At 71.5% G+C, this 55,159-nt stretch carries 57 protein-coding genes and 2 tRNA genes (2 of these 59 running past the window's edge); 34 read left to right on the top strand and 25 right to left on the bottom strand.

What is annotated here, in order from left to right:
- The 13 genes from ACIBTU_RS25985 to ACIBTU_RS25925 all read left to right on the top strand — a co-directional run.
- Positions 1-87, top strand: the 3' portion of a protein-coding gene (locus tag ACIBTU_RS25985) for a hypothetical protein (RefSeq protein ID WP_399128837.1). It extends 420 nt beyond the left edge of the window; 87 of the gene's 507 nt are visible here — the last part of the coding sequence; its start codon lies beyond the left edge, outside the window; it ends in the stop codon at positions 85-87.
- A 14-nt stretch (positions 88-101) separates the two neighbouring features.
- The gene (locus tag ACIBTU_RS25980; RefSeq protein WP_399128836.1) at positions 102-737 is read left to right on the top strand and encodes a hypothetical protein; all 636 of its coding nucleotides are present in this window, start codon (positions 102-104) and stop codon (positions 735-737) included.
- Positions 738-801: 64 nt separating this feature from the next.
- Positions 802-1,752 (top strand): N-acetylmuramoyl-L-alanine amidase, encoded by a 951-nt coding sequence (locus ACIBTU_RS25975; protein WP_399128835.1) that lies wholly within the window; start codon positions 802-804, stop codon positions 1,750-1,752.
- 42 nt (positions 1,753-1,794) lie between these two features.
- Positions 1,795-2,046, top strand: a complete 252-nt coding sequence (locus tag ACIBTU_RS25970) for a holin (RefSeq protein ID WP_399128834.1) — start codon at positions 1,795-1,797, stop codon at positions 2,044-2,046.
- 40 nt (positions 2,047-2,086) lie between these two features.
- Positions 2,087-2,419: a hypothetical protein gene (locus tag ACIBTU_RS25965; RefSeq protein ID WP_399128833.1), complete on the top strand. Its 333-nt coding sequence runs from the start codon at positions 2,087-2,089 to the stop codon at positions 2,417-2,419.
- Positions 2,416-3,096, top strand: a complete 681-nt coding sequence (locus tag ACIBTU_RS25960; RefSeq protein WP_399128832.1) for a collagen-like protein — start codon at positions 2,416-2,418, stop codon at positions 3,094-3,096. The genes ACIBTU_RS25965 and ACIBTU_RS25960 overlap by 4 nt, the downstream gene beginning before the upstream one ends.
- 127 nt (positions 3,097-3,223) lie before the next feature.
- A complete protein-coding gene (locus ACIBTU_RS25955) occupies positions 3,224-4,540 on the top strand; it encodes a helix-turn-helix domain-containing protein (RefSeq protein WP_399128831.1) in 1,317 nt (438 codons plus the stop codon).
- 87 nt (positions 4,541-4,627) lie between these two features.
- Positions 4,628-4,891 (top strand): hypothetical protein, encoded by a 264-nt coding sequence (locus ACIBTU_RS25950; RefSeq protein WP_399128830.1) that lies wholly within the window; start codon positions 4,628-4,630, stop codon positions 4,889-4,891.
- A gap of 2 nt (positions 4,892-4,893) precedes the next feature.
- Positions 4,894-5,433 carry a hypothetical protein gene (locus ACIBTU_RS25945; RefSeq protein WP_399128829.1) on the top strand — a complete coding sequence of 180 codons (540 nt, stop codon included), beginning with the start codon at positions 4,894-4,896 and terminating at the stop codon, positions 5,431-5,433.
- The gene (locus tag ACIBTU_RS25940) at positions 5,430-5,930 is read left to right on the top strand and encodes a hypothetical protein (protein ID WP_399128828.1); all 501 of its coding nucleotides are present in this window, start codon (positions 5,430-5,432) and stop codon (positions 5,928-5,930) included. The genes ACIBTU_RS25945 and ACIBTU_RS25940 overlap by 4 nt, the downstream gene beginning before the upstream one ends.
- Before the next feature lie 158 nt (positions 5,931-6,088).
- Positions 6,089-6,550, top strand: coding sequence for a hypothetical protein (locus tag ACIBTU_RS25935; protein ID WP_399128827.1), 462 nt, complete (start codon positions 6,089-6,091; stop codon positions 6,548-6,550).
- A gap of 50 nt (positions 6,551-6,600) precedes the next feature.
- Positions 6,601-7,722: an adenosylhomocysteinase gene (locus ACIBTU_RS25930; protein ID WP_399128826.1), complete on the top strand. Its 1,122-nt coding sequence runs from the start codon at positions 6,601-6,603 to the stop codon at positions 7,720-7,722.
- An 11-nt stretch (positions 7,723-7,733) separates the two neighbouring features.
- A complete protein-coding gene (locus ACIBTU_RS25925) occupies positions 7,734-8,285 on the top strand; it encodes an NUDIX hydrolase (RefSeq protein ID WP_399128825.1) in 552 nt (183 codons plus the stop codon).
- Positions 8,286-8,740: 455 nt separating this feature from the next.
- Here the strand turns inward: ACIBTU_RS25925 and ACIBTU_RS25920 are convergent.
- A tRNA-Arg gene (locus ACIBTU_RS25920) sits at positions 8,741-8,813 on the bottom strand.
- A gap of 188 nt (positions 8,814-9,001) precedes the next feature.
- On the opposite strand from ACIBTU_RS25920, the gene ACIBTU_RS25915 reads away from it, so the two are divergent.
- Positions 9,002-9,805 carry a hypothetical protein gene (locus tag ACIBTU_RS25915; RefSeq protein WP_399128824.1) on the top strand — a complete coding sequence of 268 codons (804 nt, stop codon included), beginning with the start codon at positions 9,002-9,004 and terminating at the stop codon, positions 9,803-9,805.
- Positions 9,806-9,824: 19 nt separating this feature from the next.
- Here ACIBTU_RS25915 and ACIBTU_RS25910 read toward each other — a convergent pair whose 3' ends face one another.
- Complete coding sequence (locus ACIBTU_RS25910) at positions 9,825-10,145, bottom strand: DUF6401 family natural product biosynthesis protein (RefSeq protein WP_399128822.1); 321 nt, start codon at positions 10,143-10,145, stop codon at positions 9,825-9,827.
- A gap of 184 nt (positions 10,146-10,329) precedes the next feature.
- Here ACIBTU_RS25910 and ACIBTU_RS25905 point away from each other — a divergent pair, with 184 nt between their 5' ends.
- Positions 10,330-12,006 (top strand): class I adenylate-forming enzyme family protein, encoded by a 1,677-nt coding sequence (locus ACIBTU_RS25905; RefSeq protein WP_399128821.1) that lies wholly within the window; start codon positions 10,330-10,332, stop codon positions 12,004-12,006.
- Between the two features lie 130 nt (positions 12,007-12,136).
- Here ACIBTU_RS25905 and ACIBTU_RS25900 read toward each other — a convergent pair whose 3' ends face one another.
- A complete protein-coding gene (locus tag ACIBTU_RS25900) occupies positions 12,137-13,417 on the bottom strand; it encodes a M6 family metalloprotease domain-containing protein (protein ID WP_399128820.1) in 1,281 nt (426 codons plus the stop codon).
- 260 nt (positions 13,418-13,677) lie between these two features.
- Between ACIBTU_RS25900 and ACIBTU_RS25895 the strand changes: the two genes are divergently transcribed.
- Both ACIBTU_RS25895 and ACIBTU_RS25890 read left to right on the top strand, forming a co-directional pair.
- Positions 13,678-14,337, top strand: coding sequence for a TetR/AcrR family transcriptional regulator (locus ACIBTU_RS25895; RefSeq protein WP_399128819.1), 660 nt, complete (start codon positions 13,678-13,680; stop codon positions 14,335-14,337).
- A gap of 112 nt (positions 14,338-14,449) precedes the next feature.
- The gene (locus ACIBTU_RS25890; protein ID WP_399128817.1) at positions 14,450-15,976 is read left to right on the top strand and encodes an MFS transporter; all 1,527 of its coding nucleotides are present in this window, start codon (positions 14,450-14,452) and stop codon (positions 15,974-15,976) included.
- Between the two features lie 18 nt (positions 15,977-15,994).
- Here ACIBTU_RS25890 and ACIBTU_RS25885 read toward each other — a convergent pair whose 3' ends face one another.
- Positions 15,995-16,489 (bottom strand): MarR family winged helix-turn-helix transcriptional regulator, encoded by a 495-nt coding sequence (locus ACIBTU_RS25885; protein WP_188338384.1) that lies wholly within the window; start codon positions 16,487-16,489, stop codon positions 15,995-15,997.
- 174 nt (positions 16,490-16,663) lie between these two features.
- On the opposite strand from ACIBTU_RS25885, the gene ACIBTU_RS25880 reads away from it, so the two are divergent.
- Positions 16,664-17,425: a dioxygenase gene (locus tag ACIBTU_RS25880; RefSeq protein WP_399128980.1), complete on the top strand. Its 762-nt coding sequence runs from the start codon at positions 16,664-16,666 to the stop codon at positions 17,423-17,425.
- A 104-nt stretch (positions 17,426-17,529) separates the two neighbouring features.
- Here ACIBTU_RS25880 and ACIBTU_RS25875 read toward each other — a convergent pair whose 3' ends face one another.
- Together ACIBTU_RS25875 and ACIBTU_RS25870 are read right to left on the bottom strand one after the other, a co-directional pair.
- Positions 17,530-18,558 carry a questin oxidase family protein gene (locus ACIBTU_RS25875; RefSeq protein ID WP_399128816.1) on the bottom strand — a complete coding sequence of 343 codons (1,029 nt, stop codon included), beginning with the start codon at positions 18,556-18,558 and terminating at the stop codon, positions 17,530-17,532.
- A gap of 106 nt (positions 18,559-18,664) precedes the next feature.
- On the bottom strand, positions 18,665-19,207 hold the full coding sequence (locus tag ACIBTU_RS25870) for a GNAT family N-acetyltransferase (RefSeq protein WP_399128815.1): 543 nt from the start codon (positions 19,205-19,207) through the stop codon (positions 18,665-18,667).
- A 177-nt stretch (positions 19,208-19,384) separates the two neighbouring features.
- Between ACIBTU_RS25870 and ACIBTU_RS25865 the strand changes: the two genes are divergently transcribed.
- Positions 19,385-20,395: an RNA polymerase sigma factor RpoD/SigA gene (locus tag ACIBTU_RS25865; protein ID WP_399128813.1), complete on the top strand. Its 1,011-nt coding sequence runs from the start codon at positions 19,385-19,387 to the stop codon at positions 20,393-20,395.
- A 268-nt stretch (positions 20,396-20,663) separates the two neighbouring features.
- Here the strand turns inward: ACIBTU_RS25865 and ACIBTU_RS25860 are convergent, their stop codons facing one another.
- Complete coding sequence (locus ACIBTU_RS25860; protein ID WP_399128812.1) at positions 20,664-21,662, bottom strand: helix-turn-helix transcriptional regulator; 999 nt, start codon at positions 21,660-21,662, stop codon at positions 20,664-20,666.
- Between the two features lie 61 nt (positions 21,663-21,723).
- Here ACIBTU_RS25860 and ACIBTU_RS25855 point away from each other — a divergent pair, with 61 nt between their 5' ends.
- On the top strand, positions 21,724-23,286 hold the full coding sequence (locus ACIBTU_RS25855) for an MFS transporter (RefSeq protein WP_399128810.1): 1,563 nt from the start codon (positions 21,724-21,726) through the stop codon (positions 23,284-23,286).
- Positions 23,287-23,323: 37 nt separating this feature from the next.
- Here the strand turns inward: ACIBTU_RS25855 and ACIBTU_RS25850 are convergent, their stop codons facing one another.
- On the bottom strand, positions 23,324-24,532 hold the full coding sequence (locus tag ACIBTU_RS25850; protein ID WP_399128809.1) for an extracellular solute-binding protein: 1,209 nt from the start codon (positions 24,530-24,532) through the stop codon (positions 23,324-23,326).
- Positions 24,533-24,756: 224 nt separating this feature from the next.
- On the opposite strand from ACIBTU_RS25850, the gene ACIBTU_RS25845 reads away from it, so the two are divergent.
- The 3 genes from ACIBTU_RS25845 to ACIBTU_RS25835 all read left to right on the top strand — a co-directional run bounded on the left by ACIBTU_RS25845 (position 24,757) and on the right by ACIBTU_RS25835 (position 26,646).
- Positions 24,757-25,473 carry a TetR family transcriptional regulator gene (locus ACIBTU_RS25845; RefSeq protein WP_399128808.1) on the top strand — a complete coding sequence of 239 codons (717 nt, stop codon included), beginning with the start codon at positions 24,757-24,759 and terminating at the stop codon, positions 25,471-25,473.
- Complete coding sequence (locus ACIBTU_RS25840) at positions 25,470-26,234, top strand: glucose 1-dehydrogenase (RefSeq protein WP_399128807.1); 765 nt, start codon at positions 25,470-25,472, stop codon at positions 26,232-26,234. The genes ACIBTU_RS25845 and ACIBTU_RS25840 overlap by 4 nt, the downstream gene beginning before the upstream one ends.
- Before the next feature lie 166 nt (positions 26,235-26,400).
- Positions 26,401-26,646 (top strand): hypothetical protein, encoded by a 246-nt coding sequence (locus ACIBTU_RS25835; protein WP_399128806.1) that lies wholly within the window; start codon positions 26,401-26,403, stop codon positions 26,644-26,646.
- On the opposite strand, the gene ACIBTU_RS25830 is transcribed toward ACIBTU_RS25835, so the two are convergent.
- The 3 genes from ACIBTU_RS25830 to ACIBTU_RS25820 form a co-directional block, all read right to left on the bottom strand.
- Positions 26,633-27,415 carry a DUF6227 family protein gene (locus tag ACIBTU_RS25830; RefSeq protein WP_399128805.1) on the bottom strand — a complete coding sequence of 261 codons (783 nt, stop codon included), beginning with the start codon at positions 27,413-27,415 and terminating at the stop codon, positions 26,633-26,635. The two genes, ACIBTU_RS25835 and ACIBTU_RS25830, sit on opposite strands and share 14 nt — an antisense overlap.
- Positions 27,416-27,601: 186 nt before the next feature.
- Positions 27,602-28,795 carry an Ig-like domain-containing protein gene (locus ACIBTU_RS25825; RefSeq protein ID WP_399128804.1) on the bottom strand — a complete coding sequence of 398 codons (1,194 nt, stop codon included), beginning with the start codon at positions 28,793-28,795 and terminating at the stop codon, positions 27,602-27,604.
- 171 nt (positions 28,796-28,966) lie between these two features.
- Positions 28,967-30,172: a P1 family peptidase gene (locus tag ACIBTU_RS25820; RefSeq protein ID WP_399128803.1), complete on the bottom strand. Its 1,206-nt coding sequence runs from the start codon at positions 30,170-30,172 to the stop codon at positions 28,967-28,969.
- 263 nt (positions 30,173-30,435) lie between these two features.
- Between ACIBTU_RS25820 and ACIBTU_RS25815 the strand changes: the two genes are divergently transcribed.
- The gene (locus ACIBTU_RS25815; protein ID WP_188338397.1) at positions 30,436-30,624 is read left to right on the top strand and encodes a hypothetical protein; all 189 of its coding nucleotides are present in this window, start codon (positions 30,436-30,438) and stop codon (positions 30,622-30,624) included.
- Positions 30,625-30,631: 7 nt separating this feature from the next.
- Here ACIBTU_RS25815 and mscL read toward each other — a convergent pair whose 3' ends face one another.
- From mscL to ACIBTU_RS25785, 6 genes are all read right to left on the bottom strand, one after another.
- On the bottom strand, positions 30,632-31,093 hold the full coding sequence (gene mscL / locus ACIBTU_RS25810; protein ID WP_399128979.1) for a large conductance mechanosensitive channel protein MscL: 462 nt from the start codon (positions 31,091-31,093) through the stop codon (positions 30,632-30,634).
- A 114-nt stretch (positions 31,094-31,207) separates the two neighbouring features.
- Positions 31,208-31,762 carry a hypothetical protein gene (locus ACIBTU_RS25805; RefSeq protein ID WP_399128801.1) on the bottom strand — a complete coding sequence of 185 codons (555 nt, stop codon included), beginning with the start codon at positions 31,760-31,762 and terminating at the stop codon, positions 31,208-31,210.
- Positions 31,763-31,955: 193 nt separating this feature from the next.
- Positions 31,956-32,810 (bottom strand): S-methyl-5'-thioadenosine phosphorylase, encoded by an 855-nt coding sequence (locus ACIBTU_RS25800; RefSeq protein WP_399128800.1) that lies wholly within the window; start codon positions 32,808-32,810, stop codon positions 31,956-31,958.
- Positions 32,811-32,892: 82 nt separating this feature from the next.
- Complete coding sequence (locus ACIBTU_RS25795) at positions 32,893-33,213, bottom strand: FmdB family zinc ribbon protein (protein ID WP_399128799.1); 321 nt, start codon at positions 33,211-33,213, stop codon at positions 32,893-32,895.
- A 69-nt stretch (positions 33,214-33,282) separates the two neighbouring features.
- Positions 33,283-34,566, bottom strand: a complete 1,284-nt coding sequence (locus tag ACIBTU_RS25790) for an MFS transporter (RefSeq protein WP_399128798.1) — start codon at positions 34,564-34,566, stop codon at positions 33,283-33,285.
- Between the two features lie 249 nt (positions 34,567-34,815).
- A complete protein-coding gene (locus tag ACIBTU_RS25785; protein WP_399128797.1) occupies positions 34,816-36,273 on the bottom strand; it encodes a potassium/proton antiporter in 1,458 nt (485 codons plus the stop codon).
- Between the two features lie 253 nt (positions 36,274-36,526).
- Here ACIBTU_RS25785 and ACIBTU_RS25780 point away from each other — a divergent pair, with 253 nt between their 5' ends.
- Complete coding sequence (locus ACIBTU_RS25780; protein WP_399128796.1) at positions 36,527-39,295, top strand: penicillin acylase family protein; 2,769 nt, start codon at positions 36,527-36,529, stop codon at positions 39,293-39,295.
- A gap of 62 nt (positions 39,296-39,357) precedes the next feature.
- Here the strand turns inward: ACIBTU_RS25780 and ACIBTU_RS25775 are convergent, their stop codons facing one another.
- Positions 39,358-39,981 (bottom strand): 5-formyltetrahydrofolate cyclo-ligase, encoded by a 624-nt coding sequence (locus ACIBTU_RS25775; protein WP_399128795.1) that lies wholly within the window; start codon positions 39,979-39,981, stop codon positions 39,358-39,360.
- Between the two features lie 106 nt (positions 39,982-40,087).
- On the opposite strand from ACIBTU_RS25775, the gene galU reads away from it, so the two are divergent.
- From galU to ACIBTU_RS25740, 7 genes are all read left to right on the top strand, one after another.
- Positions 40,088-40,990 carry a UTP--glucose-1-phosphate uridylyltransferase GalU gene (gene galU / locus ACIBTU_RS25770; RefSeq protein WP_399128794.1) on the top strand — a complete coding sequence of 301 codons (903 nt, stop codon included), beginning with the start codon at positions 40,088-40,090 and terminating at the stop codon, positions 40,988-40,990.
- A gap of 4 nt (positions 40,991-40,994) precedes the next feature.
- Positions 40,995-42,344: a gephyrin-like molybdotransferase Glp gene (gene glp, locus ACIBTU_RS25765; protein WP_399128793.1), complete on the top strand. Its 1,350-nt coding sequence runs from the start codon at positions 40,995-40,997 to the stop codon at positions 42,342-42,344.
- A 99-nt stretch (positions 42,345-42,443) separates the two neighbouring features.
- Complete coding sequence (gene moaC / locus ACIBTU_RS25760; protein ID WP_399128792.1) at positions 42,444-42,923, top strand: cyclic pyranopterin monophosphate synthase MoaC; 480 nt, start codon at positions 42,444-42,446, stop codon at positions 42,921-42,923.
- The gene (locus ACIBTU_RS25755) at positions 42,920-43,471 is read left to right on the top strand and encodes a molybdenum cofactor biosynthesis protein B (protein WP_399128791.1); all 552 of its coding nucleotides are present in this window, start codon (positions 42,920-42,922) and stop codon (positions 43,469-43,471) included. Before moaC ends, ACIBTU_RS25755 begins: the two co-directional genes overlap by 4 nt.
- 20 nt (positions 43,472-43,491) lie before the next feature.
- Positions 43,492-44,136 (top strand): GNAT family N-acetyltransferase, encoded by a 645-nt coding sequence (locus ACIBTU_RS25750; RefSeq protein WP_399128978.1) that lies wholly within the window; start codon positions 43,492-43,494, stop codon positions 44,134-44,136.
- A 172-nt stretch (positions 44,137-44,308) separates the two neighbouring features.
- Positions 44,309-45,478 (top strand): gephyrin-like molybdotransferase receptor GlpR, encoded by a 1,170-nt coding sequence (gene glpR / locus ACIBTU_RS25745; RefSeq protein WP_399128790.1) that lies wholly within the window; start codon positions 44,309-44,311, stop codon positions 45,476-45,478.
- Positions 45,479-45,569: 91 nt separating this feature from the next.
- Positions 45,570-45,643 (top strand) — tRNA-Ala (locus tag ACIBTU_RS25740).
- 114 nt (positions 45,644-45,757) lie between these two features.
- Here ACIBTU_RS25740 and ACIBTU_RS25735 read toward each other — a convergent pair.
- A complete protein-coding gene (locus tag ACIBTU_RS25735; RefSeq protein WP_399128789.1) occupies positions 45,758-46,264 on the bottom strand; it encodes a GNAT family N-acetyltransferase in 507 nt (168 codons plus the stop codon).
- A 69-nt stretch (positions 46,265-46,333) separates the two neighbouring features.
- On the opposite strand from ACIBTU_RS25735, the gene ACIBTU_RS25730 reads away from it, so the two are divergent.
- On the top strand, positions 46,334-47,137 hold the full coding sequence (locus ACIBTU_RS25730; protein WP_399128788.1) for an exodeoxyribonuclease III: 804 nt from the start codon (positions 46,334-46,336) through the stop codon (positions 47,135-47,137).
- A gap of 57 nt (positions 47,138-47,194) precedes the next feature.
- Here ACIBTU_RS25730 and ACIBTU_RS25725 read toward each other — a convergent pair whose 3' ends face one another.
- From ACIBTU_RS25725 to ACIBTU_RS25705, 5 genes are all read right to left on the bottom strand, one after another.
- Positions 47,195-48,421, bottom strand: coding sequence for a recombinase family protein (locus ACIBTU_RS25725; protein WP_399128977.1), 1,227 nt, complete (start codon positions 48,419-48,421; stop codon positions 47,195-47,197).
- Between the two features lie 528 nt (positions 48,422-48,949).
- Positions 48,950-49,147, bottom strand: coding sequence for a hypothetical protein (locus ACIBTU_RS25720; protein WP_399128787.1), 198 nt, complete (start codon positions 49,145-49,147; stop codon positions 48,950-48,952).
- A gap of 103 nt (positions 49,148-49,250) precedes the next feature.
- Positions 49,251-50,126, bottom strand: coding sequence for an SDR family oxidoreductase (locus ACIBTU_RS25715; RefSeq protein WP_399128786.1), 876 nt, complete (start codon positions 50,124-50,126; stop codon positions 49,251-49,253).
- Positions 50,123-51,082, bottom strand: a complete 960-nt coding sequence (locus ACIBTU_RS25710; protein ID WP_399128785.1) for an alpha/beta fold hydrolase — start codon at positions 51,080-51,082, stop codon at positions 50,123-50,125. The genes ACIBTU_RS25715 and ACIBTU_RS25710 overlap by 4 nt, the downstream gene beginning before the upstream one ends.
- On the bottom strand, positions 51,079-52,644 hold the full coding sequence (locus tag ACIBTU_RS25705) for a flavin-containing monooxygenase (RefSeq protein WP_399128784.1): 1,566 nt from the start codon (positions 52,642-52,644) through the stop codon (positions 51,079-51,081). The genes ACIBTU_RS25710 and ACIBTU_RS25705 overlap by 4 nt, the downstream gene beginning before the upstream one ends.
- A gap of 186 nt (positions 52,645-52,830) precedes the next feature.
- Here ACIBTU_RS25705 and ACIBTU_RS25700 point away from each other — a divergent pair, with 186 nt between their 5' ends.
- The gene (locus ACIBTU_RS25700; RefSeq protein ID WP_399128976.1) at positions 52,831-53,454 is read left to right on the top strand and encodes a MerR family transcriptional regulator; all 624 of its coding nucleotides are present in this window, start codon (positions 52,831-52,833) and stop codon (positions 53,452-53,454) included.
- A gap of 12 nt (positions 53,455-53,466) precedes the next feature.
- On the opposite strand, the gene ACIBTU_RS25695 is transcribed toward ACIBTU_RS25700, so the two are convergent.
- Positions 53,467-55,159, bottom strand: the 3' end of a protein-coding gene (locus ACIBTU_RS25695) for a S41 family peptidase (protein WP_399128783.1). The gene runs 1,721 nt beyond the window's last position; only the last 1,693 of its 3,414 coding nucleotides appear in the window; its start codon lies off the right edge, out of view — the gene reads right to left on this strand; it ends in the stop codon at positions 53,467-53,469.

The raw sequence follows: 55,159 nt of genomic DNA, 5'->3' as shown, positions 1-55,159 counted from the left end.
AACGAGTCGCCGACCGGGTTTCAGCTCAAGGTCTGGCGCACGACGACGGCAGGCACTGACTGCAACTGGGTTGCCACCACCTACTAAGGAAGGGTCCGCCTGTGCCCCTGACTGACTCGTACGGGCAGCAGATCCCGTACCCCACGCTCACCGACAAGCCGAACGCGCAGACCCTCGGGCAGGGGATCGTCGAGGGGCTCACCCCGAAGACGGTCATGTCGTTCAAGTCGGCGTCCGTGCGCGGCGCCACTATCACGGCCCCGCGCGAGGGCATGCTCACGTGGCTCGAAGACCTCAACCGCCTCGAGGCGTACGACGGCGCGTCATGGGTCGTGCTCGCCGCGGGCACGGCCGGTTGGTCGAACGTCCCGTTCAACACCGCGGGCGGTTGGGGGACGTACGACGCCGACGACCGGAACAACAACCAAGGCCGGTTTCAGTACCGCGTCGTCTACGAGTACGGACAGCGGTCGATCAAGTTCCGCGGCGGAATCGGCCGGGCCTCGGGCACCACGTACACGCCGGCGTCGCCGTACCGGCTGACCACATCGGCGCTGCCGTCCGAAGCGTGGCCCGACCGGCTGCGGACGATCGTCGTCCCGTGCTCTGACGTCCGCTCCGAGCGCATCACGCTCAAGCTGGACATCCGCACCGACGGGCACCTCGACCTCTACGGCATTCAGACCGGGTCCACCCCACCGTGGGTCGGGTTCAACGGCGTGTCCTGCGCCCTCTAAGCCGCACCCCCACCCCGACGCCCCGAGCCGTGCCGGCCGGGGCTTTCGCATGTCTGGAGAGCTCATGGCAACACCGCTCACAGCCGACCAGTTCGTCGCCGCGCTGCGCGCCGAGGGCGTCACCGTCAAGGAACGGTCCGGCTGGCGCACCCACAACCGCAACCACAAGGGCGCATGGGGGCCGATGAACGGTGTGGTCATCCACCACACCGCCGGCCGCGACTCGCTCGCCCTGGTCTACAACGGCACGGACGCGCTGCCCGGCCCGCTGTGTCACAGCCACCTCGCCAAGAACGGCGTCGTGACCATGATCAGCAGCGGGCGCGCCAACCACGCCGGAACGTTCGCGAACAACGCGCACGCCGCAGTCGTCGCCGAGTCGAGCCGGCACCCGGCGCCGAGCAAGTCCGAGCCGGTCGACGGGAACGCGCACTACTACGGGATCGAGATCGAGAATCTCGGCAACGGCAAGGACCCGTACCCGCAGGCGCAGTACGACACCGCGGTGAAGTGGGCGGCCGCGATCTGCCGTCATCACGGCTGGTCGGCTCAGTCCGTGATCGGCCACAAGGAAGGCACCACCCGCAAGATCGACCCCAAGGGGCCCATCGGCACCGCCAAGGGCCCCATGTGGGACATGGACACCTTCCGCGCCGACGTACAGAAGCAGCTCTGCGGCAAGCCCACCACCAAGCCGGCCCCGGCCCCGTCCAAGCCGGCCGCCAAGCCGACCGTGTCCCTGTCCGCGATCCTCGACGCCGCGCGCCGCGACCCGGCCGGCCCGAACGGCGCGACGAGCCACCGCACGGACGTCCTGCGCGTCGAGAACGCGCTGCACGCCGAGGGGCTGCTCGTCGGGGCGTGGGTCGACGGCTCGTTCGGGACGCTCACCGTCGCCGCCTACCAGAAGTGGCAGCGCCGTCTCGGCTACCGCGGCCGCGACGCCGACGGCATGCCCGGAAAGACCAGCCTCGTCAAGCTCGGCGCCCGCCACGGCTGGACGGTCACCGACTGATCTGCCGCACCCGCGGCCGTTCAACTCCCTGGGAGGAACCATATGTTCACTGGCGCGTTCTGGAAGTCCACGTTCGAGCGCATGATCCGCACCTTCGCGCAGGCCGTGCTCGGCGTGGCCGGCGGGACCGGGCTCGGGATCGTCGACGTCGATTGGGGCGGCGCATTCTCCGTCGGCGGTCTCGCCGCGCTGCTCGCGCTGCTCACCGCGATCGTCACCAGCGGCGGCACGAATGGCCCCGGCATCACAGAGAAGGTCGCCGAGCGGGACACCCCGAGCCTGCCGTCGATCTGACCGGCGGCCCGTACAGCACCACTGACCAGAAGGGGCGCACGTGGACCCTGCGACGCTCGGCGCGGTCGGGACGATCCTCGTCGGGCTCGCGACGGCCGTCGGTGCGCTCGTCGGTAAGCGTGGCGAGAACCGGGCCACGCAGTCCGGCGCGCTCATCGGCGGGTACGGCGCGCTCGTCGACGACGTGAAAGAGGAACGGGACAAGGCGAAAGCGGCGCTCGCCGAGACCGAGCTGCGGCTCGCCGAGGCGTACCGCGAGCTCGCCGACGCCCGGTCGGACGCCGCACAGCTCCGAGCCGAAATCACCGTGCTCACGGCCGAGGTCGAGCGGCTGCGCGCCCTTGTCGCGGAACTGGGAGGGTCCCCGACGTGACGAAGCATTCCCCGCCACCGCTGCTCGCCCGGCGGTGGCGTTCGTTCATGCTCGCCGCGGTGCTGCTCGTGCTGTCCGGCGCGGTGCTGCTCGTGTGGCTACGGATCGACGCCGAAGCGCAGCGCGCCGACCGGCTCGGCGCCGAGGCGACCCGACGCGGTGACGCGGTCACGACGCTCGCACAAGACGTGCGGGTCCTGCGCGAGCAAGTCCGGGCCGAGGGTGCGACGCCGGCCGCGCCGGACCCGTCGAGGGCGGTCGAGGATCTGCCCGACCGTGTCGACGCCGTACCCGGCGCACCGGGCCGCGCGGGGGAAAGCGGAGCGCCGGGCCGTCCTGGTCGTGACGGCGTTGACGGCCGTGACGGCGCGGACGGCGAGCCCGGACAGCCCGGCGAGAACGGAGCCGACGGCCCCGCGGGCACGAACGGTGCCGACGGGGTCGGCGAGCCCGGGCCCGCCGGCGCCGACGGGAAAGACGGGAAGGACGGGAAGGACGGCCGCGACGGCGTCGACGGGAAGGACGGGCAGACGTGCCCCGACGGCTACTCCCTACAGGCGCCCGAGTACGACCCCGACGCCCTCGTGTGCCGAAAGGATTCCGCACCCCCGCCCGACGACGACCCGTCGCCGGGCCCGAGCGTCCTCGGACTGCCGGCCGACCGCCGCCGGTTCTGACGCACTGCGCCCCTGTCTGGCCTCACGGCCGGGCAGGGGCGCATTCGTCATGTCTGCCCTGGTCACGGGCAAGGGAGCGGCCCCGCCGAGAACGAGTCGACGAGGCCGTGAGTGCTCCCCATGGGGAGTGAGTCACCAGTATGACCGATACAACCGACAACGCGCGGTCGTACGCTGGTCGTTGAGTGCTCACACCCATCAAGGGGAATCCATGATCAACCCAACAGGCATGACCACCGGGGAGCGGATCAGGTACTACCGGACGAAGACCGGGCGCACGCAGGCCGCGGTCGCTGGACTCGTCGGACGCTCCGAAGACTGGCTCAGCAAGGTCGAGCGCAACGTGATCGGGATCGACTCGCTCGCCATGCTCACCCGACTCGCCCGCGAGTTCGGGCTCGACAACGTCGGCGAACTCGTCGGCGGAACGGCCGTCGATCTGTCCCTCGGCGCCGACGAACACCCGTCGGTGCCGAATATCCGGCGTGCGCTGAACACCCCGCCGTCGCTGCTCGGTATCGGGCTGCCCGGCGACGCGCTCACCGCGCAGCAGCTCGGCGAGCGGGTCGTCGAGGCGTGGGGCATCTACGAGAACGAGACCGAGCGGTACGCGCCCGTCGGCGAGATGCTGCCCGGGCTGCTCGCCGAGGCGTATTCGACACTGCGGCAGACGACCGGCGAGGACGAGCTCGCCGGCACGCGCGCCCTCGTGTCGCTGCTGCACCTGCACCAAGTGTTCCTGCGGCGGGTCGGCGAACGGAAGTTGTCGCTTCGCGCCGCCGACCGCGCGATGCAGATCGCAGACCAGACCGGCGACGCGGCGCTGATCGCGGCCGCCGCGTGGAACGTCTGCGGCATCCTCACCTCAAGCGGTGAGGTCGGCGACTCCCTCGACCTTGCCCGAGAGACGATCGCGCATTGCCGCCCCGGCGACGACGCGACTCCCGAGCATCTGTCGGCGTACGGCGCGCTGCACCTAGCCGGGGTCATCGCGGCCGTGCGGCACAGCAAGGCGCCGGCGGCGTGGGATCTGCTGCGCGGTGCGGAATCGATCGGCGAGCGGCTCGGCGTCGACCGGAACGACTTTCACACGTCGTTCGGGCCGACGAACGTGAGCATGCACGGTGTGCACCTTGCCGCCGAAGAGGGCGATATTGCCGAGGCGCTGCGGCTCGCCGACGACGTCGACGTACCCGAGCCGGGCGGCGTGCTGCCGCTCGAGCGCACGACTCGGTACCTCGTCGAGGTGATGCACGCGAACCGGCTCAACGGCGACCAGTACGCCACGCTGCACATGCTGCGACAGATCATGGAAGCGTCACCCGAAGAGATCAAGTACTTCCCGCTCGTCCGGGAAGCGGTGCAATCTCTCATGAAGCGACCCCGGCCGCACATGCGCGCTGAGCTGCATAAAATCGCCGAACACGTGGGCGTGCTCGCGTAATTGACGAGCCGTCCGCTACCCGGAACCGTAGGCGACCCGGAAGAATCTTCCGGGTCGCTTCCTTGTGAGCCCCCTACGGTCCGTTACATGACGGCGACTCAGAGGCGACAGAGCGCGGGCAAGACCGCGAACCCCAACCAGGGCGTCCGGATCGAACGTCTCCCCGGACGCGCATTACGACGTACCGGTGCGGGGCGCGTGGCGCTCCCGCTGTGGGTCGTCAACGACGGCTTGCACGTGGGCGACGGCGAGCTCGTGATGACTTTCGACGAGGCGACCCACCTGTACGCAGAGCTCGGCCGGCTACTGGCGGAACAGCCCGACGAGTCGAGAGCGCAGGGGGAGCAGTGACCATGACACCCGAGGCCGCACAGCCGAGGCACACCGCCGGTCAACGCGTCCGCCGCGCCCACCTGTCCGAGGCGGCGAACGGGTACGACGAGTTCGCCCCCGTAGGCTGGATCAAGCGCAGCGGCGCGAGCGTGGGCGACGTCCTGCGCGCGTGGCACGACGGCCGCCTCGCTACCGTCCCGGCCGGTAAGGCGTGGGACGTCGTACAGCTCCCCGTCGAGGCCGGCAGCGAGGCACTGCGACAGCTCAAGTCGACCGACGCGCAGCTCGGCCCGATCCTGAGCACGCCCGACGGGTTCCTCGTCCTCGTCGCCGTGGGCACCGCGGCTGATTGGAACCTGCCGAGCGTCACCGTCCACGGAGACGGCTCAACCCTGCGCATCCCGCACCCCGTGATGAGCGGCCCGTACGAGCACGACGGCCGGGCATGGGCCACCGTGCCGCCGCGCGACGACCGCGACGTGCTCACCGACGCCGACGCGCTGTACGGCGCGTACGTCAGTGCCGCCGCGCTGCTCGGGATCGAGGGGGCCCTCGGATGAGCCCCGTCGACCTCTACCCGGCCCCGACCCCCGGCGTGATCGCGTCCCTGTGCGTCCGCCCGTGGGTCGACCGCACCCTCGACGGCGACGGGTTCGCACCCATGCTGATCACCCACCCCGAGCCCCGCCGCGACGCCGACACCGCGGCCGCGATCGAGGCCCGCATGCTCGGCATCGTGCGCGCCCTCGGCGCCGCCCCCGCCGACCGCACGCTGCCCGACGTCGGCGACCGGATCGCCGTGCACAACGGCGTCGTCCTGGTCCGCCTCGACGGCACCGAGCACGCGCTGACCACCCGCGCCGGGCACTGGGGGCAGGTGATCACCGAGATCGGACACGTACTCATCGCCGTCGGCCTCGACCCCCTGCCCGCCGCCGCCGTCGGCCCCGCGGTCGACGAGTACCTCGTGACGTCGACGAAATCGGGCCGGCTGTACTTCGCCGCGGCGAGCGTCGCTGTCCCGGCCCGACGCATACACACCCGGGCGCACCCCTAAGACAGGGTCGCTCGGCGGTCGAGTCCATCCCCCGTGGCTCCCCCCGAGCGGCCCGACAGCCCCGCCCCGCCGGCCGAAAGAACGAGCGGCCGGGCGGGCGGGGCCCCAAACCGACAGCGCACACCCCACGACTCCCGCCCCGCTGCGGAGGTGCCACGGTGCCCAGACGCTACGCCTACCGATGCGAACTGCTCGCCCGCTCCCTCGACGGCCGATACGAGGCGATCCTCGCGACGTACCGCGCGCCGACGCCCCGACTCGCCGCCCGATGGGCCCGTGCGACGGCCGGCCGATACGCCGAGCTGCTCGCCCCGGCGCCCACCGCCGACTACCTCGAGGGCGCGCCCCTGATCGAGTTCCCGCCGGACGGGCCCCGGCCCGACGCCACGCTGCACGCGTGGGCCGACAGCCGCGACCGGTACGAGGGCGTTCTGCGCACCCTCGCCGCGGATCACCCCTACGTGCTCACGGTCACCGACTACGGCGCCCGCTACGAGCTACGCGTCGACCCGCTACCCGTCCGACGGCCCCCACAGACCCCCGCGCTCACCGCCCGCACCCGGCCCTCGACGGACCGAGGCAGGCACCGACGGCCGCGCACCCTGCGCCCCGTCCACTGACCCATCCCGCGCAACCCCGGCACGGCTCGACCGATCCGAAAGGGGAAGGCATGGAAGCCTTCGAACGCGTCCGCCTCGACTCGTTTTTCGGGCGCATAGCCCAGCAGTTCGCCACCACCGAGCGGCCCGCATCGTTCCTCATCACGCACCTACTGCCCGAGCGCCCCCACTTCGTCCGGGCCGTCGCCACGCAGACCGACCTACGGGCCGTGCTGCCCAAGCCGAAATCGATCAACCCGGTCGCACGACGCGCCGTCGAGAAGACCGTGCAGTGCGACACCCTCACCCGAGGCATGTTCGAGGAGCCCGACGCGGCACTCGACTACCTCGAGGGGCGGGCGGCCGGCGCCGACGTCGTGCTGCTCGACGTCGGCGGCTACTTCGCCCCGGTCCTCGACGAGCTGTGCAACCGGTTCTCGGGCCGGATCGTCGGCGTCGTCGAGGACACCGAGAACGGGCACAAGAGGTACGCCGGCCGCGACAAGCTCCCCTGCCCGGTGGTCAGCGTGGCGCGCAGCCCGCTCAAGGACCCGGAAGACTACTTGGTCGGGCAGAGCGTCGCGTTCTCAGCCGAGGCACTCATGCGCGAGTGCGGCGACATCATGCACGGCCGGCCCGCCCTCGTGATCGGGTTCGGCAAGCTCGGGAGCTCGATCGCGCGTCTGTTGCACGCGAAGAACGTCGCGGTGACGGTGTACGACATCGACCCCGTACGCCGCGCACAGGCGCTCTCGCAGGGGTTCACGGTCGCCCGGGACCGTGAGACCGCGCTCGCGGCGGCCGGGCTCGTGCTGTGCGCCACGGGCGCTATGTCGCTGCGTGGCGACGACTTCCCACACCTGCGTAACGGCGCCTACTTGGCGACCGTTACCAGTAGCGAGGACGAGCTCGACCTCGAGGGTCTGCCCGACGTCTACACCCGCACACCGGTCGGCGAACACGTCACCCGGTACGCGACGACGGGGCACTTCTTCTACCTGCTCAACGGGGGGAACGCCGTCAACTTTTTGCACGGCGCATCGGTGGGCCCGTTCATCTTCCTCGTCCAGGCCGAGATCCTCGCGGGTGTCCGAATGCTCACCCGCGGCGAGCTCGCGGCCGGTATGCACGAGGCGACCGCGGCAGACCGCCGCATCATCGCCGACACATGGCTGAACTACTTCAACCGATAGGAGCTGCCCCCATGCCGATCACGGCACAGCACGTACGCGAGACGCTCGCCGCCTACCTCGACGAGTACCCGGAGGAGAAGGGGGAGCTGTCCGCCCTCGACGACGTCGTCGACCAGACCGGCGACGCGATCTCGTCCCGCAAATCGTTCGGCGGGCACGTCACGGCCGGCGCGATCCTGCTGCGCCCCGACGGCCGCGTGCTGCTGATCGAGCACCGGGCGCTTCGGAAGTGGCTGCTTCCGGGTGGGCACTGCGAGAACAACGACTCGACGCTGCGCGAGGCTGCGCTGCGCGAGCTCGTCGAAGAGGCCGGCGTCGACCGCGCGCGGATCGTGGCTGACTCCGCTGTACCGCTGCACATCGACGCGCACACGATCCCGGCGAACCCCATCAAAGCCGAGCCCGAGCACACCCACTACGACTTCCGGTTCCTGTTCCGATCGACCGTCGACGTCGTGAACCTGCAAGAGGAGGAGGTCACGGCGTACTCGTGGGAGTTCGCCGACATGCTGCTCGACGAGACGCTGTGCCGCCGCGTGATGAACGCCATGCGGGCCGAGTGACGTTGCCGCAACCGTGAGCCGCTCTCGCCGCGTGTGAGGGCATAAGAGGTGCTTCGCCGGACGTACGCGCATCCGTCCGCGAGGCGCCGGTCGCTCTGATTCAGGACAGAGCGAGCCGCCCCGTCCCCTATATAGGGGGCGGGGCGGTTACGTTTGTTGCGGCGTCCCCCGCCGTTCAGTCCGGCAGGGGCCGCCGCCCCGCGGTCCGAGCCTCCCCGCTCGGGGCCGCAGGTAAGTCGACGAGCGCGCATCTGACGCGTGTGTGGGAGTCACGCCAGCCCCCGTCATCTGGCACTTTATGCCGTCAGGGCGCGTTGTGGCGTAAGCCGATCGAGTGACGAGATCCGCAAGATCACCGGGGGATGTGGACTCTATGTGGACTCTGGACAGCAGTGAGGCCCCCCGTTCGAATGAACGAGGAGCCTCACACATGCTCTGACCTGCTACGCAGTCAGTGCCCCCGGCAGGATTCGAACCTGCGACACCCGCTTTAGGAGAGCGGTGCTCTATCCCCTGAGCTACGAAGGCGCGTGGACAGCCTAGCGGATCGGAGGGGGAGGGCGGAGGGGTGGAAGAGGACCCGGGTGGGGGCGCTGGGGAGGCCGGGAGGGCTGGGGCGTGCTATTCCAGAAAGGCGAGGTAAACGAGGGGGGGCACGTCTGTCGGCGAGGGTCGGGTGAGTCCGGCCCACCGGCCTACTGAGTGGAGGTCCACTCATGACCCCGTTCCCGAACGCACTCGCCGTCGACTTCACAGGCGGCCTCAACGACGCATGGTCGAAGGTCGCCCAGTTCGTGCCGAAGCTGATCGGCTTCCTGGTCGTCCTGGCCATCGGCTGGTTCGTGTCCAAGATGATCGCCCGCGTCCTGGACCGGGTGCTGCGCAAGGTCGGCTCGGAGAAGCTCGCCGAGAAGGCCGGCGCGGCCAAGATGCTCGAAGGGTCGAAGTACGACACCACCGGGATCGTCTGCAAGGTCGTGTACTACGCCCTGCTGCTGATCACGCTCCAGCTCGGCTTCGGGGTCTTCGGCAGCAACCCCGTCTCCAGCATGCTCAACGGCATCGTCGCCTGGATCCCGCGCGGCATCGTCGCGATCGTGCTGGTCGTGGTGGCCATGGCCGTCGCGAACGTCGTCCGGGACATCGTCACCAACGCCCTGTCCTCCGTCTCGTACGGGAAGACCGTCGGGACCGTGGTGTGGGCCTGCATCGTGGTCCTCGGCGTGATCGCCGCGCTGGGCCAGGCCGGGATCGCGACGACCGTCACGCAGCCCGTCCTCTACGCGGCTCTCGCGGCCGCCGCGGGCATCATGATCGTCGGTGTCGGCGGCGGACTCATCGGCCCGATGCGCCAGCGCTGGGAGCGGTGGCTGAACAAGGCCGAGGAGGAGACCGCGAAGGCGCGCGGCGGCGGCAGCACCGGGGCGTACCAGGCGGGTCGCGAGGACGCGCTCACCCACCAGCCCGTGCAGGAGCGGGAGAGCACCGACCCCCGGGCCGGCGGTTCGACGAGCGGCTGAGTTCGACCAGCCACTCAGTTCAGCAAGCGGCTGAACGGTTTCCGTTCAGCAGGTCGTGCCGCTTCACCAGCCAGCTGATGGCGGTGAGGCGGCACACCGCGTAGTCGTGGCCGACCGGCTCGCGCCAGCCCGTCTCGTCGAGGGCGTCGAGGAACCCCAGCGCGTAGTCGGAGAGGAGCTCGGCGTCGGGCGCCGACGGTTCGAGGGCCGCTCCGGTGACCTCCAGGCGGTCGCGCAGCGCCGACACGTGCTGGTCGACGGCGGCCGTGAAGGCGGGCTCGAAGGCGAACTCGGCGAAGCGTGGGCCGTACGCCTCGCTGACCCGGGCGAGAGGGGACATTCCTCCAAAGTACGGGGGAGGGGGTGGCCGGGGGAGGGTCTTTCGGGGTGCCGTTGGTCACTGCGTTCGTCCCCTGATGTCCCTGTCTGTCGGGGCCGAAAGGCCCAAGCCGATCCCGTGCGCCCCCGCGAGGCCCGGCACGCTTCTTGACGTGCGCCGGGTGAGCCGCCGTAGCGTCCGGGCCATGGATTCCCTGGACGCGCTGCTCACCGCTCCGGGCGCCCCCTTCTCCGTCGAGCGCGGCGCGGACGGGCGCCTCGTGTACGCCGAAGGGCCGCGCACCCTGCGGGAGTTCGCCGAGACGACCTGGGCGTACGGCGACACCCCGTTCCTGATCACGGAGGACGGGCGGACGACGTACGGCGAGTTCTTCGCCGCCGCGTCGGCGCTCGCCCGCCGCTTCCTCGACCCGGACGAGGGCTACGGGCTGCGGCCCGGCGACCGTGCCGTGATCGCCATGCGCAACCACCCCGAGTGGCAGGTCGCCTTCTGGGCCGCCCAGCTCGCCGGGCTCGTCGCCGTCCCGCTGAACGCCTGGTGGACCGCCGACGAGTGCGCGTACGCCCTCGACGACTGCCGGCCCGGGGTGCTGATCGTCGACGGGGAGCGCTACGAGCGGGTCCGGCCCTGGCTGGACGCGGCCGCCGAACCGCCGTGGACGCTGGTGTGCCACGGGGAGGGGCTCGTCGTGGGCGGGCCTCGCGTCGAGCGGTACGAGGACCTGCCCGCCGCCGATCCGCTGCTCGGGCCGCCGGACATCCATGTGCTCCCCGAGCAGGACGCCACCCTCCTCTACACCTCCGGCACCACCGGCCGGCCCAAGGGCGCCGTCGCCACGCACCACGCCCAGACGGGCGCCATCGCGAACGCGCTGTACTTCTCCGCGCTCTCGGCGCTGCGGCGCGGGCTCGTGCCGGGGCAGGGGCCGGCGTCGATCGGGATGCTGACCTTCCCGTTCTTCCACGTCGCGGCGTTCACCGGCTTCTTCCGGGCGATGGCGGTCGGCGGGACGCTGGTGCTGCTGCGCAAGTGGGACCCGGACGTCGCCGTCCGGCTGGTGCGGGAGCACGGCGTCACCGCGTTCGGCGGCGTGCCCACAACCGCGCTCCAACTCCTCGAACGCGCCGCCGAGCTGGACGACGACCTGCCCACGCTCGCCTCCGTCAGCACCGGGGGCGCCCCCGCCCCGCCCCAGCTCGTCGAACGGCTCACCGCCCGCTACGGGGACCGGGTCGAGCCCGCCAACGCGTACGGGCTCACCGAGACGCTCGGCGCGGTCACCGCCACGTTCGGGGAGCAGTACCGCAAGGAGCCGGACAGTGTGGGGCGGCCCGCGCCGGCGGTGGAGGTGCGGATCGCCGGGCCCGCGGGGGAGGCCGTCGCGGACGGGGAGGTGGGCGAGCTGTGGGTGCGCGGGCAGTCCGTGATCCGGGGGTACTGGGGGGACGCGGAGGCGAGCGCGGCGGCGATCACGGGGGACGGGTGGTTGCGGACCGGGGATCTGGCGGTGCTCGCGGACGACGGGCGGGTGCGGGTCGTCGACCGGATCAAGGACATGGTGATCCGGGGCGGGGAGAACGTGTACTGCGTCGAGGTGGAGGCCGCGCTGTACGCGCATCCCGATGTGCTGGAGGCGGCCGTGTTCGGGGTGCCGCATCCAGTGCTCGGGGAGGAGGTCGTGGCGGTGGTCCGGGGGCGGGGCGGGCTCGATGCTTCGGCGGTGCGGGAGTTCGCGGGGCGGAGGCTGGCGGCGTTCAAGGTGCCGGCGCGGGTTGTTGTGCAGGAGGATGCGTTGCCCCGTAACGCGACGGGGAAGGTCCTGAAGCGTGCCCTGCGCTCGACCTGGCCCCCCTCGCCGTAGCTCCGGTCCCTTTCGTCGCCGGGTGCGGCCCGGTGGGGCTTCTCGCGCAGTTCCCCGCGCCCCTGAAATGCATGCCCTTCGGGTCGCATTTCCCCGATGAGGCGCAGCCTCGTCAGGCGAGACCCAGGACCTAGCGCCGGGTGACGTAGACCCGGTAATTGCCGGAGGCGTCCGCTCCGCCGACCGAGATCCGGACCCCCGTCTTCGTGTCCTTGAAGACCTCGCCGGGGCGGTAGGTCGCGTCGGAGAGTTCCGCGTGGACGTTGGGGCGGCGGGTGCAGCCGCCGCTGTCGGGGGTGGCGTCCTCCACGGTGATCGGCCCGTGCCCGGTGTCGACGTCGGCGTCGACCTTGTAGACGAGCACGCCGGGACGGCAGACGGCCTCGTCGTTGCCCTCCTGGGCGCGGACCTCGACCGCGTACCCGGTCTTCTCGGTGAGGGGGACGAAGACGAGCTTGGTGCCGCCGCCCTCGGCCCGGCCCAGCGGCGACAGCAGGTGCTCCGTCGTACCGGCCTGCGAGGCGCAGCCGATCTGTGCGTCGTCGAGCCAGCCGAGCTTCCACTTGTGCCAGCCGAGCAGGTCGTTCCCGACGCCCCAGTCCTCGCTCATGATGTCCCAGTGGCCGACGGCCCCGCCGCCGTCCTGCGTGTAGAGGTCGGGCAGCCCGAAGGTGTGCCCGTTCTCGTGCGGCAGCACCCGGTAGCCGGTCTCGGAGTAGGAGCCGGAGCCGTCGTCCTGGCGGGAGTAGACGAAGGACGCGTTGGCGAGGGGCACGCCGTCGGCGACGGGCGCGTCGGGGTTCCCTGCGAAGGTCACGGACAGCACGGTGTCGAGCGCGGAGGGCCCCGCGTTCGGGGTGACGAGGATGTTGACGATGTCGTACTTGCTGAAGTCGACGTCCGGGTCGGCGGCCGCCGCGATGTCCTTGACGAGCTTGCGGTAGCCCGGTTCGAAGGGGGCGCCGCGCTCTATCCCGTAGGCCTTGAACGTCTTGGGCATGCGCAGCCAGTGCTTGACCGGGGTCTCGGAGCGGTAGTCGAGCTTGCCGTAGGAGCCGGTGCGGAACCAGTCGCTGGTCTGCGGGAAGAACTCCCCGTACCGGGCCATCGCGCTGCCCTGCCCGTGCGCGTCCGGGAAGTCGACCATGAGGTTGAGGGCGCGGACGGTGCCGGTCGAACGGGCGTAGCCGGGGGACGTGGGCACGCCCTCGGACATCTGGACGCCGAGCGCGCCCCGGATCATGCAGGGGCCGAGCGAGGTGGCCCGCGCCAGAGCGGTCGGGCCGGCCGCGGTGGGCGAGCTGTCGAGGAGCCGTCCGGTGCTCGCGGTCATGGTCACCGCGAGAGCCACCGCCGTGGCCCCGGCGAGCATCGCACCACGCCGGCCCCCGCGTATCCGCCGCTGCCGCATCCGATCCGCCTTCACGCTCGGGTCCGTTTCGATCACCCTGTGTCGGGGTGGGGCGGGCCGCGCGCTGGGTGCGCCGATCGTGGGTTTCTGGACCGAGGCGTACGTGAGCCAGGTCACATGGAGCGCGGGAAATAACCGGGGAGGGTTTCCCCGTTTAGGAGTGCGTAGGGCTAAGCGGGGACGGATTCCCCACTTGGATTCCCTGCTTGCTTCACCCCTCGTCGAACCAAGCCGAACCAAGCCGAATCAAGGAGAACGCCGTGGCCACCGTGACCGAACAGCCGCAGCGCCGCGCCCCCCGACCGCGGGCCGACGCCGTGCGCAACCGGGAGCGGATCGTCTCCGCCGCGATCGAGCTGATCGTCGAGCACGGCACCGAGCTCCCCCTCGACGAGGTCGCCCGCCGCGCGGGCGTCGGCAACGCCACGCTCTACCGGAACTTCAAGGACCGCGGCGAGCTCATGCGCCACGTCGTCCTCACCGTCACCGACCGCATCAGCGCCCACGCCGAACAGGGGCTCGCCGCCGAGCAGGCGGGCGAGGCCGACGCCTTCGGCGCGCTGCGCACCTTCGTGCACGCCGCCGCCGACGAACGCATCGGCGCCCTGTGTCCGATCCTCCACGCCACCTTCGAGCACGACCACCCCGACCTCGTCGCCGCCCGCGGCCGGCTCACCGTCGCCGTGGAGGCCCTCATCGCGCGGGCCCGCGCCACCGGGCAGCTGCGCACCGACGTCGGCGTCGGCGACCTGATGGTCGCCCTGTCCCAGCTCACCCGGCCGCTGCCCGGCACCGGGTGCATGGACTTCGACCGCTTCGTCCACCGTCATCTGCAGCTGTTCCTGGACGGCCTGATGACGCCCGCCCGCTCGGAACTCCCGGGTGAGGCCGCGACCTTGGAGGCGCTCCGCCAGGAATAGCCCGGCCGTTCCGCGCGAGCGACCCCGCCCGGCCATCTCGCGGCCACCCCGATTTTTCGTCCTTATTCACGACTTGCCTTTGAACCTTTGGAGTCCCGCTGTGGGTACCCCCTTGCCGAAAACGGCTTCGCCCGAGGGCGACGCGCGCCGCTGGAAGGCCCTCGTCTTCATCGCGCTCGCCCAGCTCATGGTGGTCCTCGACGCCACCATCGTGAACATTGCCCTGCCCGCCGCCCAGACCGACCTCGGTATCACCGACGGCAACAAGCAGTGGGTCATCACCGCCTACGCCCTCGCGTTCGGCGGACTGCTCCTGTTCGGCGGCCGCATCGCCGACCTGTGGGGCCGCAAGCGGACCTTCGTGACCGGCCTGCTCGGCTTCGCGCTCGCCTCCGCGCTCGGCGGCGCCGCGCAGAACGAGGCGATGATGTTCGGCGCCCGCGCCCTCCAGGGTGCCTTCGGCGCGCTGCTCGCCCCGGCCGCCCTCTCCCTCCTGGCCGTCATGTTCACCGACGCCAAGGAGCGCGCGAAGGCGTTCGGCATCTACGGTGCGATCGCCGGTGGCGGTGGCGCCGTCGGCCTGATCCTCGGCGGCTTCCTGACCGAGTACCTGAACTGGCGCTGGACCTTCTTCGTCAACATCCCCTTCGCGATCGTCGCCGCCGCCGGCGCCTACTTCGTCATCCGTGAGCCGGCCGGTACGCGCAACCGCTCGCCGCTGGACCTCCCGGGCGTCGTCCTGTCCACGCTGGGCCTCGTCGCCCTCGTCTACGGCTTCACCCGCGCCGAGTCCGCGGGCTGGTCGGACGTGACGACCATCGGCATGTTCGTCGGCTCCGCCGTCCTGCTGCTCGCCTTCGTCGCCGTCGAGGCCAGGGTCAAGCACCCGCTGCTGCCGCTGCGCGTCGTCGCCGACCGCAACCGCGGCGGTGTCTACGCCTCCCTCGGTCTCGCCGTCATCGCGATGTTCGGCCTGTTCCTCTTCCTGACCTACTACCTGCAGGTCGTGAAGGGCTTCTCGCCGGTCAAGACGGGCTTCGCGTTCCTGCCGATGATCGCCGGCATGATCACGGGCTCGACGCAGATCGGCGCCCGCCTGATGACGCGGGTCCGCCCGCGCCTGCTGATGGGCCCCGGCTTCCTCGTCGCGGCGCTCGGCATGCTGATCCTGACCCAGCTGTCCGTCGACTCCTCGTACGCCGGTCTGATCCTGCCCGCCCAGCTGCTGCTCGGCCTCGGCATGGGTACCGCGTTCATGCCCGCCATGTCGCTCGCCACGATCGGCGTCGAGGCGCGGGACGCGGGAGTCGCCTCCGCGATGGTCAACACCTCGCAGCAGGTCGGCGGCGCCATCGGCACGGCCCTGCTGAACACGATCGCGGCCTCGGCCACGACCGCGTACCTGGCGGAGCACGCGGCCGGCGCCCGCAACGCGCAGCTGCTCCAGGCGCAGGCCATGGTGAACGGCTACTCCCACGCCATCTGGTGGGCGGTCGGCATCCTCGCCGTCTCCGCGACGATCGCCTTCTCGCTGATCAACACCGGCGTCCCGGGCGGCGGCCCCGCCGCGGCCTCCGGTGACACGGCGGGCGAGGACGGGGTGGCCGACGAGGTCAAGATCCCGGTGGTCGCCCACTGACCCCCGGAGCGACTGGTTCTACCTGAGCCAGGGGAGGTCCGCCCCGGCCTCCTTCGGCTGAAGTCCCTCGGCGACGATCCGCATGATCTCGCCGAGGGACTTCTGCTGTTCCGGGGAGAGTCGCGCGAAGAGGGCCTGGCGGACCGTCGAGACATGGCCCGGCGCGCTCTGCCGCAGCACGCCCAGGCCCTCGTCGGTGAGCACCGCGAACTGGCCGCGCTTGTCCGAGGGGCAGTCCTCGCGCCGTACCCACCCGTTCTTCTCCAGGCGGGCGATCGCGTGCGAGAGGCGGGAGCGGGTGATCTTGGACTGGATGGCCAGCTCGGTCATCCGCAGCCGGCGGTGCGGGGCCTCGCTGAGGGTGACGAGCAGGCCGAAGTAGATGTGCGGCATCTTCGCGTCGCGCTGCAGTTGCCGGTCGAGGTGATCCTCGAGGAGCGTGGTGGCATGCAGGTACGCACGCCAGGTGCGCTGCTCGTCGTCGGTCAGCCACTGCGGCTCTGCGCTCTCCATGACTCCATCGTCTCCCTTGCCAGGACTCACCCCAAGCTTCCTTCTTGAATATTAAACAAACAACGATTACTTTTGGCAGTGGCTCGAACGCTTGAAACTTCAAGCTTTCTGACCTCTGCCCGACCTTCTGCCCGACCTCTGGAGGCTGTCGTGACCGCACCCGCGCCGGAGCGCATGCCCGCGCTGTACCTGTCCCACGGCGCGCCGCCGCTCGCCGACGACGCCCTCTGGACCGGCCAGCTCGCGTCCTGGTCCGCCGACCTGCCGCGCCCCAAGGCGATCCTGATGGTCTCCGCGCACTGGGAGGAGGCCCCGCTCGCCCTCGGCGCGACCGAGACGATTCCGCTCGTCTACGACTTCTGGGGCTTCCCCGAGCACTACTACCAGGTCCAGTACGCGGCTCCGGGCGCGCCGGAACTGGCCGAATCCGTACGCAAGCTGCTGCGGGCCCCCGGCATCCCCGTGCAGGACGTGCCGGACCGGGGCCTCGACCACGGGGCGTACGTGCCGCTCGTCGAGATGTACCCGGACGCCGACATCCCGGTCCTCCAGATCTCCATGCCGACGCTCGACCCGCAGAAGCTCATGGAGATCGGCCGGCGGCTCGCCCCGCTGCGGGACGAGGGCGTCCTGATCGTCGGCTCCGGGTTCTTCACGCACAATCTTGCGGCGCTGCGGCAGGGCGGCATCCCGTCCTGGTCGGTCGAGTTCGACGACTGGGGGCACCGGGCGCTCGACGCGGGGGACGTGGACGCGCTGCTGGACTTCACGCACAAGTCGCCGGCCGGGGCGCTTGCGCATCCGCGGACCGAGCACTTCGCTCCGCTGTTCGTGACGATGGGCGTCGCGGATGCCTCCGGCGATCTGGACTCCCAGTACTCCGTGATCGACGGGTTCTGGATGGGACTGGCGAAGCGGTCGGTCCAGTTCGGCTGAGGGGTGGCTGGCACGTCGGGGAAATGCGACCCGAAGGGTCTGCATTTCAGGGGCGCGGGGAACTGCGCGACCAGCCACCGACTACCGGTGGCCTCCGACGGTGATCATGCGGGCTCGATCAGGTCGAGGGCGAGCGACGCGGCGGCCAGTGCCTGGTCGCCGCCGACCTCCAAGGCCGTGTCGGCGAACTTGATCGCGTGGTCGTTGCCGTGCGCGGCGGCGCGCGCGAAGACCTCCTCCGGCTCGGCCCCGGAGGGGACCGGCGCGGGCGCGGGCGTGGGCGGCGCGTAGACGGACGTCACCGCCGCACTCGCCGCCCAGGCCGCGTCGAGGGACTCGGCCCACAGCTCGCGCGGCAACGCGGGCAGCGTCCGCAGCACCGCGTTCGGCGCGGTCGCGGCGTGCACCAGCATCACCGGTGACCCCAGTGCATGAGTCCCGTACATCCGCACGGCCGCCCCGACCAGCTCCCCGAGCCGCTCCCGCGCCGCGTCCGGGTCGACCGGCCCCGCCTCCGTCCACGCCGGGAACGCCGTGAGCCGGGTGAACCGCGCCCGGATCCCGCCCGACTGGTCCTCGATCCGCGGCACCGCGTCGAGCGCCACCGCGGCGTCCGGCACGGAGGGCAGTGCGGTGAGCGGCGGCAGCGGCTGGTGCCGGGCGGCCCAGTAGCCGAGGCCGTGCGCGAGCTCCGCGAGGCGCGGGGCGTTCGCTCCGGCGGGTTCGGCGAGCAGGGTGCGCACGGCGTGGCCCACCCGGATCACGGGGTGCGTGGCGCCGGCCGCGATGCCGGGCAGCAGCCAGGGCCACCACTCGGCGAGGACGTCGCGCCAGGGCCGCTCGGCGACGGCCCGCTCGAAGAAGACGATCCAGTCGGCGAGGCGCTTGGGGTCGCCGAGGGCGCCCTGCCAGTCGTCGGCGCGGATCGGGTCGCCCGGCGCGGGCATCGCGTCGAGCCGCTCGGAGTACTGGTCGAGCCAGCGGTGCACGCGGGGCGCCTGCCCGCCGCGTACGAGGGACTCCACGGCCATCGGCCCATGGTTGCTGAGCCAGCCGTCGAACTCCGGACCGGTGGTGTGCAGTCGCTGGAGGGCTTCGTCGAGGGTGCCGGTGGTGTCGTGGATGGTGTCCATGGCGGCACGGTAGGGGCGGCCGGCGGTGCCGCGGATCGGCCGTGGGGTCTAGTCCTGGTCGTAGTCCGGCTCGTCCGTCCGACCGAGGCCGCGGCTACGCATCCCCCTACGGGCGGGTTGACGGATCCGGGGCGAGATCCTTCTCGTACCAGGCGACGTCCCAGTACCGCCCGAACTTCCGGCCGACCTCCCGGTACGTGCCGACGGGGCGGAAGCCGAAGCGGGTGTGGAGGCGGGCGGAGGCCTCGTTCGGCTGGGTGACACCGGCGTAGGCGCGGTGCACGTCCTGCCCGGCGAGCGCGGCGAACAACGCCTCGTAGAGCAGGGTGCCGATGCCGCGCCCGGCCGCGTCCGGCGCGCAGTAGACGGTGGTCTCCACGGACGTGGCGTACGCGGCCTTCGGCCGGAACGGGCTCGCCGTCGCGTATCCGAGGATCCGGCCGGAGTCGTGTTCGCGGGCAACCAGAAGTGGGTACCGGGCGTCTTCGAGGTGGGAGAGCAGCCAGGGGCGTCGCTCCTCCGGAGTGAAGACGGATGTGTCGAAGGTGATCGGCGTCTCGCGCACGTAGTGGTTGTAGAGGTCCGTGAGGGCGCTGAGGTCTCCCTCGGTGCCCCGGCTGACCTGCACCTCTGTGGACTCCGACGACATCCCGGGGCTCCTTCTCGCGCGGTGTGGCGCGACAGGGTACTGCATGATCAGAAAAAAGATGGGTCGGCTTGGGAATTCTGTCCGGATTCCAGTCGTTGTTTCCTTCGGATGCCGGTCAGCCCGGGAGGGTGGACCAGCCGTCCTGCCCAGCCGACCCACCATCGCAAGGGAGCACGCATGGCAACCCGTGCCGTAGCCCGTCGTAAGTCCGCCGCGTCCGGCGAGACTGATGCGGCACGCAGTGTTCGCGCCGTAGGCGGGGAGATCGCCGACCGCGACCTGGTCGGTATGTACCTCGACGAGATCGCGCGCACACCGCTGCTCGACGCCGCCAAGGAAGTCGACCTGTCCCAGACCATCGAGGCGGGTGTCTACGCCCAGCAGATCCTCGACGGCGAGGTCGAGGACAGCGAGGCCGCCGGTGAGGCGACCCGTGAGGAGCTGGAGGCGCTGGTCGCCGAGTCGGAGAAGGCCAAGGACGTCTTCATCAGGTCGAACCTGCGTCTGGTCGTGGCGGTCGCCCGCCGTTATCCGCGCGCGGGTCTGCCCCTGCTCGACCTGATCCAGGAGGGGAACGCGGGCCTGGTGCGGGCCGTCGAGAAGTTCGACTACCGCAAGGGCTTCAAGTTCTCCACGTACGCCACGTGGTGGATCCGCCAGGCCATCACGCGGTCCATAGCCGACCAGTCCCGCACGATCCGTCTCCCCGTCCACCTGGTCGAGGAGCTGGGCCGCATCCGCCGGGTGCAGCGCGAGTTCAACCGGGAGCACGGGCGTGAGCCCGAGCCCGCGGAGATCGCCGCGCAGCTCGACAAGACGACGCCGGAGCGGGTCACCGACGTGCTCGACTGGGCCCGCGACCCGGTCTCGCTGAACATGTCGGTGGACGACGACGGCGACACCCAGTTCGGCGACCTGCTGGAGGACACGTCCGCGGTGTCGCCGGAGCAGTCCGTGCTCACGCTGCTGCGCAGCGAGGAGCTGGACGATCTGATCGGGCGGCTCGACCAGCGCACGGCGTCCATCATCAAGATGCGGTACGGGATCGACGACGGGCGCGAGCGGACCCTCACGGAGGTCGGCAAGGAGCACGGGCTCACGCGTGAGCGGATCCGGCAGATCGAGAAGCACGCGCTTCTTGAGCTGAAGAAGCTTGCGCGGGACACCGGGTTCGACGCGGCGGCGTAAGCCTCCGGGCACCGGATGAAGGGCGGCACCTCAAGGGTGCCGCCCTTCGGCGTATCGCGGCAGAGCGTCTGCCTTGTGCGGTCTCGTCGCCGGGTGCGCCTCGGTGGGGGCTGGTCGCGCAGTTCCCCGCGCCCCTGAAATGCAGACCCTTCGGGCCGCATTTCCCCGACGGGTGACCGCCCGATGGAGATCGCGCACGAAGTGCGCATCTCCAGGGGCGCGGGGAACTGCGCGAGAAGCCCCACCGGCCCGCAGCCGCGCCGACGACCTACCGCGGCACCGCCGCGCGCACCCGCTCCCCGAGCTCCCGTACAGCCACCACCAGGGGCTCCGGCCCCCGTACCCGGAACTCCACCCCCGTCATCGCCAAGCGCACCGCCATCCACTCCACCGACTCGGAGACCCGGCCCCGGAGCACGCACCCCTCCCCGCCCGGCGAGGGCACCGGCTCGCCCACCCAGGCAGGGACCCGTGTCGCGACGACCTCGGCCGGCTCGAGGAACTCGACGTCCAGCTCGTAGTCCCCGCCCGCCACCGCCCCCCGAGCCGACGACACCGACCGTTGGACGTACCGCGCCGCATCCCCCTCCGGCACCTCCCGCGGAGCGAACCGCGCCCCGGTCGCGAAGGGCTCCGACACCCGGTCGACGCGGAACGTACGCCAGTCCGCGCGGTCCAGGTCGAACGCGACGAGGTACCAGCGGCGCCCCGTGGACACGAGCCGGTACGGCTCGGCCAGGCGCCGGGTCTCGGTGCCGTCGGCGGCCCGGTAGTGGAAGCGCAGCCGCTCGGAACCGGCCGCCGCGGATGCGATGACGGTGAGCGTCTCGGGCGCGATGGTCGCCCCGTCGCCCGAGGTCAGCGGGATCGTGGCGGCCTGGAGCGTGGAGACGCGGTGCCGCAGCCGGGACGGCAGCACCTGCTCCAGCTTGGCGAGGGCCCGTACCGACGCCTCCTCGACCCCTTCGACGGCGTGCCCCGCCCCGGCCCGCAGCCCGACCGCGATGGCGACGGCCTCCTCGTCGTCGAGCACCAGCGGGGGCAGCGCCTTGCCGGCGACGAGCCGGTAGCCGCCGTCGGCGCCCATGGTGGCCTGCACCGGGTAGCCGAGTTCGCGCAGCCGGTCGATGTCGCGGCGCACGGTGCGGCGCGAGACGCGGAGCCGGTCGGCGAGTTCGCCGCCGGGCCATTCGCGCGGCGTCTGCAGGAGCGAGAGGAGTTGGAGCAACCGGGCCGGGGTGTCGGTGGAGGAGCTCGTCTTCGTCATGTTCACAGAATGCTCCCCCACTAGGACATGACCTGACCTATATACCTTCTACTTTCTTTCCATGACCTCAACCGCTGCCGCTGCCGGCACCACCACAGAAGCCTCCGGGGCCGCCGACCGCAGGCGCTGGTTCGCCCTGGCCATCGTGATGACGGCGGCCTTCATGGACCTCGTCGACGTCACGATCGTCAACATCGCCCTGCCGACCATCAAGGCGGACGAGGGCGCCACGACCGGCCAGATCCAGTGGATCACCGCCGGATACGCGCTCGCGTTCGCCGCCCTGCTGATCACCGGCGGGCGGCTCGGCGACATCTTCGGCCGCAAGCGGCTGTTCCTGCTCGGGATCATGGGCTTCACCGTCGCCTCGGCGCTGTGCGGCTTCGCGGCGAACCCGGAGATGCTGGTCGCCTCGCGCATCCTGCAGGGCGGCATGGCGGCGATGATGGTGCCGCAGGTCCTGTCGATCGTGCACGCCACCTTCCCGGCGCACGAGCGCGGCAAGGTCTTCGGCCTGTTCGGCGCGATCGTCGGCCTCGGCGCGGTGTCGGGCCCGCTGCTCGGCGCGCTCCTGACGGAGTGGAACATCGCGGGCCTGGAGTGGCGCCCGATCTTCCTGATCAACCTGCCGGTCGGCATCGCCGCCCTGATCCTCGGCTCGCGCGTCATCACCGAGTCCAAGGCCCCGACGGCCCTCAAGCTGGACCTGGTCGGCGTCGTCCTGGTCACCCTCGCGATGCTGGCGCTCGTCTACCCGCTGACCCAGGGCCGCGAGAACGACTGGCCGGTCTGGGGCTACGTGATGATGGCGGCGTCCGTCGTGATCGTGGCGGTGCTGATCGCGTACGAGAAGGCGAAGACGCGGCGGGACGGATCGCCGCTGATCGAGCTGTCGCTGTTCCGGGTGAAGAGCTTCGCGGCGGGCATCGCCGTGCAGACCGTCTTCGGCATCACCACCGGCATCTTCTTCCTGACCTGGACCCTCTACATGCAGATGGGCCTCGGCTGGAGCGCGCTGCGGGCCGGCCTGACCGGTGTCCCGTTCTCGATCGCCGTGTCCGTCGCGGCCGGTGTCTCGGTGCAGAAGCTGGTGCCCCGCTTCGGCCGCAAGGTCCTCCAGGCCGGCGCGCTGACCATGGCCGCGGGCGTCCTGATCTACGCCTTCGAGGCCGGGCACTACGGTCTCGGGATCGCCTCCTGGCAGATGGCGCTGCCGCTGGTCGTGATGGGCCTCGGCATGGGCCTGATCGTGGCGCCGCTGACCGACGCGGTGCTGTCCGAGGTGCCGCGCGAGCACGCCGGCTCGGCCTCCGGTCTCATCAACACCGTGATGCAGATGGGCAACGCGCTGGGCCTGAGCCTGGTCTCCGTCGTCTTCTTCAACGTGGTGGAGGACCACTTCGCGCAGGGCGCGGGCAGCGCGGCGTTCATCGACGGCTTCCGCAACGCGCTGCTCTGGGCGGCCGCCATCCTCGTAGGAATCTTCCTCCTCATGTTCGCCCTGCCGAAGCGGGCGCCGCAGGAGTCGCCGGAGGAGGAGAAGGAGGGGGAGATCACCGCTGGGGGTACGGGGACCGGTGGGACCAGCCACGACGAGACCCGCACCGGCGAACTCATCGGCTGACCAGCGGCGGCAGGAGACCCCGCACCCCCCGGAGGGGCTAGGCGTTGGACCGGGCCACCTGGTCCAACGCCTCCAGCACGTCGGCCGGCACCCCCGTGGGGGCGACCGCCCGCGCGATCCGCTCACGTATCTCACTGCGCACGGTGGGCCAGGACCGCAGCCCCACCGGGTGGAACTCCGCGTTCGGCATCTGGTCGACGAACGGCCACAGCGCCTGCTGCGACTTGTCGTTGCGCAGGTGCTGCGAGCCCGAGATGGTCACCGGCAGGGTCTGCGTCGCGGCGCCCTTCGCTGCGGCGGTCTCCTGGCCGTAGAGGTGGGTGAGGAAGGCGCCGGCCTCCTTGGCGTGACCCCTCGCCTTGAACACGAGCATCCAGGCGTTGAGCCCGACCGGCGCCGCCGCCCCGTCCCCGACCCGCTTGGGGAACGGGGCGGTGGCGTACGGCAGCCGTGCCTTGGCTGCCGCGCCGAGCAGCACGGGGTGGGCGATGAGCATGCCGACCCGGCCCTTCATGAACTCCGCGTAGGCCGCGGTGCGGGTGAGCTTCCCCGGGTCGGCACCCGCGAGGCCGGGCTTGACGAGCTCGTCGCGCAGCCAGGTCAGGGTCGCCTGGTTCTCGGCGGAGCCGAAGTCGTAGCCGCCGAGCTGGGAGTAGCCGCCGCCGCCCGCGACCAGCCAGGCCAGCAGCTCGTCCTCCGAGGCCTCGGGGCCGAACTGCAGCGCGTACGGGGTGGGGACGCCGGAGGCCTTCAGGGCCTTGGCGGTGGCGAGGAGTTCGGACCAGGACCCGGGCGGGCCGTCGACACCGGCCCGCTCGAACAGCGCGGTGTTGTAGAAGAGGCGCGGGGTGCTGGCGAAGATCGGGATGCCGTACTGGACGTAGCCGGACTTGCCCGCGTCGGCGAACGAGGAGATGAAGTCGGCCTGTGTCGGCACGTCGAAGAGGTCCTCGACCGCGTACACGTCGCCGGCTTCGGCGTACGGCGCGAAGATGTTGCTCAGCGCGATGTCGGGGGCGCGGCCGTCCTTGACCCGGTGGGCGATGACGCTGTCGAGCTTGAGGAAGGGGATCCGCTCGATCTCGATCTTGATGTTCGGGTTCTTCTTCTCGAACGCCTTGGCGACGGTGTCCCACTGGTCGCCGATGGAGGCGCCGACGCTCTTGTCGTAGCTCGCCACCATGAGGTTGAGGGTCACGCCGTCGCCGTCGTCACCGCTGTCGTCCGAGCCGCCGCAGCCGCTCATGGCCAGGGCACCCGCCCCGGTCAGGCCCGCCGTCTGAATCAGGAACTGCCGCCGCCGCACCGCACTCGCCCCGCTCGGGTCTCTTGGATTTGCCGAAGCCATCGACGCACGTGACCGCCGCGTGAGATCGCCGCACGCGATCACCGGACGCGATCACCGACCGTGATCTGAACATCACTTTTGCGCCAGTGGCACATTGTGACACACAGGCATACCATGACTTCATGGCAGGTGTGGCAGGCGTCTCAGATGGCGGGGGACCGGGCGGTACGGGTGCGGCGGACGCCGCGCCGGCATCGCTGACCGAGCGGCGCAAAGCAGCCACCCGGCTGGACATCGCCCGCACCGCCGCCGAGCTCTTCACCGAGCGGGGTCTGCGGGCCACCCGCGCCGAGGACATCGCGCGCGGCGCCGGCGTCGCCCCGCGCACCTTCTACCGCTACTTCCCCACGAAGGAAGAGTCGGTCGCCCCGCTCTTCGCCGCCGGCGCCCAACTGTGGGCGGAGGCCGTCCGGGAGGCCCCGGCCGGGCTCCCCGTACCGCAGGCGCTGCGGCACGCCGTCGAGCGCGCCCTCACCGCGGACGACCCGGCGAACGCGGCCTCGCTCGAGTGGATCCGCGCACTGCTGCGGATGGCCGACGAGTCGCCCGCGCTGCGCGCGGTGTGGGCCGACACGAGCCGGGTGTCCGAGGCGACGCTGCGCGCGATCCTCGCGGAGCGCACCGGAGCCGACGCCGACGGGCTCGACCTGCGGCTCGCCGCCGGTGTCGCCTCCACGGCGGTCCGGGTCGCGGTGGAGACATGGGCGGCATCGGACGCCCCGGCGGACGGGCCCGGCGGGCCCGCGGCCCTGGCCCTCACCTGCCTCTCGGCGCTGGACGGCGCCGTCGATTCCAGCCCCAGCGGCGACGGAGCCGCGAAGAAGTGGAGCCCCTCATGAACAACCTCACCGGCAAGACCGTCATCATCACCGGCGGAGCCCGCGGCATCGGCGGCGAGGTCGCCAGGACTGTCGTCGCCGCCGGCGGCAACGTGGTGATCGGTGACGTCCTCGACGACGAGGGCAAGGCCCTCGCCACCGAGCTGGGCGACCAGGCCCGTTACGTCCACCTCGACGTGACCTCCGAGGAGGAGTGGCAGGCCGCCGTCTCCTACACCGCTGCCGAGTTCGGCCGGGTCGACGGCCTGGTGAACAACGCCGGCATCTCCACCGGCATGCCCTTCGAGACGGAGAGCGTCGAGCGCTTCCGCAAGGTCCTCGACGTCAACCTCGTCGGCGTCTTCGCCGGCATGAAGACCGTCGTGCCCGCGATGAAGGAGGCCGGCGGCGGCTCCATCGTCAACATCTCCTCGGCGGCCGGCCTGATGGGCCTCGCGCTCACCGGCTCCTACGGCGCCTCGAAGTGGGGCGTGCGCGGCCTGACGAAGATCGCGGCGGTCGAGCAGGGCACCGCCCGCATCCGCGTGAACTCCGTCCACCCCGGCATGACCTACACCCCGATGACCGCCCAGGTCGGCATCCAGCAGGGCGAGGGCAACTACCCGAACACCCCGATGGGCCGCGTCGGCGAGGCCGACGAGATCGCCAAGGCCATCGTCTTCCTGCTCTCCGACGACTCCTCCTACGTGACCGGCGCGGAGCTGGCCGTGGACGGCGGCTGGACCACCGGCCCGACGGTGAAGTACGTCATGGGCCAGTAGGCGGGCCAGTAGGTGAGCCGGCAGGCAGGCCCGAACGGCCCGTTCCCGCCCGACGGGCAGACCTGAACGGCCCGTTGCCGAACCGTTCGTTGCCGAACTGTCCGTCCCTGCGAGATACGTCACGGTCCGGGGCCAAAGTCCCGGACTGTGGTGTTCACTGGGCCGTATGCCTGAGCACGTGTCGATCCTTCAGCAGGTGGGCTTCGCGATCCTCGCGGTCGTGACGGTCGCCTGGGTGGTCGGTCTGGTGCGGCTCGTCCGCACCGTCGTCTTCGCCCCGCAGGGCCCCGCGCGCCTGCCGATGGGCGCGCTGCCCGCCCAGTCGCAGGCGCCCGCCCTGGAATCGGTGCCGCTCACGGCCGACGAACAGGACGCGTTCGCCGGACTCGTGCGGCAGTTCAGCCGCCGCTGAGCCGGACCCGGTCCGCCGCGCGGTGCTCGATCGCGGCGCGGGCCGCGTCCTGCGTCAGATAGACCTCGCACATGTGCCGGCCGTCCCGCGTCGCCGTGTGCTCGACCTCCCAGAGGCTGACCTCGCAGCCGTCCCGCAGCAGGAACGCGTGCTCGTACAGCGCGAAGCCCTGGCTGAGTCTGCGGCCGAACGCCTGAGTGATCTCGTGCGCGCAGGCGTCGCGCAGCAGCCGGGCCGTGCCGGGTCCGGGCCGCGTCGCCACGTCCGGGTTCTCCGCACGGCGCAGCAGCCGGCGGGCGTGGTCCACGGAGCTGTCCGGGTCGGCCGGGCCGAAACTGTGGCCGCGCGGCGCGACCGACGGGAGCTGGAGCGGGAGCACCGGCGTCTGGAGGGTGAAGTCCGGCGCGGACTCCGGGGGCAGCGGCAGCCGGCCGGTCGCCAGATGCAACTCGTCCTCGGTGACGTAGACCTCGTGCTGGGGCATGCGGTCCCGCCCCGTGTTGTGGACGAGCTCCCAGAGGGTGAGCGGGCTTCCGTCGGCGAGCAGCCAGGTGTGCCGGTACGTCTCCCGGTGCAGGCCGGCGCTGTGGTGCGCGGAGTGCAGGGTGCTGTCGTAGGCGAGGGCGCTGTCGAGGCGGGCCAGGATGTCGTCGGGGAGCTCGAAGGAGTTGAGCGCGCGCCCGAGCAGGCCGCTGAGCTGCCCGTCGGGCGACGTGTGCGACGCGAGGTCGGACAGAGGGTCGGGCACATGGTCGTACGGAACGCTCAAGGCACCTCCCGGGATAGCTTCGTGTCACCTTGTGGGTGCATACCGTAGCCCCTCGCTCGGACATCGGCCTCTGAAATGGCAAACGCGGAGCGGGATTTGGGAATCCTGCCTGCACAACGCGGGGGCCGCGCGGGAGGTTCCCGCGCGGCCCCTGGTCGTCCTGGTCGTCCCCTGTGTGGGCGTGGGTCAGGCGGCGCTGCCGGCCGTCCACTCGCTCCACGGCATGTTCCAGCCGTTGAGGCCGTTGTCCGGGGAGACGGTCTTGTCGTGGGAGTTCTTCACGATCACGACGTCACCGACGAGCGAGTTGTCGAAGAACCACTTCGCCGTGGTGTCGCCGCCCGCGCCCCGCACGTCCTGCATGCCGACGCAGCCGTGGCTGGTGCCCTGCGCGCCGAAGATGCCGGGCGAGCTCCAGTAGTTGCCGTGGATGAACGTGCCGGACTGCGACAGGCGCATCGCGTGCGGCACGTCGGAGATGTCGTACTCGCCGCCGAAGCCGACCGTCGACCCGTTCATCCGCGTCTGCACGAACTTCTCGGAGATGACCATCTGGCCGTTGTAGGTGGGGTGGTCGGCGCTGCCGGTGGAGACCGGGACCGTCTTGAGGGTCTGGCCGTCGCGGACCACGGTCATCTTCTGCGTGTTCGCGTCGACGGTGGCGACCTGGGCGCGGCCGACGGTGAAGGTGACCGTCTTCTTCTGCACGCCGTGGAGGCCGTTGGCCCCCTCGACCCCGTCGAGGTCGATCTTCATCGTGACCTTGGAGCCGGCCTTCCAGTACTCCTCGGGCCGGAAGTCGAGCCGCTGCTCGCCGAACCAGTGGCCGACCACCTGCTGGCCACTGCTGGAGGTCACCTTGATGCCCGACTGCACGGCCTTCTTGTTCGTGATCACCTTGTCGAAGGTGAACGAGACCGGCATGCCGACGCCGACCGTCGTCCCGTTGTCCGGGGTGTAGGTGCCGATGAAGCTGCTGTCGGTGGAGACCGTGGTGAAGATGGAGTTCGCGGCGGCCGTCTCGCCCCCGGCGTCCTTCGCGGTCGCGGAGATCCGGTACTTGGTGCCGCGCTCCAGCTGCTCCTTGGGCTTCCAGGTCGCCCCGTCGCCGCTGATCGTGCCGGCCACCTCGGCGCCGTCCGCCGACGTCGTCATCTTCACCGTGGTCAGCTTCCCGCCGCTGACCTTGACCCCGGTCGCGTTGATGGACGCCCCCGTGGAACCGTCCTTCGCCGAGATCGTGATGCGCGGCGCGCCCTTCGGGTCGCCGCCCTTGCCGTCGGTGTCGTTGTCGGCCTTCGCGCTGCCGCCGCAGGCCGTGAGGGCCAGTGCACCGACGGCGACGGCGGCGCATACGGTGGCTATGTTCTGCCTTCTCACGGCCTGCTCCTGTTCGTGTGGTTCATCTCGTTGATCCGGTGTGTGGAGAGAGCGCGAGACGACCGGAGAGGTTCCCTCCGCTTCCTGTGAACGCAGCCACAGGGACAGTCCTGTGACAAAGCGCGGACTCTTTGACGGGACGGCCCGCACCCCCGGCCCGAAACGCCCGTCTCAGCCGTACAGCTCCGAGTACGACAGATACACGCGCCCGGCACCGCCGCCGCCGTCACCTGCACCGCCGTCGTGCACCGACTCCGCCGCCCGCACGGCCCGCACGATCGCCCGGGTCACGAGATCCGCCCCGGCCGCGAGGATCTCGTTCAGCGCGAGCGGGTTCGCGGCGTCCAGCGGGCGGGCCCCGGTCGCGAGGGCGAACACCGTGTCGCCGTCGTTCAGCAGATGCACCGGCCGCACCGCCCGGGCGATCCCGTCGTGCGCGGTCCCCGCCACCTTCTGCGCCTGCGCCCGGGTCAGGTCCGCGTCCGTGGCGACGACGGCGAGCGTCGTGTTCAACGTGGCAGGGCCGGACGCAGGGCCAGACGCCGGGCCGGACGCAGGGCCAGACGCCGGGCCGGACGCAGGGCCAGACGCCGGGCCGGACGCCGGGCCAGACGCAGGGCCGGGCTCGGTGAGCGGCGCCGGCCCGTTCGCCGCGAGCGCCGCCGCCAGCCGCTCGCCCGCCGCCACGTGCACCGCCGCGTCCGGATACGTCACCGGCCCGCGCCCCGCGAAGAACTCCCCGTACAGCGCCCCCGTCCCCGGATCCACCGCCGAGCCCGCCGCGTTGGCCACCACCAGCGCCGCGACCGTGATCCCCGAGTCGAGCACCACGGACGCCGTGCCGATGCCGCCGCGCAGCCCGCCGACGAGCGTCCCCGTGCCCGCGCCCACACTGCCCTGAGCCACCGGGGCGCCGGCCGGGCTCGCCGCCGCGGCCTCCACGGCGGCCCGGCCCGTCGCCGCGTCCGGCCGGGCCCGCCAGTCGCCGCCCCGGCCGAGGTCGAAGACGCAGGCCGCCGGCACCACCGGCACCACCTGCCCGGGCCCGCCCACCGGCACCCCGCGCCCCTGTTCCTCCAGCCACGCCATCACGCCCGACGCCGAGTCGAGCCCGAAGGCGCTGCCGCCGGTCAGCACCACCGCCTCGATCCGCTGCACCAGATTGCGCGGGTCGAGCGCGTCCGTCTCCCGGGTGCCGGGGCCGCCACCGCGCACGTCGACCGCGGTGACCGCGCCGCCCTCGGGCGCGAGCACGACCGTCGTCCCGGTCAGCCACCCGTCGCCGCGCCGCGTGGCGTGCCCCACGCGCAGGCCGGGCACGTCGGTCAGTGCGTCGTTGCGGGCCGGCCCGCCGCCCGTCGTCGATTCCGTCGTCATGTTCCCTGCGTACCACGACAGTTGACCCGGACGGTGCTTCCGGCGCCCCGGGCCGCGCGGGCCGGAAGAGGCCTTGGGGGCCTTCGTCGCCCGGGGATCCGTGCCCTCCGTCGCCCCGCGCTGTGACCGTCGTCGCCTCTGTCGCGAGGGGTGCCCGGCAAAGGGGCCTGGAGAAGAGGCCGGGGCGTGGCGATGCCGGAGTGCAGGGCCGCCCGGTACGGACGTACCTCCGTGAGGATCGGCCCGCGACGTACCCTGGAGCCATGAGCGACACCCCGAAGCCCGCCCCCGAGCCGCGCGACCCCAAGGCCGCGCTGATCTTCGACGATCCGCTGTCGGCGCAGTCCTCCGACGACACGGACCGGGGGTGGGGCGAGCGGCCGGCCGCCGGTGACAACAGCGCCGCCGACCTGGCCCGGTTCCTCGACGAGAAGCCGCCCCACCACCTCTGAAGAGCCGCTACGAGTCGGAGTGGCCCGAGCCGCGCTGTGCCACGAGGGTGTCGCGGATCTCCTTGAGGACCTCCAGCTCGGAGACCTCGATCACCTCGTGGGTGCCTTCCTTCGCCGCGTCGATGTTCGCCTTGCGGGCCAGGTACTTCGCCATGGGCAGCACCATCAGGAAGTACACGACGGCGGCCGTGATGAGGAAGCTGAGCGTGGCGCTGAGGACAGTGCCCCAGAGGATCTCGATCCCGTCCCCGCCGGCGCAGTCGCCCTTCAGGCAGGACTTGTAGCTGTCCAGGTCGGACGTGCCGAACGCGCCGACGATCGGGTTGATCACGCCCTTGACCACCGCGTTCACGATGTTGGTGAACGCCGCGCCGATCACGACCGCGACCGCCAGGTCGATCACATTGCCGCGCATCAGGAAGGCTTTGAAGCCTTCCCACACGCCCGGCTGCTTCTTCTCGCTCACCAGAAGGCCTCTCTTCACATGTCCAGGTTGTGGTGCAAACGCCCCCGCAACCTACGGCAGTTCGGGTCAGACCTGTCCAATCCCGTAACTCGATCGAGGGACTTGACGGGATTCCGGTCACCAGACCGTCACCGCCAGCCTGGAAACGGCCCCCGCTCCCGCGAGCCGTGTGGCGACAGGGCGCTCCACCTTCAGCACCACCAACGCCCCGCCCCCGTCCGGGGTTTCGCCCGAAAATGCGTCGGGTACGGACGCGACCCGGGCGCCCGAGGCGAGGACCCGCACCCCGGGCTTCCCGTCGGTCCGCGCCGCGACCACGTCGACCCGGTCGCCCGGCCGCAGCAGCCGTACGGCCGCCGCGTCCGCGATCCGCACCGGAGCCGACACCGTCACGGCGGGGTGCCGCGCCGGCCCGCGCGCGGTCTGGCGCGGCGGCGCCTGCGCCCGCTCAGGGCCGTCCCCCGCGCCGGACGAGGGCACGGCGGCGACCAGGGCCGCCGCGGTCAGAGCGAGTCCGGCGGCCAGTACCGGCACCGGCCGGCCCCGGCGCGGACCGCCGCGGCCGGTACGCAGCCGCCCGCCGCGGACGCGCACGGGAGGGAAGGGCGGCACCTCGGACGTCGGGGGAGTGGGAGTGCTGAGCCGGTAGGGGACAGGTGCTGCTGCGGACACGGTCGTCACCGCCTGCGGATCGGTTCGGGTCGGACGGACACCGCGTCCGTCTCGTCGACCACGATCCGCTCCGGCGAGAGATCCCGCCGGGCCCCGTGTGCTACCGGCCGGTTGTGGACAACTCCCTCACCCGAACGTGAAGTTCACCGGACCTGGGAGGCCAGGCGGCAGATAGCTGCGGCACTGCGGCAGGTCACGGGAGCTGGATCCCGGGGTCCATGCCGCCGAGCGCCCCGACGCACAGGCAGTCCCGCTCCGCGGTCGCCGGCAGCCCCGCGACCGCGTCGAAGAGCACCGTCCGCAGCCGGTCCACGTTCGCCGCGAACACCTTGAGCACCTCGTCGTGCGAGACGCCCTCGCCGCTCTCGGCGCCCGCGTCCAGATCCGTGACCAGGGTCAGCGAGGTGTAGCAGAGCTCCAGCTCCCGGGCGAGCATCGCCTCCGGGTGCCCGGTCATGCCGACCACGGACCAGCCCATCGAGGCATGCCAGCGCGACTCGGCGCGGGTCGAGAAGCGCGGCCCTTCGACCACGACGAGGGTCCCGCCGTCCACCGGCTCCCAGCCCTTGCCGCGGGCCGCCTCCACCGCCACCCGGCGCCCGGCCGGGCAGTACGGGTCGGCGGGCGAGACGTGCACGACGTTCGGCACCGTCCCGTCGGGCAGCGGCAGCCCGTCGAAGTAGCTCTGCACCCGGGACTTCGTGCGGTCCACGAACTGGTCCGGGATCAGCAGCGTGCCCGGCCCGTACTCGGGCACCAGGCCGCCCACCGCGCACGGCCCGAGCACCTGGCGCACACCGACCGAGCGCAGCGCCCACAGGTTCGCCCGGTAGTTGATCCGGTGCGGCGGCAGGTGGTGGCCGCGGCCGTGCCGGGGCAGGAAGGCGACGCGGCGGCCGGCGATCTCGCCGAGGAAGAGCGAGTCGCTGGGCGGCCCGTAGGGGGTGTCCACCTGGATCTCGGTCACGTCGTCCAGGAAGGAGTAGAAGCCGGAGCCGCCGATCACGCCGATCTCGGCCCCGGTGGTGGTGTTCGCGTTCGTCGCCATGGTCAGCACACTAACCAAGGCCGGAACGCCGAAGACCCCGCCGTCCGGGGACGACAGGGTCTCGTAAGGCGTGGGTCCGGGGTCAGGCCGCGGACGAGGAGCTCGACGAGCTCGACGAACCGGAGGAGGCCGTCGAGGACGACTTGGAGTCCGAGGACGACGACGAAGAGGTCGACGTCGTGGTGGCCGGCTTCGACGCCGACGCCGGGCTGCTGCTCGACGAGGAGCCGCGGCTGTCGTTGCGGTAGAAGCCGGAGCCCTTGAAGACGATGCCGACGGCCGAGAACACCTTCTTCAGGCGGCCACCGCAGTTCGGGCACTCGGTCAGGGCGTTGTCGGTGAACTTCTGCACCGCCTCGAGGCCCTCGCCGCACTCGGTGCACTGGTACTGGTAAGTCGGCACTGTGTCTTCCTCCTGGCACTCTCACTCAGTGAGTGCTAACGACGCTCTATAGTGGCCTATTCCTCGGGATCAGTCCACCGTCACCGGCACTCGGTGACCGACGCCACGTGCCACGGTGCGCCCGACGGACGGCGGGACGAGCCGCGTACGCAGCAGGAACATGACCGCCAGGGCGAGCACGGTGCCGCCCATCGGGACCAGGAATCCCGCACCGTCCCAGAAGCGGTCCTCCAGTTGCCCGGCGGCCGTGACGGCCACGGCCTGGCCCAGCGCGACCGCTCCGGTCAGCCAGGTGAAGGCCTCCGTGCGGGAGCCCGCGGGGACGATCTTCTCGACCAGTGTGTAGCCGGTGATCAGGGCGGGCGCGATGCACACGCCGACCAGCAGGCCGAGCCCGGCGAGCAGCACCACGGACTGGGCCGCCCACAGGCCGGACGCCATCAGGGCGAGCGCCGTGTAGGAGACCAGGAGGCGGCGCTGCGGGGCGGCCTTCCAGGCGACGGCGCCGCAGACGATGCCCGAGAGCATGTTGCCCGCGGCGAAGATCCCGTAGAGGACGCCGTTCATGCCGGGCTCGCCGATGGACTCCGTGTAGGCGGCGAGCGAGACCTGCATGCCGCCGAAGACGGCGCCGATGCCGAGGAACGTGACGATCAGCACGCGCACGCCGGGGACGCGCAGCGCGGAGGCGTGCTCCACGCGCGCGTGGCCCGCGAGGGCGCTCACGGGCGGCTGGGTGCCCTTCTGGGCGGCGAAGAGGAGGCCGCCGACCAGGGTGAGCGCGGACTCGGTGAGCAGGCCCGCGGCCGGGTCGACGCCCGTGCACAGGGCCGTCGCGAAGAGCGGGCCGAGCACGAAGGTGAACTCGTCGGTGACGGACTCGAAGGCGGCAGCGGTCTGCATCAGGGGCGAGCCCTGGAGGCGCACGCCCCAGCGGGCCCGCACCATGGGGCCGACCTGCGGCGTGGAGGCGCCCGTGGGCACCGCGGCCAGGAACAGCGTCCATGTGGGCGCCCCGGACAGCGCGAGGACCGTCAGGGTCGCGCCGGACGCGGAGTGCAGCAGGACGCCGGGCAGCAGGACGGCGCGCTGGCCGAACCGGTCGGCGAGCTTGCCGCTGTAGGGCGCGAACAGCGCCATGGAGACACCGGTCGTCGCGGACACGGCGCCCGCCGTGCCGTAGGAGCCGGTGGTGTGCTGGACGAGCAGCACGATCGAGATGGTCAGCATCGCGAACGGCTGGCGGGCTGCGAAGCCGGGGAGCAGGAACGTCCAGGCGCCGCGGGTGCGCAGCAGTTGTCCGTAGCCCGGGCGCTTGCCGGTGGTGTCGGTGACCGTGGCCTTCTGTGGCACGGCCGTCGCCTTTCTGCCGCCTGGTAGTGCCCCGCCGCCCGGTCGGGGCGTGGGGCACCGAGAGCCGTCCTCGTGCGCCGGGAACCGAGTGATACTGCGGTCCGCGCCAGGAGAGGCCCTGGGCCGTGCAGGAGCGGGGCGCCGGGCTGCGGGGCCGGGCGCGGGTGCTGCAAGGGGACCGCGGCCGCTTTGCGGTCGCGCCGGCTCTACGTCAGGCAGAGTCGGTGGTACGTGGTGTGTGCCCCCATATTACCGGGAGGTCCCGCCTCCCGTGCCCAGCCAGCCGGCGAGCTTGCCGCCGTGGGCGACGGCCCGCAGGCGCGCCTCGGCGGCGTCCCGGACCGGGTCGGTGGCGACCACGAGGAGTTCGTCGCCCTGCCGCAGCACCGTGGTGGGAGCCGGTACGAAGGAGGCGGCGTCCCGGACGACGAGGGTGACGGCGGCGCCCTTGGGCAGCCGCAGCTCGCCGACCTCCACGCCGTGCATCAGGGAGCCCTCGGGGATGGAGATGGACAGCAGGTGGCCGCGCAGTCGCTCCAGGGGCGCCGATTCGATGCCGAGGTCGGCGGCCTCCGCGGAGTCGCCGAGCCGTAGCTTGCGGGCCAGCCAGGGCAGCGTGGGGCCCTGGATCAGGGTGTAGACGACGACCAGGACGAAGACGATGTTGAAGATGCGCTTGCTGTCGGCGACGCCGGTCACCATCGGGATCGTCGCCAGGATGATGGGCACCGCGCCGCGCAGTCCGGCCCAGGACATGAGGGCCTTCTCCTGCCAGGGCATCCGGAACGGCGCCAGGCTGAGGACGACCTCCAGGGGGCGCGCCACCATGGTGAGCACGAGGCCGATGACCAGAGCGGGCACGATGTCGTCGGCGAGCTCGTGCGGGGTGACGAGCAGGCCGAGCAGGACGAACATGCCGATCTGCGCGATCCAGCCGAGCCCCTCGGCGAAGCCGCGGGTGGCGGGCCAGTGCGGCAGCTTGGCGTTGCCCATCACCATGGCGGCCAGGTAGACGGCGAGGAATCCGCTGCCGTGGGCCAGGGCGCCCGCCGCGTAGGCGGTGGTGGCGATGGCCATCACGGCGATCGGGTAGAGGCCGGAGGCGGGCAGTGCGACATGGCGCAGCCCGTAGGACCCGAGCCAGCCGACGGCGAGGCCGATCGCGGCGCCGATGACCAGCTCCAGGGCGATCTCGCCGATCAGGTGGTACCAGTGCTCGACGGGCCCCGCGGTGGAGAACGCGACGACGAGGATGACCACAGGGGCGTCGTTGAAGCCGGACTCGGCCTCCAGGACGCCCGTCACCCGCGCGGGCAGCGGCACCTTGCGCAGGACGGAGAAGACGGCCGCCGCGTCCGTGGAGGACACCACCGCGCCGATGATCAGGGACTGCCGCCATTCCAGGCCCACCAGGTAGTGCGCGCCGGCGGCCGTGACCCCCACGCTCACCGCGACGCCCACGAGCGACAGCGCGGCCGCAGCCGGGAGCGCCGGTCTGATCTCCTTCCACTTCGTGCCCAGACCGCCCTCGGCCAGGATCACGACGAGCGCCGCGTACCCGATGACCTGGGTCAGTTCGGCGTTGCTGAAGGAGACGTTGCCGATGCCGTCCTGACCCATGGCGATGCCGATGCCGAGGTACAGGAGCAGGCTGGGCAGCCCGCTGCGCGAGGAGATGCGTACCGCGGCGACCGCGATGAGCAGCACGAGCGCGCTGACGAGCAGGAGCTGGTTGAGGTGGTCGACAGTCAGGGGCCGTTCCTTCCGCGAGGTGCTTCGCAGGGGTCGATGTGGGGGGAGTTACTTCGTTACCTTACCTAATCGTTAACGGTTCCTTGACGGTCGGGCCGTCGCCGCGGACCTCGTGGGTGGCTCCTTCCTGACTCCGCGTCCGGGCCCGGATCGCACTGCTCGTATGGTTGCTCCAGCCAGCAGCCCGCGAAGGACAGCAAGGATCGCGATGCCCTCCTCCAGTAATGCCTCTTCCGGCGGCCAGACCGGCAGGAAGAAGGGGCGCCGAGCCCGACTGATCGTGATCGTCCTGGTGTTGGCCGTTCTCGCGGGCATCGGTTACGGCGCGTACTGGGGTGTCGACAGCGTGCGCGCCTCGCTGCCGCAGACGACGGGCTCCGTCAGGATCGACGGCCTCGACGGGCCGGTACAGGTCAAGCGGGACGATCACGGCATTCCGCAGATCTACGCCTCCTCGGACGAGGACCTGTTCACGGCGCAGGGCTTCGTGCAGGCGCAGGACCGCTTCTACGAGATGGACGTGCGCCGCCATACGACCTCCGGTCGGCTCTCCGAGATGTTCGGCAAGGGCCAGGTCAAGACCGATGAGTTCCTGCGGACCCTGGGCTGGCACCGGGTCGCGCAGGAGGAGTACGACTCCAAGCTCGCGCCGGAGACGAAGAAGTACCTCCAGGCGTACGCCAAGGGGGTCAACGCCTACCTGGCCGGCAAGAGCGCCAAGGAGATCTCCGCGGAGTACGTGGCGCTCGGCTTCGAGAACGACTACAAGCCGCAGAAGTGGACGCCGGTCGACTCCGTGGCCTGGCTCAAGGCCATGGCCTGGGACCTGCGCGGCAACATGCAGGACGAGATCGACCGCTCGCTGATGACGAGCCGCCTCGACAAGAAGCAGATCGCCGACCTGTACCCGGCCTACCCGTACGACCGGAACAAGCCGATCGTGCAGGAGGGCGGTTACAACGACGCCACGGGCACCTACGACCAGGCGTCCACGGGCACCGGCCGGCAGGGCTCCGGAGGCGGCCAGGGGGCCGGTACGGGCCTCACGGGCGGCGCGCGGGCACCCGAGGGCACCGGCGGGCTCGAGAGCCAGCTCGGCGGCCTCGCGGACGTCCTGGACCAGATCCCCGACTCCGCGGGCCTCGGCCCGAGCGGCAACGGCATCGGCTCCAACTCCTGGGTCGTCTCCGGCGACCACACCATCACCGGCAAGCCGCTGCTCGCCAACGACCCGCACCTGGCGCCGCAACTGCCGTCCGTCTGGTACCAGATGGGCCTGCACTGCACGAGCCTTTCGGCCAAGTGCCGGTACGACGTGGCGGGCTACACCTTCGCGGGCATGCCCGGCGTCGTCATCGGCCACAACCAGGACATCGCTTGGGGCCTGACGAACTCGGGCGCCGACGTCACCGACCTCTACCTGGAGAAGTTCAGCGGCGACGGCTACCTGTACGGCGGCAAGACCGTGGCGTTCAAGACGCGCAAGGAGGTCATCAAGGTCGCCGGCGGCGACGACAAGACGATCACCATCCGCGAGACGAACAACGGCCCGCTGCTCTCCGACCGCAACGACGAGCTCGTCAAGGTCGGCAAGAAGGCCCCCGTCGGCACCACGGCCCCCGACCGCGGCGACGGCTACGGCATCGCGCTGCGCTGGACCGCCCTGGACGCGGGCAACACCATGGACGCCGTCTTCGGCATCGACCGCGCCTCGGACTGGACCGAGTTCCGCAAGGCCGCCGCCGACTTCCAGGTGCCCTCGCAGAACCTCACGTACGCCGACACCGAGGGCCACATCGGCTACCAGCTGCCCGGCCGCATCCCGACCCGCGGCGAGGGCGACGGCTCGCTCCCCTCGCCGGGCTGGGACGCCAAGTACCGCTGGACCGGCTACATCAAGCAGGACGAGCTGCCCTACGAGTACGACCCGAAGCGCGGCTACATCGTCACCGCCAACCAGGCGGTCGTCGGCGAGGACTACCCGTACACGCTGACGACGGACTGGGGCTACGGCACGCGCAGCCAGCGCATCACCGACCTGATCAAGTCGAAGATCGACGGCGGCGGCAAGATCTCCACCGACGACATGCGCACCATGCAGATGGACAACAGCAGCGAGATCGCGAAGCTGCTGGTGCCCTACCTGATGAAGATCGACGTCAAGGACAAGTACGTCCGCGAGGCGCAGGAGCTCCTGGAGAACTGGGACTACACCCAGAACCCGGACTCGGCGGCGGCCGCCTACTTCAACTCGGTGTGGCGCAACATCCTCAAGCTCTCCTTCGGCAACAAGCTCCCCAAGGAGCTGCGCGTCAAGGGCCAGTGCCTGAGCGTCCCCCCGGTCGACAACAGCGGCCCGGCCGACGACGACCGCCGGGTGCGCGAGTGCGGTCAGCGGGACGCGGACTCGGCGCAGCCGGACGGCGGCGACCGCTGGTTCCAGGTCGTGCGCACCATCCTCAAGGACGAGAACAACACCTGGTGGCAGGCTCCGAAGACGCGCACCGACGCGGCGACCGCGACCCGCGACGAGCTGTTCGCCCGTGCCATGGAGGACGCCCGCTGGGACCTGACGGCCAAGCTGGGCAAGGACATCGACACCTGGAGCTGGGGCCGGCTGCACCAGCTGGAGCTCAAGAACCAGACGCTCGGCACGGCGGGCCCCGGCTGGCTGCAGTACGTGCTCAACCGCGGCCCCTGGAAGCTCGGCGGCGGCGAGGCGGCCGTGAACGCGACCGGCTGGAACGCGGCGGGCGGCTACGGCGTCAGCTGGGTGCCGTCGATGCGCATGGTGGTGAACCTGGAGGACTTCGACAAGTCGAAGTGGATCAACCTGACCGGCGCCTCCGGCCACACCTTCAGCTCGCACTACACGGACCAGACGCAGAAGTGGATCGACGGCGAGCTGCTGCCGTGGCGCTTCACGGACAAGGCGGTCGAGGGCGACACCTCGGACACACTCGTCCTGAAGAAGTAGCGTCCTGAAGAAGTAGCTTCCTGCCGAAGGGGCCCCACGCGCGCGTGGGGCCCCTTCGGCGTTCACGTGAAGCGCCGCGCCCCTGAAGGCGTCACGACCGCGTCCACCGCCTTGTCGTGCTCCTCCGTGGGCACCTCGTCGAGGACCTCGCGGTCGTAGAGCAGCACCACGAGGTCGGGCCGGACGCCGGCCGCCTCCAGGCGGGCCAGGACGCGGTCGTACGAGCCGCCGCCCCGGCCGAGCCGCTTCCCGCGCACGTCCACGGCGAGACCGGGCAGCAGGACGACGTCGGCGTCCAGGACGGCGTCGGGGCCGAGCCGGGGCCCGGCGGGCTCCAGGAGGGCCATCTTGCCCGCGTGCTCGACGCGGGCCAGCGAGCCGGGCCCGTCGTAGGCGCCCCAGTCCAGGTCGTTGTCGGCGAGGAGGACGGGCAGCAGGACGCGGGTGCCGCGGGCCCGCAGGGCGTCCAGGAGGGCGCCGGTGCCGGGCTCGCCGCCGACGGACACGTACGCGGCGACCGTGCGGGCCGAGGAGAGGGCGTCCAGTTCCAGGGCGCGGCGGGCGAGAACCGTCTCCGTCTCCCGCACGTCATCCACAGTCAACGCTCTCCTCACCGCGAGGAGCTCTCGTCGCAATGTGCGCTTGTCAGGGTGGGCGCCGCGCGGGTCACTCGGTGGCCGGCTCATGGGCTGACTCATGTGCGGTTCGCAAACCTCTCTTTATCCACGCATATATGGACCATCAAAGCGGACCCACAGATTCCGCCCATAGTCGCCGGATATGGTGACGGGCATGACTGACTCGCACACCAGGATCACCAAGGCTGTCATCCCGGCCGCCGGTCTCGGCACCCGGTTCCTGCCCGCCACCAAGGCGACTCCCAAGGAGATGCTCCCGGTGGTCGACAAGCCGGCGATCCAGTACGTGGTCGAAGAGGCCGCCTCCGCGGGTCTCGACGACGTACTCATGATCACGGGCCGCAACAAGCGCCCGCTCGAGGACCACTTCGACCGCAACTACGAACTGGAGTCCGCCCTCCAGAAGAAGGGCGACGCGAGCCGTCTGGCCAAGGTCCAGGAGTCCAGCGACCTCGCCACCATGCACTACGTCCGCCAGGGCGACCCCAAGGGCCTGGGCCACGCCGTCCTGTGCGCCGCCCCCCACGTCGGCGACGAACCCTTCGCCGTCCTCCTCGGCGACGACCTCATCGACCCCCGCGACCCCCTCCTCGCCCGCATGGTCGAGGTCCAGGAGCAGCACGGCGGCAGCGTCATCGCCCTCATGGAGGTCGACCCCGCGCAGATCCACCTCTACGGCTGCGCCGCCGTCGAGGCGACCGGCGAGGGCGACCTCGTCAAGGTCACCGACCTCGTCGAGAAGCCGGACGCGGCCGACGCCCCGTCCAACTACGCGATCATCGGCCGCTACGTCCTGGACCCCCACGTCTTCGACATACTGCGCAAGACCGAGCCCGGCCGCGGCGGCGAGATCCAGCTCACCGACGCCCTCCAGCAACTCGCCGCGGACGAGAAGGTCGGCGGCCCGGTCCACGGAGTCGTCTTCAAGGGCCGCCGCTATGACACCGGCGACCGTGGAGACTATCTGCGGGCCATTGTCAGACTCGCGTGCGAACGTGAGGACCTGGGCCCCGACTTCCGGACCTGGCTTCGCAGTTACGTCACCGAGGAGATGTAGGACCTTGAGCAGCGCGACCACGCCCTCCAGCAGTCACGGCCACCTCTGGTCGGTCGACGAGCACCTGGAGGACATCCTCAGCACCGTCCACCCGCTCGACCCCATCGAGCTGCAACTCCTCGACGCCCAGGGCTGCGTGCTCGTCGAGGACGTGACGGTGCCGGTCTCGCTGCCCCCGTTCGACAACAGCTCGATGGACGGCTACGCGGTGCGCGTCGCCGATGTCGCGGGCGCGAGCGAGGAGTTCCCCGCCGTGCTCACGGTGATCGGCGACGTCGCGGCCGGCCAGTCCGAGCAGCCCACGGTCCGCCCCGGCCAGGCCGTCCGCATCATGACCGGCGCCCCGCTGCCGCCCGACGCCGAGGCCGTCGTCCCCGTCGAGTGGACCGACGGAGGGCTCGGCGCGGGCCCCGTCAGCACCATGACCGCCCACAGCGCCGCCCCCGAGGGCGCCTCCGGCGAGGTCCGCGTCCACCGCGCCGCCGGGGACCGCGCGCACGTCCGCGCCCGCGGCAGCGACGTGAAGGCGGGCGACCGCGCCCTCGCCGCCGGCACCGTGCTCGGCCCGCCCCAGATCTCCCTGCTCGCCGCGATCGGCCGCGGCAGCGTGCGCGTACGCCCGCGCCCGCGGGTGGTCGTCGTCTCCACCGGCAGCGAGCTCGTCCAGCCCGGCGAGCCGCTCGCCCAGGGCCAGATCTACGACTCCAACAGCTTCGCCCTGACCGCGGCCGCGCGGGACGCCGGAGCCATCGCCTACCGGGTCGGCGCGGTCGCCGACGACGCCGAGACGCTCCGCTCCACGATCGAGGACCAGCTGATCCGCGCCGACCTCGTCGTCACCACGGGCGGCGTCAGCGTCGGCGCGTACGACGTCGTCAAGGAGGCGCTCTCCGCGATCGGCGACCCCGACGAGGAGGACGGCATCGGCGCGGGCAGCGGCGTCGAGTTCCGCAAGCTCGCCATGCAGCCCGGCAAGCCGCAGGGCTTCGGCGCCGTCGGCCCCGACCACACCCCGCTGCTCGCCCTGCCCGGCAACCCGGTCTCCTCGTACGTCTCCTTCGAGCTGTTCGTGCGCCCCGCGATCCGCACGCTCATGGGGCTGCCCGCGGGTGCTGTGCACCGGCCGCAGGTCCGCGCGAAGCTCACCGCCGACAAGGCGCTGACCTCGCCGGCCGGCCGCCGCCAGTTCCTGCGCGGCGCCCACGACCCCGCGACCGGCACCGTCACCCCGGTCGGCGGCGCCGGCTCCCACCTCGTCGCCGCCCTCGCCCACGCGGACGCCCTGATCGTGGTCCCCGAGGCCACCACCTCCGTGGAGCCGGGCACCCAGGTCGACGTCGTGCTGCTGAGCTGAGCGTCTGCCCTCCCCTCCGGGGCGCGCGGTAGCGTGTCGCGCACAAACTGTCCGGCGCGCCGCACCGCGCACGGCTCGGATCGGGAGCGCCACAGCACCATGAGCACTTCGCAGGACCGACTGACCCACATCGACGAGGCGGGCGCCGCCCGCATGGTCGACGTGTCGGAGAAGGCCGTCACCACGCGCACGGCCCGCGCCAGCGGGCGGGTCCTCGTCTCGCCGCGCGTCATCGAGCTGCTGCGCGGCGAGGGCGTCCCCAAGGGCGACGCCCTCGCGACCGCCCGCATCGCCGGGATCATGGGCGCCAAGCGCACCCCCGACCTCATCCCGCTGTGCCACCCGCTGGCCGTCTCCGGTGTGAAGCTCGACCTGTCCGTGGCCGACGACGCCGTGGAGATCCTCGCCACCGTGAGGACCACGGACCGTACGGGCGTCGAGATGGAGGCCCTCACGGCGGTCTCCGTCGCCGCGCTCACCGTCGTCGACATGGTCAAGGCCGTCGACAAGGGCGCCGTCATCTCGGACGTGCGCGTCGAGGAGAAGACGGGCGGCAAGTCCGGGGACTGGCACCGATGAGCGACCTGTACCGCGCCCTGGTCGTCACCGCGTCCAACCGCGCGGCCGCCGGCGTCTACGAGGACAAGGGCGGCCCCCTGATCGCCGCCGGACTCGGCGCCATGGGCTTCGCCGTCGAGGGCCCCCAGGTCGTCCCGGACGGCGACCCGGTGGAGGCCGCGCTGCGCGCCGCCGTCGAGGCCGGGTACGACGTCGTGGTCACCACCGGCGGCACCGGCATCTCGCCCACCGACCGCACCCCCGAGGCCACCGCCCGCGTCCTGGACCGCGAGATCCCGGGCATCCCGGAGGCGATCCGCGCGTACGGCCGGGAGAAGGTGCCCACGGCCGCGCTCTCCCGTGGCCTCGCGGGCCTGGCCGGGCGCACACTGATCGTGAACCTGCCGGGTTCGAGCGGAGGCGTGAAGGACGGGCTCGCCGTCCTCGAGCCGCTGCTCACGCACGCCGTCGACCAGATCCGCGGCGGCGACCACCCCAGACCGGACGCCGGACCCGACGCCAGGCCCGGCGCCGGGCCCGATGCCCATGCCACCGGGGGTGCGCACTGAACAGCCCGTCCTGGCCCGTGATCCTGGCGGAGGGCGATGTCGTCCTGCGCCCCATAAGGCTGCGCGACCAGCGCGCCTGGCGCGAGGTGAACCGGCGCAACCGCGACTGGCTGCGCCGCTGGGAGGCGACCATCCCGCCGCCCACGCCCAGCGGCCCGATCACCCACCGCCCGACGTACCGTCAGATGGTCCGCCACCTGCGCGCGGAGGCGAACGCGGGCCGGATGCTGCCCTTCGTCATCGAGTACCAGGGCCGTCTGGTGGGGCAGTTGACCGTCGCCGGGATCACCTGGGGCTCGATGTGCGCGGGCCATGTCGGCTACTGGGTCGACGAGTCCGTGGCCGGGCGCGGGGTGATGCCCACGGCCGTCGCCCTCGCCGTCGACCACTGCTTCCGCACGGTGGGTCTGCACCGCATCGAGGTCTGCATTCGCCCGGAGAACGGGCCGAGCCGCAGGGTCGTGGAGAAACTCGGATTCCGCGAGGAGGGCCTGCGCCCGCGCTATCTCCACATCGACGGGGCCTGGCGGGACCATCTCGTCTTCGCGCTCACCGCCGAGGAGATCCCCGAAGGGCTCCTGAAGCGGTGGCGGCGCGAGCGGCGCAGCAAGACCGCAGGTCCGAGCGGCTCGAACACGCTCGACCCGGGCGCCCCCTCGAAATGAAATAAGTGTTCGAAAATGATCGCGGATCGACCGCCGGAGGCATTAAATTCCCGCCCCGAGCGGCCGGTTGATCGCATCAGTCGCAAAAAATGCTCGAAATATCAGCCAGATCGTGCGACACACCGGCCCAATTGGCGGATGGCCTCACGCAAACCCCTCTACGGTGTGAGGCGTGAGCAGCAGCGGCCTCATCTACGCAGTCATCGTCGGGGCCTGGGCCGCCTACTTGGTGCCGATGTGGCTCCGTAGGCAGGACGAGCTGAACGAAGCCCGTCCGACGGAACGCTTCAGCACCGCCATCCGGCTTCTCTCCGGCCGGGCGGGCATGGAGCGCCGATACGCCAAGGACCTGCAGGCGCGCCCGCCCGAGGCGGACGAGCGGCCCGGCGACCCGGCCGACCCGGACGCGACCACCGACGCGGTGGACGTCCGGGCCTTCGTCGCGCCCGCGGCCGGGGAGCGCAAGCCCCCCGCGCGGCGCCGCCCCGAGCCCGAACCGGCGCCCGAGCCCGTACCGGCCGCCGAGCCGGAACCGGAGGCCGTGGCTCCGCACCCGGCCCGCCCCGAGCGCGACGCGGCGGCCGCCGCCGCGCAGGCCCGCGCCCGCCGCACCAAGGTCCTCGCGCGCCGCCGCCGCACCACCGTGCTCCTGTTCGCCGCGTTCTCCCTCGGCGCGGTCGTCGCCGCGGTCGGCGGCGTCCCGTTCCTGTGGGCGCCCGCCGCGCCCGCCCTGCTCCTCAGCGCGTACATCGTCTATCTGCGCGCCCAGGAGCGCCGCCGCTTCGCCTACGTGATGGACCGTCGCCAGGCCGAGATCGCCGCCCAGCGGCTGCGTGAGCGCCAGCCGCGCCGCCGTCAGCCGGCCGCGCAGCGCGCCGTGGCCGAGGACCTGGAGGACGGCCCAGAGGCCACCGAGCCGGCCACCGACCCCGGGCTCGAGGCGCTCGCCGCCGACCGGCGCGCCCTCGTCGAGCAGACCGACCACGCCGAATGGGTCGACCAGCAGCGCGAGCGGCAGGCCCGGCCCGGCGCGGGCGACAGCTGGGACCCCGTCCCGGTGCCACTGCCCACGTACGTCACCGCGCCGGTCGCCCCGCGCGCCGGCGGCGGCATCGACTACGGCGCCCCGGAGACCTGGAGCGCGGCCCGCTCCTCCGCCGCCGGGCAGTCGGCCCCCGAGGAGCAGGAGTACGAGCGCGAGCAGACCGCGGACGACGGGCGCAGCGACGCCCGCCGCGCCGCCTCCGCCCGCCGCTCCCGCGAACGCGGCCGCACCCCGCTCTTCGACCAGTACGACAACGGCACGGGTGCGGACGGCCGGCCGCGCGCCGCCAACGAGTGATCGGGAAGCCCGCGGCGCCGACCCGGCTGACCAGTCCGGGAGCGGATTTCCGAGCACCCCGATCGGGATGCTAGAGTTTCACTCGTTGCAAGGGCCTGTGGCGCAGTCTGGTAGCGCACCTCGTTCGCATCGAGGGGGTCTGGGGTTCAAATCCCCACAGGTCCACCGCAATTAAGAAGAACCCCGCCGGGTAACCGGCGGGGTTCTTCGCTGTTCCGGGCCGAAACCGCCGGGAGCGGCCAGGAGCGGCCCGGCGGTTCCGCCCCCTAAACGGGCCGGCTAGAGCGGCTTGGCGAAGCAGCGGCTCAGTTCGTCGAAGCGGTAGTGGCCGAACTTGGCGCACGGCACGTACCCGCTCGACGTGTAGAGCGCTATCGCCTCCGGCTGCTTGGTGCCCGTCTCCAGCACCATCCGCGTCCGCCCCGCCGCGCGCGCGTCCGCCTCCAGCGCCCCGAGGATCCGGCGGGCCAGACCCAGGCCGCGCGCCTCCGGGGTCACGTACATGCGCTTCAGCTCGGCGTCCCCGTCCGCGTACGCCTCCTCGTTCGCGTCCTGGGTGCGCCAGCCGCCCGTGGCCAGCGGGGTGCCCTGCGCGTCGTAGGCGATCAGGTACAGCCCGCGCGGGGCGTCGAACATCGTCGGGTCCAGGGGTGTGACATCCCCCTCGTCGCCGTAGCGCTCCGCGTACTCGAGCTGCACCCGGTCGTTCAGCGCGATCGCGTCGGGGTGGCCGAAGGAGACGGGGCGCAGGGTGGGCGCCAGGGTCGGCGCGAGCTGGATACTCATACAGGAGATCGTAACTCTATGCGTGTCGAATCGGGGAGGACGTTTCCAGTGTGCCGGTACCGTGGCCCGATGCTGACTGTGACCTCTGTGAATGTGAACGGGCTGCGGGCCGCCGCCAAGAAGGGCTTCGTGGAGTGGCTCGCCGAGACCTCCGCCGACGTCCTGTGCCTCCAGGAAGTGCGGGCCGAGGCGCAGCAGCTCCCCGACGAGGTGCGGGAGCCCGAGGGCTGGCACGTCGTGCACGCCCCGGCCGCCGCCAAGGGCCGGGCCGGCGTCTCCCTCTACACGCGGCGCGCGCCCGAGCGCGTGCAGGTGGGCTTCGGCTCCGCCGAGTTCGACACCAGCGGCCGCTACGTCGAGGTGGACCTGCCCGGCGTCGTCGTGGCCAGCCTCTACCTGCCCTCGGGCGAGGTCGGCACCGACCGCCAGGACGAGAAGATCCGCTTCATGGACGAGTTCCTGACCTACCTGAAGAAGCTGCGCGTCCGCGCCGCCGCGGACGGTCGCGAGGTCGTGGTCTGCGGCGACTGGAACATCGCCCACCGCGAGGCCGACCTCAAGAACTGGAAGAGCAACAAGAAGAACTCCGGCTTCCTCCCCGAGGAGCGGGAGTGGCTCGGCCGCGTCCTGGACGAGGCCGACGGCGGCTACGTCGACGTGGTCCGCGCCCTGCACCCCGACGTCGAGGGACCGTACTCGTGGTGGTCGTACCGGGGGCGGGCCTTCGAGAACGACTCGGGGTGGAGGATCGACTACCAGATCTCGACGCCGGGCCTCGCGCAGCGGGCGGTCAAGGCGTTCGTGGAGCGGGCGGCCACGCATGACGAGCGCTGGTCGGACCACGCGCCCGTGACGACGGTGTACGAGCTCTGAGGCATGAGATGTGGGGCGCGCGGTCAGGCCGCGCGCCCCGTCCCGACAGCGCGGTGCCTACTGGGGCGCAAGACCTCCGATGGTGAATGTCAGGCGGGACGTGTCAGGCCCTGCCAGTCGCTCGGGCCCGCCACCCCTGGAGCCTTTGGTGACGGTCACGCGTACTCCGTCCCTGAGGAGCTGTTCCCGGGTGACCGCGGCCTCTGTGGGGCGTGCGTCGCGGTACCGGCGGATCGTGTACTCCTCCAGCCAGGTCGCACGCATGCCGGCCTGGCTCGTGCACGTCGTGCCCCGAGCGGAGGCGCGGCAGACGTAGTCCCCGTACGCGTACGCCTTGCGCGCGGCGAAGTACATGCGGCCCTGGCAGCCGGCGCAGTGTGCGATCCCGATCAGTAGCGAGGTTTCCCTGCTCTTCGGCTGCTTGCCGTTCGAGCGGGTGTCGAGGAGTGACCGCAGCTCCAGAAACTCGTGCTCCGTCAGTAGCGGAAGGCCGATCAGTACGGGGGAGCCGTCGTCGCGGCGCACGGTCTGACCGCCGTGTACGCGGTGGCCCATCAGGGCCGGAGTGCGAAGGATCTTGCTGAGGCTGCCTGCCGTCCAGCGAAACCTGTCGAAGCTCCGCCCATGGCGCTGCCCGCCTGTCGGTCGCCCCTGCAACTGGGCATGACGGTCTCGCGGTACCAGTACGCCCGCCGTCTCCAGTTTGTGAGCAATGGCCACGAGAGACAGCCCGGCGTGTACATCGGCGACCACCGCCCTCACGATGACGGCCGTCTCGGGGTCGGGTTCGAGACACCACCCCATTCCGGACGGATGGGGTGCCTTGCGGTAGCCGAACGGCACGAGTCCGCCGCCATAGCGTCCAGCGGCGCGCAACGCTTCGTGTGCGCCGGTGAGCCGGGCGGAAATCGCGTGGGCCTCTCGCTCGGCGGCATAGGCCAGGTCCATGCACTGACGGATCACGGAGCCGTCCGCGAACGGAGGGGCGACGATGGGGTTCGGCTCCTCGGGCATAACGAAGACGAACGTGATTCCGTGCGTCTCGCCCCACTCGATCAACTGAGACATGTGCTGGACGGATCGCACAGCGCGGTCCACATGGGACCAGATGATGTGGCTGTACTCGCCGGGGTGGCGCAGCCAGTGAGACAGGCCTGGCCTGTCGAACGGGGAGGCTTGCCGGGCGGAGACGCCGAGATCGGTCGCTTCCGCGATCACGGTCAAGCCCAGTCGCCGAGCTGCCAGTTGAATGGCGGCGCGCTGTCTGCCGGGTGACGTCGTCACCTGGGTGAGGCAGCTCAGGCGTACTGCGCCCAGGGCTCGCTGTGCTCTGTCCGGATGCGAACTCGGTGGGAAAAGGGCAGCGCTATGCTCGGACACGTCGACGCTCCTTGCAAGGGTCGGCCATGCCCCGGGGCTGGTAGGACAGCCGCCGGGGTCTTCTCTGTCGGGCCAACTCTCGGATTCCGAACGGTAATCCGGGCTTGTTCGGCGTCGTGTTCCCTCGAAAAGGTGACGGCTCCTTCGGAGCCCTCAGGCGTTCGGTCCGAGGGAGCGAAGGTGCGGCGTGTGCCGGTACTCCGAGGGGGAGACGGTACTTCCGATGCCTGCCTGTGGATACGGAGTGCTTGGACCCGTGGAACCCGAAGATCGCCAACACATCGGTGGTCGGCCAGACCCGCAGGCCGATCGCGTTGTTCTCCTCGTGGACCCGCAGGTCAGGTAATCGGGCCCGGTGGAAACAGAGCGATCCCCCGACCGGGGCCCCGGTCGGGGGATCGTCAGGTCCTCAAGAACGGACGGTGCGCGGGGTCAGCCGCGGTCCATGCGGTCCCGGGCTTCCTGGGCCTTGTCGCGCGCCTCGTCCATGCCCTGCGAGCCGCGCTCGCGGGCCTCGTCCTGGGCCTGCTGCGCGCGCTCGCTCGCCTCGCCCTTGTCGCCGCTCATGGCGTCCTTGGCCTTGTTCGCGAGGTCTTCGGCCTTGTCCTGGAACTGGTCCTTGATGCCCATGCTTGTTCACTCCTGAGGTGGGTGAGGGGATCGGGCTGCGACCAGCCTTGCACGGCCGGACATACGTCGCATTTTGATCACTCACCCACCGTGTCAGGGAGTTTCAGGGCGTGCGGACCGACTCGTCGGCGGCGCCGCCCGCACCCACCAGGCCCTTCGACATGCCGTCGAAGCGCCCGTCGAAGCGCCGCACCTCGCGCTGGCCCACCGCCCCGATGAGTCCGGGCAGGTAGCCGCGGATGCCCTGCATGCCGCGCAGCCACCACTGGGCGTACACGTGCGAGGAGCGGCGCTCGATGCCCGCCACGATCCGGTCCACGGCCGGGCTCAGCGGGTACGTCTTGTTGGCCGGCCAGGGCAGCCGTCCGCGCAGCTCGCGCATCACGTCGTCCTGGTCCGCGCCGCGCACCATGTCGGTGTCGGTCCAGGACAGGTAGCCGACGCCCACCTTGACGCCCTTGTAGCCGACCTCGGCGCGCAGGCTGTGCGCGTACGCCTCGACGCCCGACTTCGACGCGCAGTACGCGGTCATCATGGGCGCCGGGGTGATCGCGGCGAGGGAGGCGATCTGGAGCAGGTAGCCGCGCGACTCCATGAGGACGGGGAGGAAGGCGCGGGCGGTGACGGCCGAGCCGATCAGGTTGACCTCGATCACCCGGCGCCAGGCGTCGGGGTCGGAGTCCACGAACGGGCCGCCGGTCGCGACGCCGGCGTTGGCGACGACGATGTCGACCTTGCCGAAGCGCTCCTTGACCTCCTCGGCGACCCGGGCCATCTGCACGTGGTCCGTGACGTCCGCGTGCCACCAGTCGGCGTCCGAGTGCAGCCGGCCCGCGACCTGCTTGAGCTCGTCCGGCTCCAGGCCGACCAGCGCGATCTTGGCGCCGCGCGCCGAGAGCTTGCGGGCGAGCAGCTCGCCCACCCCGCGCGCCGCCCCCGTGACGACCGCGACCTGTCCTTCGAGACTGACCTTGCTCATGCGGCTTGCGCCCCTTCCTCGGACTGCACGTTCTGCTCGGACTGCACGGACGGCACGTACTGCTTGCTGAGTTCCCGGATCTTCGCCGTGACCACCTCGGGCGCCTCGACCGGCGTCATGTGGCCGAGGCCGGCCAGCTCGGTCAGGCCCTCGCTCTGCGGGAGCGCGGCCGCGATGCGCCGCGCGTGCACGGCCGGCGTCATCCGGTCGTGGGTGCCCACGATCACGGCCGTCGGCACGGTCAGTGCCTCCACGCCCGCGTCGACCTGGAGCGTCGACAGGACCTGCGACCAGCCGGAGCGCACCCCGCGTGGGCAGGCGTGCACGATCCGGGCGCAGGCCTCGACCTTGTCGGGCGCCGAACCGGGGCCCATCGTGGCGTACTTGAGGACCTTCTTGCCGATCGGGGTGACCGGCCCGAGCGGGGCCTTCGAGCCCAGGACCGCTTTGGTCAGGCGGGTGCGCAGTCCGCTCGGCGGGATCGGTACCACTGTCGACTCGGCCACCAGGCGCGAGCTGCCCGTGCTGCACAGCAGCACCGCCGCCGCGTGCTCCCGCACGCCCGGCCGGGCGGCCGCCGCCATGATCGTCATGCCGCCCATGGAGTGCCCGGCGAGCACGGCCTTCTCGCCCGTCGCGAGAGTCGCCGCGAGCACGGCCTCCAGGTCGTCGGCCAGCATGTCCACCGTGTACGGGAGCCGTGCGACGGCCGGGCTGCGGCCGTGGCCGCGCTGGTCGTAGGCGATCACCCGGTGATCGGTGGCGAGCGCCCGGATCTGCGCGGCCCAGAAGGCCGTGGAACAGGTCCAGCCGTGGGCCAGGACCACCGTGGGCGCTCCCTCGGGCCCGTGCACCTCCGCGTGCAGCCGCGCGCCGTCCGCCGAGACGACGGTCAGTTCGCGGGCTGCGGGCGGTGGTGCGTAGGGCCCGGACGTGACGTGCGTGAGCCGGCTCATGCGGCCTCCACCTTCTTCTTGGTACGGGCGGTCTTGGCGGGTGCGGTCTTCTTGGCGGCGCTCTTCTCGGCGGGTGCGGGGCGTACGACCTCGTACTCCCCGACGTCCACGTGCCGGGTGGCCTGCCGGAACTCGGTCGTGGTGCCGGGCCACACCGTGGTGTTGACGCCGTTCGCGTCGAGGTACCAGCTGTCGCAGCCGCCCGTGTTCCACACGGTGCGCTTCATGCGGTCCTGTACGCGGTTGTTCCAGCCGGTCACGGCGCTCTCGCGCGGGGTGAGGGCGACGCGGCCGCCGAGGACGTGCAACTGCCGCATGTAGTCGGCGAGATAGTTCAGCTGGGACTCGATCATGAGGATCATCGAGGAGTTCCCGAGCCCGGTGTTGGGGCCGATGATCGTCATGAAGTTGGGGAAGCCCGCGGCGGTCGCGCCGCGCAGCGCCTTCATGCCGCTCTTCCACGACTGCATGAGGGTGTCGCCGTCGGCGCCGACGATCCGGTCCGCGATCGGCATGTCGGTGACGTGGAAGCCGGTGCCGAAGACGATCGCGTCGACCTCGGTCTCGGTGCCGTCGGCGGCCACGAGCGTGTTCCCGCGGACCTCCTGGAGGCCGGAGGCGACGACGTCGACGTTCGGCTGCGCGAGCGCCGGATAGTAGGTGTTCGAGAGCAGGATCCGCTTGCAGCCGATGCGGTAGTCGGGGGTCAGCTTGGCGCGCAGCGCGGGGTCCTTGACCGCGCGGTGCAGGTTCGCCTTGGCGATCCGCTCGACCAGGCCCAGTTCCTCGGGCCGCTTGGTGAAGGCCTGGACCTGGAGCTCGCGGATGCCCCACAGGATGCCGCGCCGGGCCTGCGTGGTGAACGGCAGTTGGCGGTGCAGCCAGCGCTCGGCCCTGGTGATGTTCCGGTCGGCGCGCGGCATCACCCACGGGGGCGTGCGCTGGAAGAGGGTGAGCCTGCCGACCTGCTTCTGGACGGCGGGCACGATCTGGATGGCGGAGGCGCCGGTGCCGATCACGGCGACGCGCTTGCCGCGCAGGTCGTAGTCGTGGTCCCAGCGGGCCGAGTGGAAGACCTTGCCCTCGAAGGTGTCGAGCCCCGGGATGTCGGGCACCTTCGGGTCGGACAGCGGCCCGGTGGCGGAGACGACGACGTCGGCGGTGAGGGTGCCACTGGCGGTCTCGACGACCCACCACAGCTTCTCCGCGTCCCAGCGGGCCTGCTTCACCTCGCTGTCGAAGCGGATGTGCGGCCGGATCCGGAAGATGTCGGCGACGTGCTCCAGGTAGTCGTGGATCTTCTCCTGTCCGGAGAAGGTGCGCGGCCAGTCCGGGTTCGGCGCGAAGGAGAACGAGTACAGGTGCGAGGGCACGTCGCAGGCGCACCCCGGGTAGCTGTTGTCGCGCCACGTGCCGCCGACGGCGCTCGCGCGCTCCAGGACGACGAAGTCGGTGATGCCCTCGCGCCGCAGCCGGACCGCCGCGCCGAGGCCGCCGAAGCCGGACCCGATGACCGCCACCCGTACGTGTTCGTGTTCCTGTCCGGCCTTCTGCTCGGCCATCCGGCGCCTCCCGTGCCGCGCGACTCTGCCAGTGAACACTGGCGCAATGGGAGACTAGAGCAGCTCCGTACTCATGGGTAGGGGTCGGGCCGAGGAAAGTTACCGCCAGTACGACATAGGGTTCCGGCCGTGGGCGACGAAACGACGAGGGGCGACGACGAGCGCGTGGACCACCGCGAGTACCGCATGGAGGAACTGGCCGAGGCGGCCGGCATCACGGTCCGCACCGTGCGCTTCTACCGTGAGCGCGGCCTCATCAAGCCGCCCCGCCGCGAGGGCCGTATCGCCTGGTACGACGAGACCCACCTCGCCCGCCTGCGTACCGTCGCCGCCCTCCTGGAGCGCGGCCACACCCTCAACGGCATCGCCGAACTCTCCGACGCCTTCGACCGCGGCCGCGACGTCGGCGAGCTCCTCGGCCTCGGCGAACCCACCGAGGAGACGCCGGTCCGCCTCTCCGCCGCCGAGCTCGCCGACCACTTCGCCGGCCAGGACACCCCGGAGAACCTCCAGGCCGCGCTCGACCTCGGCTACCTCGGCACCGACGGCGAGGAGATCGTCCACATCTCCCGCCGCCTGCTCGACGTCTCCTCGGCCCTGGTCCGCGAGGGCATCCCCCTCGCCGAGGTCCTGGCCGCGGCCGCCACCGTCCGCGAACACGCGAACGCCCTGGCGGATCTCTTCGCCGACCTCGTCCTCGCCCACGGCACGGACAAGGACGTCGAACGCCTGCGCCCGCTGGCCAAGTCGGTCGTCGAGGCGGAACTGTCGCTGGCCATGGACCGCAAGATCGGCGAGGGCAAGCCCTAGAACGGACGCACCCTAGGTCTGGCGCGGCGGCAGCGGAGGGCGGCGGCGGTCGGGGATGTCGGAGTAGTCGGGCGGGTCGAGGGCGCCCTGTTCCTCCAGGAGGTCCAGGGCCAGGTGGACGGCGTCGTCGAGCTGGGCGTGGCGGCCCTCGGCCCAGTCCAGGGGGGTGCGCAGGGCCTCGATGTCGGGGTCGACGCCGCGGTTCTCGACGGACCAGCCGTACTCGGGGAACCAGGCCGCGTTCATCGGCACCGTGATCACCGTGCCGTCGCCGAGCTTGTAGCGGCCGGTCATGCCGACGACGCCGCCCCAGGTGCGCTGGCCGACGACGGGGCCGAGGCCGAGCAGTTTGAAGGCGGCGGTGATCATGTCGCCGTCGGACGAGGTGGCCTCGTCGGCGAGGGCGACGACCGGGCCGCGCGGGGCGTTCGAGGCGTAGGAGACGGCCTGGGCGTTGCGGGTGAGGTCCCAGCCGATGATCTTCCGGGTCAGTTTCTCGACGACGAGCTCGCTGATGTGGCCGCCCGCGTTGCCCCGTACGTCGACGATGAGGGCGGGGCGGGAGACCTCCATGCGCAGGTCGCGGTTGAACTGGGCCCAGCCGGAGCCGCCCATGTCGGGGATGTGCAGGTAGCCGCACTTGCCGCCGCTCAGCTCCCGTACGACCTCGCGGCGTTTGGCGACCCAGTCCTGGTAGCGCAGGGGGCGTTCGTCGACGAGCGGGACGACGGCGACGCGGCGGGCGCGGCCCGCGCTCTCGCCGGGCGCCTCGGCGGGAGTGAAGGTGAGCTCGACGGTGGTGCCGCCGGAGCCGGCGAGCAGCGGGAAGGGGCCCGCGACGGGGTCGACGGGGCGGCCGTCGACGTGGGTGAGGACGGCGCCCTCGCGGATGCCGGTGCCGGCCAGCGGGGAGCGGGCCTTGGAGTCGGAGGAGTCGCCGGGCAGGATCCGGGTCAGGGTCCAACGGCCGTCGCGGCACGCGAAGTTGGCGCCCAGCAGGCCCTGGGCGCGCTGGTAGTGCGGCGGGCCCTCGTTGCGCCGGGCGGCGGTCACGTAGGCGTGGGAGGTGCCGAGTTCGCCGAGGACCTCGCGCAGCAGGTCGGCGAACTCGTCGGGGGACGCGACGCGTTCGAGCAGCGGCCGGTACTGGTCGAGGACGCAGGGCCAGTCGATGCCGCACATGTCGGGGGCCCAGAAGTAGGCGCGGATGATGCGGCCCGCCTCGTCGAAGGCGCCGCGCCACTCGGCGGGCGGGTCGGCCTCGTGCAGGATGCGGCGCAGGTCGATCCAGATGGTGGTGTCGTTGTCGCCGGCCTCGGTGGCGGGCACGGCGCTCAGCTCGCCCTCGTCGCCGACGACGAGCCGGGTGCCGTCGCCGCTGACCGCGAACCAGTCCATGTGGTCGACGAGTTGGGTCTTCTTGCCCTTGGCCAGGTTGAAGTGTTCGAGGGTGGGCTGCGAGGAGGTGTCGGCCGGGTTGGCGAAGGTCTCGCCGAGCGCGCCCGAGATCGGCCAGCGCAGCCAGACGAGGCCGCCGCCGGAGACCGGGTGCAGCGCGGAGTACTTGGACGCGGCGACGGGGAACGGCACGACCCGGTTGGCGAGCCCCTCGATCTCGACGGTGGGGGAACCGTCCCCGGTGTCCTCGACCGGGTCCAGGCCGCCCGCGGCGGTGCGGCCGTCGGGGGAGAGCGCGAAGGGGGAC

Origin of the sequence: Streptomyces sp. NPDC050145 (assembly GCF_044460245.1) — a bacterium.
In the GTDB taxonomy this organism is placed as follows: domain Bacteria; phylum Actinomycetota; class Actinomycetes; order Streptomycetales; family Streptomycetaceae; genus Streptomyces.
Note: the sequence above shows the minus strand (reverse complement) of the source record. Positions and strands in the feature narration are given on the sequence as shown.

Bases quoted from the DNA above. Each gene is read 5' to 3' on its own strand.
- ACIBTU_RS25975 (WP_399128835.1), top strand. From the start codon at position 802: ATGGCAACACCGCTCACAGCCGACCAGTTCGTCGCCGCGCTGCGCGCC.
- ACIBTU_RS25970 (WP_399128834.1), top strand. From the start codon at position 1,795: ATGTTCACTGGCGCGTTCTGGAAGTCCACGTTCGAGCGCATGATCCGC.
- ACIBTU_RS25950 (WP_399128830.1), top strand. From the start codon at position 4,628: ATGACGGCGACTCAGAGGCGACAGAGCGCGGGCAAGACCGCGAACCCC.
- ACIBTU_RS25945 (WP_399128829.1), top strand. From the start codon at position 4,894: ATGACACCCGAGGCCGCACAGCCGAGGCACACCGCCGGTCAACGCGTC.
- ACIBTU_RS25940 (WP_399128828.1), top strand. From the start codon at position 5,430: ATGAGCCCCGTCGACCTCTACCCGGCCCCGACCCCCGGCGTGATCGCG.
- ACIBTU_RS25930 (WP_399128826.1), top strand. From the start codon at position 6,601: ATGGAAGCCTTCGAACGCGTCCGCCTCGACTCGTTTTTCGGGCGCATA.
- ACIBTU_RS25925 (WP_399128825.1), top strand. From the start codon at position 7,734: ATGCCGATCACGGCACAGCACGTACGCGAGACGCTCGCCGCCTACCTC.
- ACIBTU_RS25915 (WP_399128824.1), top strand. From the start codon at position 9,002: ATGACCCCGTTCCCGAACGCACTCGCCGTCGACTTCACAGGCGGCCTC.
- ACIBTU_RS25910 (WP_399128822.1), bottom strand. From the start codon at position 10,145: ATGTCCCCTCTCGCCCGGGTCAGCGAGGCGTACGGCCCACGCTTCGCC.
- ACIBTU_RS25905 (WP_399128821.1), top strand. From the start codon at position 10,330: ATGGATTCCCTGGACGCGCTGCTCACCGCTCCGGGCGCCCCCTTCTCC.
- ACIBTU_RS25900 (WP_399128820.1), bottom strand. From the start codon at position 13,417: ATGCGGCAGCGGCGGATACGCGGGGGCCGGCGTGGTGCGATGCTCGCC.
- ACIBTU_RS25885 (WP_188338384.1), bottom strand. From the start codon at position 16,489: ATGGAGAGCGCAGAGCCGCAGTGGCTGACCGACGACGAGCAGCGCACC.
- ACIBTU_RS25880 (WP_399128980.1), top strand. From the start codon at position 16,664: ATGCCCGCGCTGTACCTGTCCCACGGCGCGCCGCCGCTCGCCGACGAC.
- ACIBTU_RS25875 (WP_399128816.1), bottom strand. From the start codon at position 18,558: ATGGACACCATCCACGACACCACCGGCACCCTCGACGAAGCCCTCCAG.
- ACIBTU_RS25870 (WP_399128815.1), bottom strand. From the start codon at position 19,207: ATGTCGTCGGAGTCCACAGAGGTGCAGGTCAGCCGGGGCACCGAGGGA.
- ACIBTU_RS25865 (WP_399128813.1), top strand. From the start codon at position 19,385: ATGGCAACCCGTGCCGTAGCCCGTCGTAAGTCCGCCGCGTCCGGCGAG.
- ACIBTU_RS25860 (WP_399128812.1), bottom strand. From the start codon at position 21,662: ATGACGAAGACGAGCTCCTCCACCGACACCCCGGCCCGGTTGCTCCAA.
- ACIBTU_RS25855 (WP_399128810.1), top strand. From the start codon at position 21,724: ATGACCTCAACCGCTGCCGCTGCCGGCACCACCACAGAAGCCTCCGGG.
- ACIBTU_RS25850 (WP_399128809.1), bottom strand. From the start codon at position 24,532: ATGAGCGGCTGCGGCGGCTCGGACGACAGCGGTGACGACGGCGACGGC.
- ACIBTU_RS25845 (WP_399128808.1), top strand. From the start codon at position 24,757: ATGGCAGGTGTGGCAGGCGTCTCAGATGGCGGGGGACCGGGCGGTACG.
- ACIBTU_RS25840 (WP_399128807.1), top strand. From the start codon at position 25,470: ATGAACAACCTCACCGGCAAGACCGTCATCATCACCGGCGGAGCCCGC.
- ACIBTU_RS25835 (WP_399128806.1), top strand. From the start codon at position 26,401: ATGCCTGAGCACGTGTCGATCCTTCAGCAGGTGGGCTTCGCGATCCTC.
- ACIBTU_RS25820 (WP_399128803.1), bottom strand. From the start codon at position 30,172: ATGACGACGGAATCGACGACGGGCGGCGGGCCGGCCCGCAACGACGCA.
- ACIBTU_RS25815 (WP_188338397.1), top strand. From the start codon at position 30,436: ATGAGCGACACCCCGAAGCCCGCCCCCGAGCCGCGCGACCCCAAGGCC.
- ACIBTU_RS25800 (WP_399128800.1), bottom strand. From the start codon at position 32,810: ATGGCGACGAACGCGAACACCACCACCGGGGCCGAGATCGGCGTGATC.
- ACIBTU_RS25780 (WP_399128796.1), top strand. From the start codon at position 36,527: ATGCCCTCCTCCAGTAATGCCTCTTCCGGCGGCCAGACCGGCAGGAAG.
- ACIBTU_RS25775 (WP_399128795.1), bottom strand. From the start codon at position 39,981: ATGAGCCGGCCACCGAGTGACCCGCGCGGCGCCCACCCTGACAAGCGC.
- galU (WP_399128794.1), top strand. From the start codon at position 40,088: ATGACTGACTCGCACACCAGGATCACCAAGGCTGTCATCCCGGCCGCC.
- moaC (WP_399128792.1), top strand. From the start codon at position 42,444: ATGAGCACTTCGCAGGACCGACTGACCCACATCGACGAGGCGGGCGCC.
- ACIBTU_RS25755 (WP_399128791.1), top strand. From the start codon at position 42,920: ATGAGCGACCTGTACCGCGCCCTGGTCGTCACCGCGTCCAACCGCGCG.
- ACIBTU_RS25735 (WP_399128789.1), bottom strand. From the start codon at position 46,264: ATGAGTATCCAGCTCGCGCCGACCCTGGCGCCCACCCTGCGCCCCGTC.
- ACIBTU_RS25730 (WP_399128788.1), top strand. From the start codon at position 46,334: ATGCTGACTGTGACCTCTGTGAATGTGAACGGGCTGCGGGCCGCCGCC.
- ACIBTU_RS25720 (WP_399128787.1), bottom strand. From the start codon at position 49,147: ATGGGCATCAAGGACCAGTTCCAGGACAAGGCCGAAGACCTCGCGAAC.
- ACIBTU_RS25715 (WP_399128786.1), bottom strand. From the start codon at position 50,126: ATGAGCAAGGTCAGTCTCGAAGGACAGGTCGCGGTCGTCACGGGGGCG.
- ACIBTU_RS25710 (WP_399128785.1), bottom strand. From the start codon at position 51,082: ATGAGCCGGCTCACGCACGTCACGTCCGGGCCCTACGCACCACCGCCC.
- ACIBTU_RS25705 (WP_399128784.1), bottom strand. From the start codon at position 52,644: ATGGCCGAGCAGAAGGCCGGACAGGAACACGAACACGTACGGGTGGCG.
- ACIBTU_RS25700 (WP_399128976.1), top strand. From the start codon at position 52,831: ATGGAGGAACTGGCCGAGGCGGCCGGCATCACGGTCCGCACCGTGCGC.